This is a genomic window from Pseudalkalibacillus sp. R45, from assembly GCF_052246725.1.
In the GTDB taxonomy this organism is placed as follows: domain Bacteria; phylum Bacillota; class Bacilli; order Bacillales; family Fictibacillaceae; genus Pseudalkalibacillus.
This window is the reverse complement of the sequence record NZ_JBQQCL010000003.1, coordinates 113,663-171,333: the sequence shown is the minus strand read 5'-3', so window position 1 is coordinate 171,333 and position 57,671 is coordinate 113,663. Positions and strand designations below refer to the sequence as shown.

Sequence of the window (57,671 nt, the reverse complement as noted above, 5' to 3'; positions counted from 1 at the left end):
ATCTTTCTTTTATTTAGGGATATAAGATTGAAAAAGAGTGACCTGATGGGCCTTCAGCCTAATAGGTCACCCTGGTTGTTTTAAAAATTACTTACCAAGAAATGCTTCTTTAAAATAGTCGAGTTGATAATCAAGGGTGATCGGATCGTTGAAGTAAAATTCCTTGGCATTCACTTCAAAGACTCGATCGTTCTTGACGGCAGGGATATTTTTATACGTTTCTGTTTCTTGGAACGAATTGTCTGCCTCTGCGTTTTTACTGAAGACGATATAATCTCCAGCAAACTCAGGTAATACCTCAGGGGATAGCGTATAGTAGCCTGGTTCAAGTGCTTCTTCCTTCACTTTTTCAGGCATTTTCAAGCCCATTTCTTGATAAAGGATTTCTGTTCCGCGCCCCCAGTTATTTCCGAATACGTAAAGCTGTTTATCGAAGCTCTCGATGACGGATACGGTAGCGTCTTCACCGATTTCAGCTTTGATTTCTTTGCCAGCTGCTTCTGCACGCTTTTCAAAGTCCTCTACCCATGCTTTAGCTTCTTCTTCTTTATTTAGTAGTTTTCCAATCTCGATGTGTTGCGTCAGGTAATCTACTTTTCCATAGGTATAAGTGACAGTAGGAGCGATTTCTTGCAGCTTATCGACATTTTTGATGTTGGATAACCCGATGATCAAATCAGGATCTAGCTCAATGATTTTTTCCCAGTCTTCATCCGTTACTTCTTCAACATCCTTCAAATCTTTTTCATAGCGTGGATTCATTTTGGACCAGGCGTCGACACCGACAAGAGGGACGTCTAGCGCCATGACATTTCCAGCGAAGGATGAAAGGACGAGGACACGTTGTGGATCAGCGGGCACTTCAACAGGTCCGTTTTCAGATTCATAGGTTATCGTGCCGGATTTCCCATTATCTTTATCTTTTGAATCATTATCACCTTGTTCTGAAGCTGCGTTGCTGCAGGCACTAACCATGAGAAGCAACAAGATTGCAAGCGGGATCAATACTTTTTTCATTTGTGTTTTCTCCTTTTAGTAGATTGTATGTTATGCACATCGGTTTGTTTGTCCGGGGGTCTCTGCCGATTTCAGCATCTATTTGAAATACTTTTTTAAGGACATCACGCGTGATTACCGTTTCGTAGTCGCCAGCTTTAACGATTTCACCATCTTTCATCGCAATGATATAGTCCGCAAACCGGGCTGCCTGGTTTAAGTCATGAAGGACCATGATGATCGTACGCTTTTCTTGGATATTGAGGTTCTGCAATAACTCCAGAATCTCCAGTTGATGAGCCATATCAAGATAGGTGGTCGGTTCATCTAGAAAGATGATGTCTGTCTCTTGGGCTAGAGCCATTGCGATCCAGACACGCTGTCGTTGTCCGCCAGAAAGTGCATCTACAGGGCGATATTTAAAATCGATCGTTCCAGTTACTTCAAGGGCCCAATCAATCATCTCGTAATCTCTTTTCGTCAGACGTCCGAACCCTTTTTGATAGGGGAAACGTCCATAAGAGACAAGTTCACTCACAGTCAGGCCGCTTGCGTTTTCAGGTGTTTGTGGTAGTATCGCCATTTTCTTCGCAAGTTCTTTTGTGTTTTGCTTCGTGATATTTTCACCGTCCAAAACCACGTTTCCGGATTGATGTGAAATGATACGTGTGATCGCTTTCAATAAAGTCGATTTACCACAGCCGTTCGGTCCAATGATCGTAGTGATCTTCTTATCTGGTATCTCGACACTGAGATTTTTGACAATCGCTCGCTCGTCATATCCGATATTCAAGTCTGTTGTATGTAGGCGGACCATCACTCTACCCCCGTATGATTGATATTCAATATCATTGATAATGATTCTCAATATCGCTGACAACATAACTATAAAGTTATATATTTCTAATGTCAACCTTTTTTTGTCATGACAATATTGAACAATCAATATATTTAGTGTATGTTTAAATGAGAATGATAATCAATTGAAGAGTTGGTTATAAGGGGTGTTCGGGGATGGATCAGCAAGAACGATATGATGTGACTATAATCGGTGGGGGACCTGCTGGACTTTATTCAGCATTTTATAGCGGACTTAGGGAGATGAAGACGAAGCTGATTGAATTCCAGCCGAAATTAGGTGGGAAGATCCATGTTTATCCTGAAAAAATGATATGGGATATTGGTGGATTGACTCCGATAACGGGTGCGAAACTGATTGACCAGCTTGTTGAACAGGGTTTGACCTTCAATCCAACGGTTGTTTTAGATGAAAAAGTAGAGGCGATTACACAGGATGAGAAAGGGATTTTCGTTTTGCATGCATCGTCCGGCAAGAAGCATTTTTCTAAAACCGTGATCGTTGCAGTCGGAAGCGGCATATTGAATCCTCAGAAACTTCAGATTCAAGGAGCGGAACGGTTTGAAGTATCCAATTTGAATTATACAGTGAAGTCATTAAAACGGTTCAAAGATAAAACGGTGATCATTTCCGGTGGCGGGAATTCAGCGATCGACTGGGCGAATGAGCTGGAGCCTGTTGCAAAAAAGGTATATGTAACGTACAGAAGAGAAGCCTTGACTGGTCACGAATCGCAAATTACGCAGCTTACGAACAGTTCGATCGAATGTTTTTTCAATACATCGATTTCCAAACTTCTTGCAGGACCTGATCCTTCTGTCATTGATCGCGTCGAACTGATTAATCATGAAACAGGTGCTACAACCCATCTTGCAATAGACGAAGTGATCATCAACCATGGTTATGAACAAGATTCTACATTGATTAAGAATAGTGACATCGACATAAAGCTTGCAGATGATTTCTTCATTGATGGGAATGCGGTTAGTGAATCGTCCATCAATGGTCTTTATGCAGCAGGGGACATCTTGAAACATGAGGGAAAGTTGAATTTGATTGCTGGTACCTTTCAAGATGCAGCTAATGCAGTGAATAAGGCTAAACAATACATCCAGCCAGATGCTGAGGGAACTGCTATGGTTTCTTCTCATAATGATGTTTTTAAAAAACGGAATCGAAAATTGGTTAAGGAGATGATGAGTTCATAGCTTCTGCCTGTGGTATTAAGCTTAAAAATCCACTACACCAGCATAGTATTTTTACATTTCATGGAATTGGTATAGATTATGTAAAATAACCACCTTTTTCATATAGACCATATAGAATACATTATTTCAAGATAATGGATTTATGAGGGTCAAACGTTGTGAATCAGGCTTGTTATACACGGATAATGTCATTCCTCCTCGAATTCTTTTGTGTACAAAGAAATTTGGGGAGGTTTTTGAAAATATGAATACGAAACTTAGAGCCATGTTCATGGTTTTTGTTGTTGGTGCGTTGTTGCTTGCAGCTCCTTCATTTACACAAGCTGCGCTAGGAGACCGTACCTTAGTAAACGGCTCATCAGGATCTGATGTTGCTGAATTGCAAGATTATTTGATGACGAAAGGTGTCTTTCCGTACCACACTTCGACAGGATATTACGGGAACATAACAGAAGAGGCAGTCAAAGATTTTCAGCGGAAACGCAATCTGAAAGTCGATGGTATTGCTGGACCGCAAACGAACCATGCGGTGAAGGTTTTACGATATGGTAACATTGGAAAGCAAGTTATACATATTCAATACCAGCTAAAGCAAACAGGACATTACAGTTCAAGCCTTGATGGGATTTATGGTAAGGGCACTGTGAGTGCAGTCAAGAGTTTTCAGCAGCAACAAGGTCTATTGGTTGATGGTATTGCTGGCCCGAATACAAGATCAGCATTGGATAGTAAGGCGAAGCGAGGTTCTGCTGCAGGTAAAACAATGACGGTAGAAAGCACTGCTTATACTGCGGATTGCGACGGATGTTCAGGTGTCACGAAAATGGGTCTCGATTTGAAAAAGTACCCGGATGCGAAAGTGATCGCGGTCGACCCTAGTGTCATTCCACTTGGATCAATGGTAAAAGTTGAAGGATATGGCGTTGCGATTGCAGCAGATGTTGGCGGAGGCGTGAATGATCATGCAATCGATGTTTTCATTGCAGACCGTGACGAAGCAATCCAATGGGGACGCAAAGACGTACGTGTAGAAGTAATTGAATAGAGTTTGATTAAAAGGCAGACCCGCACATCAAGATGATGAGCGGGTCTGTTTTTATAGGGCACTTAAAGAAAGTATAGAATACTTTCTTCAGTATAAGCGAACTACTGGCTCAGCCCACGCCCAAGGCTTGGCTTTGTCAAGTTTTCTTAGGGAATTACATACGTTCCCAGACTCTTGTTTAAGCAGACGACTCCATACGTAAACCAAGGAAACTAGAATAGCTTTTACATAATTAGTTATTGTTTTCCTGGGATGATTTGTTCCCGGGTGCGAACCATCCTAGTAATGCGATAGCAACTAACACGCCGTAGAATGTAAGGGTCCAAACAGTACTGTGAGGGAAATGGTGGTCCAGTACTCCAATATCCTCATGGGCGAGGGTAATGACAGCTAGCTTAACCCCGACCCAGGCTACGATTGCATAAGCTGTAGTTTCTAAAGCCGGGCGCTTTTCAAGGAGTTGCACAAACCAGGTGGCAGCATACTTGATTAAAATAAGTCCTGCAATCCCTCCGAGCACAACGACGATAAATTGTCCGCCATCCATACCGCCGAAATCTCCGATTGGTGAATCCGGAAGACCAAGGGCAAGGGCAACAGCAGCGAGAATAGAATCAATCGCAAAAGCAAGATCTGCTAAAGCAATCTTACCTACAGTTGGCCAAAATCCTTTTCCAGCAGCTTCTTCTTCTGTGTCCTTGTGAATGTTTTCGTTTTTCTTCCCAAAACGAGCCTGTATAACATGTTTTAAGCCTAAATATAGAAGATAAGCCGCACCAATAGCCTGGATCTGCCATACATTCGCAATAAAGGAAATAGCAAAAAGAGCAATAAATCGGAAAGCAAAGGCCATGAAGATTCCGTATTTGATTGCTTTTTTCTGTTCTTCTTCTGGTAAGTGCTTGGCAATAACAGCGAGGACAAGCGCGTTATCAGCCGATAATAAGCCTTCCAGGCCAATCAGAATTAATAATGTCCATCCATATTCTAACCAGATTGAATCCAAAACGACTCCCCTTTCTAAAAAACCACACACTATCATAAAATGTCGGGGAGGTACTTACAATCAAAAAAACAGAAGTAATCCTCGATTCCCGATTTTTACTAGATTTAAAGTGTTCGTTTAACCTTCCTCTTTATCAGAGGTTTTTTTAAATCCACTTCCTATATACCTTACTACACTTGATAGTAAACTTTTTAAATTCAATGATTATCTTTCCCTTTTTCCACCATCTAATTCTTTATGACTATACATTTCCTCTTTCCATGATGGATAAGATTTTTGACGAGGATGTTGTAAGATCGTGTCTTAGAAATGAAAAGGGGCTGACCCAAAAGAAAAGTGTCAGACACTTAGGTTAGCCCTTCTATTTTACATATTTTTCAGCATGTTTTCGATTATGGTGGATGAGTTTTCGACAGCCATCTATTTGAAGTCTTCCCATTTCATTGCCAAGTTTTCTTTAAAGGCTTACCTCGATGTGCTGAAAGCTTATGACATCAAATAAACCTGAATCAGTCATTTTCAAGGCGGGTATGACGGGTAATGTCAAGAATGAGAGTGTCAAAAATGGATTGAATCCCCCCTGGAACCCGAGAACTCCGAGTGCATGTTTTACTTGGAGAAGACTAGTCTCAACTGTATGGAAGCCTTGATCCGACATCAAACCGGCAATTGTCAGAGGAAGGGAGGCGATCACTTCACCTTTTCTGATGAGTACCAATCCACCATTCATCAACTCAAGTTCATGGACTGCCCTCAGGATGTCAGTATCATTCGTTCCTGTCGCTACGATATTATGGGAATCGTGTGCGATAGTCGTGGCAATCGCGCCATCCTTCAGCCCGAATCCTTTTACGATACCTGAACCGGCATTTCCGGTTTTCTTATGTCTTTCAATTACAACTAACTTTTGTTGATCTCTTTCAATAGAAGGAACAAAAAAGCTGTTTTCAACATCGACGGTTTCTTTTATGTGATTGGTGGTCAGTTGATTCGGGATGATTTCAATGATATTCGCCGTTTTCGCGGTGCCGATTGGAATTTGTAAGTCTTTTTTATTAAGTTCCGGGATTCTCACTGTCTTTTGCAGCATCGGTCCGGGATCTTTCTCCTTCAAATGTGTACTGGCATACACGCCTTCTCGGGCTACAAGCTGTCCAGATTTATAGACTTCTTTGATGTTAATTGAACATAAATCATCCAGGAGTAGAAAGTCAGCTTCGTAACCTGGAGCGATAGCGCCTTTCTGCTTGAGTCCATAGCATTCTGCCGCATTGAGGGAGGCCATCTGGATCGCGGTCAGAGGACCTAACCCATATTCGATTGCTAAACGTACATTATGATCGATGCTGCCTTCCTTGATCAGGTCATCGAGATGCTTGTCATCCGTACAAAATAGGCAGCGCCGTGCATTGTTATGGTTGACGACCGGGATGAGCGACTTCAAATCCTTTGCAACGGAACCTTCACGGATCAATAGATACATACCGCGTCTTAAACGTTCCTTAGCATCTTCAACCGTATTGCACTCATGATCTGTTCTAATTCCCGCAGCCTTGTAGACATTGATGGCGTCAGGATCCAATCCGGCGAGATGGCCATCCATCTGCATGCTGTAATTTGAAGTCATAGTGATTTTATCAATTATCGAGTCAGCAGCTGTTCGCAATGAGGGATAGTCCATTACTTCTGCTAATCCGAGGACTTTCGGATGGTTATAAAAAGGCTCTAGGTCAGACGCTGTCAACTCTGCCCCTGAGTTCTCTACTGATGTTGCCGGAACACAGGAAGGGAGCATGAAATAGACATCCAATGGTATGTTCTTAGAATTGTCCAGCATGAAGTTGATTCCATCCGTTCCTGATACATTTGCGATTTCGTGAGGGTCTGTAATGACAGTCGTCACACCATGGGGAAGGACGACTTTACTGAATTCAGCAGGTGTCACCATGGAAGACTCGATATGGACGTGTCCATCGATGAAAGAAGGACAGATATAACGGTTTTCAGCATCAATGATCTGTTCTCCCTTATACGTGCCGATTCCGACGAACATCCCGTCAACAATCGCGAGATCCCCCTTGATAATCTCAAGGTTGAACACATCGATGATCTGACCGTTTTTAATGACGGTATCGGCTGGTGTCTCTCCATTTGCGATTGCAATCCATTTCTTCAACTGCTTTTTAGTCTGGCTCATATTTTTTCCCTCCCTATAAAATGGAGTTTGTTATGGATAATCTCATCATGCGATATTGGTGAAACTACTGCGTATCGTGCTCGCGGAAAGAGAGTGATTTTTGCAGAAATCAATTTAAGAATAACAGAACCCAAAATAAAAAACCCTAGGTGAATCTAGGGTTTGACATAGAGAAGGATAGTCGGAGGTTTATACGTACACAAGTAACTCCGATTTTTTCTCGTAGTCAAACCATTTACGGTAGTTTGGTAGAAACTTTTGGACCATATCTCCAACATTATACGAGTGGATCAGTTAATAATATTTTGTTTTCAAAATAATTAGTACACATTCTATATGCAGCATTAGTACGTGTCAATAAGGACTAAAGAGGTGCATGTAGAAGTAATTGAATAGAAATTAGATTTTTTAAAGTACCAGGCACTCTTTCAGAAGCTTGCCGGAGAAAAGTTTGGTATCGATGCAAGGCACCTTTCTCGAAGCGTGGGCTAGAAGGGAAAAGGAGCAATTTGTAAAATACCTTAAATAAAATTTAAAATAATCTTGCAATTTGAAAAATTATGTAATATTATAAGAACAAATAATGTGTAAACGTTTACAGAGGTCAACAGCCAGCAACCTATTTTTTTAATCGGTGTGTAAACGTTTACACAAATTTCACTCAAATACTGTAAACGTTTACACATGAACGGAGGGATACATATGGCAAATGTGACAATAAAGGATATTGCCAAAGAGACGGGTGTTTCAATTGCAACTGTATCGAGGGTTTTAAATAATAGCGGGTATGCAAGTGAGGAGATCAGGGAAAAAATCCTATCGACAGCAGTGAAGATGAATTACTTGCCTAATGCAGTGGCAAGGAGCTTGAAGAAAGAGAAGACGAACACGATCGGAGTCGTCATCCCGGATATCACAAATCCGTACTTCATGAAGATATCCAAAGGGATTGAAGATACCATCCATCAATTCGGCTACAATTTGATTTTCGGTAGTGGGGATGAAGACCCTGCAAAGGAAAGGGAAATGTTGCAGGTTCTGTTTGAAAAGAGAGTGGACGCAATTGTACTGGCGACCTCAGGTGACAATGAAGAAATCATCCAAAAAATCAAAAATAGCGGCATCTCAATTGTATTGATCGACCGCAAATTCAATAAGAAAGATCAAGATTTCGATTTTGTCATTGAAGATAATATTAAGGCAGCATACGAGCTGACTAAATACTTATTGGATTTAGGACATACCCGTATAGGGGTTGTGAATGGTTCGTTAAATGTGAGTACAGGTAGCGAACGTTATCTGGGTTATCAGAAAGCAATGCGAGAAAAGGGAATAGATGAGGACCCAGAACTGATTTTCAATGGGGGATTCATAGAATCGGATGGGAAAGAAGCGGTCGACCGTTTCATGGAACAACCTTCTAAACCGACAGCAATCCTTTCTTTCAATAATACAATGACATTCGGAGTGCTGCTCAAATTGATGGAAAAAGGATATGAAGTACCTTCGGATATTGTCGTTGCCTCCTACGGAGAAGTGGAGGCTGCGAAACTACTAAAGCCACCTGGAATCACTTATATGAATCAAACACCTTATGAAATGGGCGTACGGACAGGTGAAATTTTGATTAACCGCTTAATGAAAACTGTTGGGGGTCCGGCACATGAAATATTCGAACCTACTCTCAATGGAAAAAATCTAATACTCGAATGAGGAGGAAATGATCGATGGATTCGCTACTGCATTTAAGAAGGGTGATTGAAGAGGAAGCTTCGGCGATCAAATCACTATTAGAACAGATAGATCCCAGTTATGAAGATGCCCTCAAAATGATTGCTGAATGCAAGGGTAAAGTAGTCATTACAGGTGTAGGGAAATCAGGGCATGTCGGTAAGAAAATTGCAGCCTCACTCTCAAGTACAGGTACACCATCGTTTTTTGTCCATAGTACAGAAGGTGTGCACGGTGATCTTGGAATGATAAGCGAAACAGATGTCGTCATTCTAATATCCAATAGTGGGGAAACGAAAGAAGTACTGAGTCTTCTTCCTTCGCTCAAAAAAATCGGCACCAAATGTATTTCAATTACATCAAAACGAAGTTCAACACTTGCTCAATCGAGTGATGTGGCTCTTACCTATCAATATGAACAGGAAGCCGACCTTCTTGGATTGGCACCCACCACAAGCTCAACGATTACACTCGTTATTGGGGATGCCCTTGCCATTGCGTTATCGACTATGAAGAATTTCACGAAGGAAGATTTCCATTTGTATCACCCTGGCGGAAGCTTAGGGCAACAGTTATCAAAACCTAAAAAGTCTTAAGAAGGATGTAGATCGTGTGAAAATATTAGTGATTGGAAGTTTCATGATGGATTTGGTCGTAAGAACCCCACGTGCTCCTCAAAAAGGGGAGACGATTATCGGAACTGATTTTTCAAGGTTTCCTGGCGGTAAAGGAGCGAATCAGGCTGTATCGGCAGCCAGGCTCGGAGGAGAAGTGACGATGGTTGGTATGTTGGGGAATGACCGTTTTGGTGATGATATTTTGGATGAATTGCAAAACAATCAGATCAATACCAAATTCATTTTACGAAATGATGGAAGCTCTACCGGTGTTGGGTTTGTCACGTTAGAGGAGGATGGAAACAACCGGATCATCATTGTTCCTAGTGCCAACCTGCAGTATAAACCAGCTGATCTCAGCCATGTACAAGATCTCATAAAAGAAGCAGATATCGTTTTAGTCCAGCTTGAAATGGATCTGAAGGTGACTGAAAAAGCAATCACTTTCGCAAAACAATTCGGGATTCCTGTGATCTTCAATCCAGCCCCAGCAAGAACACTGGAAGACCATTTGCTCCAGAAAGTGACCTATTTGACACCGAATGAAACAGAGGCTGAGATTCTCACAGGTGTAAAAATCAAAACTTTAGAAGATGTGAAACACGCAGGTCGCCATTTGGTCAATCGAGGAGTTGAAAATGTCGTAATAACATTGGCTGAGAAAGGGGCTTACATAATAGATCGAAATGGTTGCGAGCATGTTTCTGGATTCCCTGTTGCGATCAAAGACACTGTAGCAGCAGGAGATGCATTCAATGGGGCATTGGCAGTTGCGCTTGTATCTGGAAAGTCATTGATGGAGGCTGTGCATTTCGCTAATGCAGCTGGTGCATTGACCGTTACGAAAGAAGGGGCAATACCATCAGTTCCTTACTTATATGAAGTGGAAAAATTCATACAAAAGTATGAAACAAGCAACAGGTTGAATTGAGTCTATCCCTCGAAAATAGCGAGGAGGAGTATATATGGAAAAAAAGGGGATTAAAAAGGGTTTCACAAAGGAATCATTAACGGCTTATGGTTTTCTGCTACCGAATTTGATAGGCCTGACCGTCTTCATCTTCGTACCCATGGTGTATGCCTTTTATGTAAGCCTTCATGATTGGAATGCTTTATCTCCGAAAGTTTATACAGGCTTTGATAATTATACAAGGCTTATGGAAGATAAAGCATGGTGGAAGTCGGTTTACAGGACGTTCATCTTTACAATCATCTATGTACCAGCCCTTTATTGTTTAGCATTATTTTTTGCAGTACTGATCAGTTACCTGAAAGGAAAGATAGAAGGGTTTGCTAGGACGCTGTTTTTGCTTCCTTACGCAATAACTTCAGTCATATCCGCAGTCATTTGGATGTTTTTATACGATCCTAGGAATGGATTTCTCAACCAATTGTTCAGCTTGATCGGTATACCTCGTCAAGAATTTCTCGGGTCTACTGATCAAGCCCTGATATCAATCATTGTAGTTATCTTATGGATAAACTTAGGGTATAACATGATGATTTTTCTTGCTGCGATCAAGGAGATCCCTAACGATTATTACGAAGCAGCTCGGATTGATGGAGCGACAGGATGGAGATCGTTTTTACATATTACTTTTCCATTGATCAGGGAAACGAGCATTTTCATATTGATTGTAACCACGATCGGCTCCTTTCAAGTATTTGATCAGATCATGGTCATGACCAAAGGGGGACCGGCAGGGGCAACAGAAGTCAGTGTTTTGTACATTTACAAACAAGCATTTGAACTACTAGATATGGGTTACGCTTCTGCTTTAGCTGTCGTATTGTTCGTAATCATTTTCACGCTGTCACTATTCCAACTGAAATTATACTCAAAACAAGATTAAGGGGGTGAGGGGAACGTGAAAAGGTCAAATCTGTTATTGGTAATCATCTTGGTCATTGGGATTCTGATGGTTGCCCCAATCTATTTTCTCATCATCAGTTCATTTAAACAGCCGCAAGATGTTTTCAGTACAAGCTTGAATCTGTCGAATCTAACATTGGATAATTTTAAAGCAGTATTTGAGACGAACATACTTAAGGCAATCTGGAACTCATTTATCGTCTCTTCGGTTGTAACGATAGTTGCTTTGTTGTTTCATTCTATGGCCGGCTATGCATTGGCTCGCTTAGAGTTTCCTTTTAAAAAGCAAATATTTGCATGGATCATCAGTACGTTGATGATTCCCTTCACCATCATAATGATTCCGCTTTATATGGTTACGAAATCGTTAGGAATGGGAAACTCTTATGCTGGTTTAATAATTCCGATGATTTTCAACGCCTATGGTATTTTCCTTTTTCGGCAATTTTACCGTGAATTTCCGAAAGAGCTTGAAGAGGCAGCTTATATGGAAGGGTTATCGATAGCGGGAGCATTCTTCCGCTTAGTGCTTCCTTTATCTAAATCAATCATCGTTCCACTGACAATTGGTTTTTTTACCTTCAATTGGAATAATTATTTATGGCCACTGATCATAACTCAGGATGAAGATCTGATGGTTGTTCAAGTCGCATTGGCGAACATTGTCGGCGGCGGGTATGAAACCTCATGGAGCATCGTCCTTGCTTCTGCCTTGCTAGGTGCGATCCCGACGTTCTTGCTGTTCTTTTTCATGCAAAAGCACCTGGTTGAGGGCATTAAAATGACTGGGATCAAATAAATCGATAGATAACGAATATACAGGATGAATGGAAAGGAGAATTAACATGACATTTTTAGGAACATCACTAAGAGATTTATACAGAGAAAGAACTAACAAGAGGAAAAGGGATTCAAGCTATGATCGGACAGGGGGAAATAAAGATTACTTCGTTTTTCAGCCTGGTGAAAAACAAACGATTTCTGACATTACGGGTTCTGGATGTATTACGCATATCTGGATGACGATGGCTCCTTTAAACGACTCTTTAGAAGCCTATCTTCATAGGAAAGTCGTGATCCGGATGTATTGGGATAATGAGGATAATCCAAGTGTGCAAGCTCCGATCGGGGATTTCTTCGGAATGGGGCATGGAATCACGAAAAACTACGCTTCAGCTCCATTAGCGATGAGTCCAGAAGATGGACGAGCTTTAAATTGTTATTTTCCAATGCCATTTTCAGATCATGCAAGAATCGAAATTGAGAGTGAAGCGGAGGAACCTATCAAATTCTATTTCTATATCGATTACGAGCTTTACGATCAACCGATTGACAGCACATTACGATTCCATGCGCATTGGAAGAGGGAATTGACGAAAGGCGTCGACGATGGTTCCATGTCAAACACGCTTTATTGTTTTGGTGGAAAAAATACGACAGGAGAAAGCAATTACACCATCTTAGAAACGGAAGGGAAAGGCCATTATGTAGGTTGCAACCTTAACATCCATAACCTTCGTTTTACACAAGAATGGAATTGGTACGGTGAAGGTGATGACATGATTTTCATCGACGGGGAGAAGTGGCCTCCGACATTGCATGGTACTGGTATGGAAGATTATTTTAATACAGCATGGTGTCCACAACAGGAAGTCACAACACCTTATCATGGAATAATTCTAGGGGGTGATCAGAATTGGGCAGGTAAGATTTCAGCATATAGATACCACATCCAAGATCCGATTACATTTGAGAAATCCATTAAAGTCACTATAGAACATGGTCATAACAATCATAGAAGCGATGATTACTCAAGTACTGCCTATTGGTATCAATCAGAGCCGCATACAGCGCAGTCCGACATTAAGCCTGTTGAGGAAAGGCTGCCATTGCCTGATGTGCTGCCATTCAATGAGGAAGATAAGAAAAAGTGTTTTGATTATTGAAAAATGTAAGCGTATAGGTTGTGTATCTGTGGATTGCAAATAAAAACGTAGGGGGAAGGTCCAGTGAAACATGTGAAAGCTTTCTGTGTATGCTTTTTGGCTTTGGTCCTGGTTTTCCAGGCTGGTTGTAGCAGTAGTTCCACAAGTTCAGATGATGTCATTACGCTTAGCTTTTGGGATTTCCATTCCGATTCACAAAAGGATTTTTTTGAAAAGCTAGTAAAGGATTATAATGCCTCCCAGGATCGAGTCAAAATCGAATTTAAGTCGTTCAATCAAAGTGATTATGGTACTACTAAGCTGCCTGTCGCTTTTGCAAATGGGGAAGGGCCGGATATCTTCATGGTAAATCCCGGGGACTTTTTGAAATTTGCCGAGGCAGGGATCCTTGCAGATCTTGATGAGTATTTTCCTGAGGGAGCGAAAGAAGACTTCCTACCAGCATCCCTAGATGCTGTAACATATGAGGACAAAATTTTAGCGCTTCCATATGAGTTGGAGTTGCTCGCATTATTCTATAACAAAGATATGCTTGCAGATGCGGGCTTGGAAGTACCGAAAACATGGGATGAACTTTCCGATGCTGCTGAGAAGTTGACGACTGAGGATGTAGCAGGGCTTATTTTGCCTACTGATAAAGCGACGTATTTGAATTTTGTATGGTATCCATTCCTATGGCAACAAGGTGGCAGTGTATTGACTGATGATGGTAAGGCGTCTAACTTCGATTCTCCAGAAGTTGTAAAAGCACTAGATTACTGGGGGAGCTTTTTCCAGAACAGTTATTCACCCTCAAAGCTTCAGAATGGTCCATGGGAGATCGGACACGTTGGTAACGAGACGGCAGCCATGCAAATCGTGGGTACTTGGGATGTCCCTGCTTTAGAACGGGAATATCCAGATGTGCCAATCGAAGTAGCCCCGATTCCAATTCCTGAGGGCGGGACCCATGCGACTGCTGCAGGTGGCTATAAGTTCGCAGTAAATTCGAACAGTGAGCATGTTGAAGAAGCAGCCAAGTTTGTCATGTGGGCGTTTGCAGATGATCCAGATCGGGCTTTGGAATGGTGTACAGATGTCAAATTCGCATACTCACCAAGAAAGTCTGTCATCGAACAGGGGGAAGAAACCTATAACAGCGGCATCCCCAAAATGTTCACCGATGAAATCTATGAGACTGCTATACCAGAACCAAGCTTTAATGCCAAAACGGTAGATACGATTGGAACTGCTTTACAGGAAGTGATGTTTGGAAACGTCAGCGGCAAAGATGCAGCCAAAAAGGCCCATGACGTGATCAATGAATCACTAGGAAACTAGGAAGTTAATAATTTGTAGCGGAAATGAGTGTCCGGATGCCTCTGTATTAAACACATTATTGACTTTTACTAGAATGATGTGTCGGTCGAGGTACCTGGCACTTGTTTTTATACAAAGATGAACGCAGTAAATCTCTTATTATCTAGAACACCATCAGAATCAACATTCAAATTTAATATCCAAAGGAAAGGTTTGAGTGTAAATGAATGGTTTCAAGAAATTCCTTCCGGTCGGTCTTACCGTATTGTTGGTCTTATCAGTGTTTGCAAGCCTCACCTCCTCCAAGAATATAGCAAGCGCGGATGAACCTGAGAGAAGCACGTTCTTCTCAACTGCATATGTTGAAGAAGCAGACTCTTACAATACTGCCAGTGACGGTGATTTATGGGCTTCTTGCTGGGCTGATGATGGCAATCTTTATTCAGCCAACGGTGATGGAAAAGGATTCAGCTTGGAGGGGCCTTTTGCTGATATCGCTGTCAACAAAATAACCGGTACTCCACCTAACCTGGAAGGTACGACGATCGCCCGCAGTGATGAAGTAGGACAGATCTGGAATGATCCGGAGCATTATAATCGTAAGCCTACTGGAATGGTGTGTGTAGACGGTGATTTATATTTAGCAGTCCAGGATTTGAGTAAGGACTTTAATGATGTACCATCCGCGACGATTGTAAAATCCACAGATAAAGGTAAAACTTGGACATGGGATGAAACTGAACCGATGTTTGATGATTATACGTTCACCACGATCATGTTTCTTGACTATGGTCAGGATAATGAAAACGCCAAAGACGAATATATCTATGCATATGGATTGGATTACAATTGGAGGGATTCCTTCAATGACCGTGTTCAAGATCCTACCAAACTTTACCTGGGAAGAGTGCACAAAGATCAAATCCAGGATCGGTCACAATGGGAATTCTATACAGGTAAGGATTCAAACGGAACACCACAATGGTCCGGGAATATTGAAGAAAGACAACCTGTATTACAAGATGACCGGCGTGTTTATCAAGATACCTTCTTTACAAATGATCCTAAGGATATGACCGTGGTGTCCCAGGGCAGCATCGTCTATAACGAGCCTTTGGACCGTTATCTATACACATCCTGGACAGAGTATACGTTTGAATTTTACGAATCACCTACACCATGGGGTCCATGGAAACGGTTTTTATCAAAAGATTATGGCGGTTATCCATGGACAGATACGAAAAATGGTGGTTATGCAACTACTATTCCTTCAAAATTCATTAGTTCAGACGGGAAAACCATGTATGTCCAGTCAAATACATTCATGGGTGGTATCACCAACTATAACTTTTCATTGAGAAAGCTTGTTGTCGAGTCAACTTCCCCATCTACACCTTCAAACCCGAAAGATTCATACTCGAATTTGGCGATCACGGGTGACGGCACTACACCGATTAATAAAGTCGCCCATTTCGGAAATGTCGATTATTTCCATAATGGAACCAGGCTTGAGTCAGAAGACAGTTGGAGCAATGAAAGGAAAACAGAGGACTGGTGGGGGTACACTTGGAAAAAGAACTACAACTTGAACAAAGTCGATTATACGACTGGTAAGATGTTCCCGGATGGAGGGTGGTTCAAAGAAGACTTGAAAGTACAAGTCCGCCAGAATCATGAATGGATTAATGTTTCCGATATGTCGATAACACCGGAGTATCCTTATGATAATTCAGCAGGCCCGAATAAGACTTACACATTCGCGTTTGAAGACACCTGGGGGGATGGGGTCCGTATCATCGGGGTTCCTGGAGGTGGTGTCACTTTCACTTCAATAGGGGAATTGGCAGTATATTATGCGGATGATAAAGAACCTCCTAACACGAAGCCTTTTACAATCAGTAATGGAGAATTGTCGGAGGAAGACGGGATTCTTGTGAATGCATCTGTGAGCCGTACACTGGATACAAGAGACCATGAAGGTAAAGAAACCGTCATCTTTCAGTTGTTGAAAAATAAAAAACAAGCTGATTTCGTTGCTTTGAAAAAGGACATCCAGGATGCTGAGGAATTAAGTGCCTATTTCAAAGTGAAGGATGATCTCAAAAAATATAAGGTGAAAATATTCACAGTCGATTCTCTAGAAAAATTCATTTCTGGTGACGATTATGCAGTGTTATCAAACGAATTGACGATAGCTGAATGACCTAAATCAAAGATAAAGACATTATTCCTTTATTTATGAAAAAATGGTTTGATTTGAAAAGAGGACATCCAATCCGTTATTTGGTGTAAGAGGCTAGTGGTTTATCAAGAATTTCTGCAAATAACGTCTCTGGTGTCCTCTATTCTTGTCAATGCCTGCAGCTCGGACAAAGGGCACATTGGAAAACGTGGTCAGCCGATTGAAACAGAGCGGCGAAGTAGTATCCCCGAAAGGGGCTTACCAGCAGATATTCATTTTAGGTGAAAGGGAAGTATGCACTGCACCATACCTATAATAAAAGAATGCGGTTTTATAATATAAAACAAATGGAGGTCAATAATGAGAATCATCCGCTTTGTAAATGATCAAGATACACCGGCATTAGGGGCCGTAACAGATGAAAATAAGGTTTACAGATTACCATATCATAGTTTTCTGGATCTTCTTGAAGAATCGAAGAAACGACAAAAAAGGCCTCTTGATCTTGTTAATATCGTCGTATCTAAAGAGGACCCTCTTATCCGCGATATAACGGAACTCAGCCTGTTGGTTCCAATCGAAGCAAGGGAAGTGTGGGCGTCTGGCGTTACGTATATGCGTTCAAAGGAAGCGAGAAATTATGAGGCGACAGGTGGGAAGCTGGATGCAGATACGTTTTACGATAAGGTTTATGATGCAGATCGACCTGAAATTTTCTTCAAATCAACTGTCGATCGGACGATTGGAACGGACGAACCGATCTATTTGCGCAGCGATTCAGATTGGCAGATCCCAGAACCAGAGCTGGGTTTAGTCCTTGATTCTGATGGCTCCATCCTGGCCTATACCATCGGAAATGACATGAGTTGCAGGGATATTGAAGGGGAAAATCCATTGTATTTACCACAGGCTAAAATCTGGAAAAATTCCTGCTCGATCGGCCCTTCGATCCGTTTGGCAGAGACCGTAAAAAATCCGTATGAATTCAAGATCATCTGCCGTATCTACCGGAATGAAAACCTGGTTTTTGAAGATTCAGCAAAGGTCAGTCAATTGAAACGTAAATTGAATGAATTGACCGATTATCTTGTGAAAGACAATGTCGTGTTCCCTGGAACAGTACTGTTGACCGGTACATGTATCGTCCCCCCAAATGAATTCACATTGAATGATGGGGATCAGGTAGAAATTGAGATTCCCGGAATCGGGTTGTTGAAAAATCCAGTCAAAAGTCAGGTCGGACATCAATCCATCGTGTCTTAACTTGTTCAGGGAGGAATGCACAGATGAACGGGCAAGCATTAATGATGAAACCGATTGATACCGTAGCAGTGGCGTTAGAGCCTTTGGAGAAAGGAGCGACTGTTGTTCTGCGGATCAATGGAGGGACTGTGTCGATCGAATTGCATGAAGACATAGAGTTCGGTCATAAATTCGCTGTCAAAACGATTCAACAAGGTGAAGACGTCAAGAAATATGGTGAAGTGATCGGTGTTGCCTCCAGTGACATCCAGATCGGAGAACATGTCCATATCCATAATTTAGAAGGAAAGAGAGGAAGAGGTGATAAGATTGGCCGAAAACATGCAACTCATGGGCTATAGGCGCCCCGATGGCCATATCGGAATACGCAATCACGTCCTTATTTTACCCACGATCACTTGTGCGACACAGGCTGCCCAACGGATTACCGAATTGGTGGATGGGACCGTCACATTCATCCATCAACATGGCTGTGCCCAGGTCGGGGTGGATTATGAACAAACATTCCGTACTTATGCTGGGATGGGGAAAAATCCAAATGTGTATGGTGTTGTCGTTCTGGGATTGGGATGTGAAACACATCAAGCAAGAAGCGTGGCGGATGATATCAGGGAAAGCGGTAAACCGGTCGAAGTCGTCTCGATCCAGGATCATGGTGGGACACTTACTGCGATAGCCGAGGGAGCAAAGGCCGCAGTAAAAATGGTACAGGAAGCATCTATGGAACAGTTAGTCCCGTTTGATTTCAGTGAATTGATCATAGGAACTGAATGTGGGGGATCAGATGCATGTTCAGGGTTATCAGCGAATCCGGCGGTCGGCACCGTAAGTGATATGATTGTGGATCGCGGGGGTACGGCGATTCTTGCAGAAACGACAGAATTGATCGGAGCGGAACACCTGCTAGCAGAGAGGGCGGTGGATGATCATGTCTCAAAACGTGTCTATGAAGTCATCGAGGCGATGGAAAACAGGGCAATCCGTATGGGTGTAGATATCCGGACAGGAAACCCGAGTCCTGGAAATGTCAAAGGCGGTTTATCGACTCTGGAGGAAAAATCGCTTGGTGCCGCGACCAAAGCAGGAAGCCGCGCTTTGCAAGAACTGGTCAATTATGCAGAACAGCCAACGAAAAAAGGCCTCGTCTGGATGGATACTCCAGGTCATGATATCGAACAGTTGACAGGGATGGTGGCAGGCGGAGCCCAGATCATCCTGTTTACAAGTGGACGTGGGACACCTACCGGCTCTCCGATTGCACCAGTCATCAAGATATCGACAAATACTACGATGTACGAAAGTATGGCTGAAAATGTCGATTTGAATGCCGGTACTATCATAGAGGGAAAAGAAACAGTCGATGAAGTCGGACAGCGAATCATGGAGGAAATCACACAGACATGTGCTGGAAAGAAGACTAAATCGGAAATCTTGAAGCAGCATGATTTCGGTATCTGGAGAATCGGACCTACCTTTTGATGATTGGCTTTGTCAAAAGATGATAATGAGTTCTTAAGTGAATTTTGAGCAGAGTCAGTTAAATCAATGAAAAGAAAGGATGGTAGTGAGAATGGCGACAGAAACAATTGTAAAGGATTATTTGAACTATGTGGATGGTGAATGGGTCAGCACGGAAACGAACAAAGCGGAAAAAAGCTATAACCCTGCAAACACGTCAGAGATTGTCGGGACGTACCAGCTTTCTTCTGAGGAGGATGTCGATAAGGCTGTCTACGCTGCCAAACGGGCCGGCAAGGGATGGAAAAAGCTGACGGGCGCCAAACGAGGAGAGTACTTGTATCAAGCAGCGAACATCCTTGAAAGCAGGATCGATGAAATCGCTGAAACGATGACGAAAGAAATGGGGAAGACCTTCCCTGAAGCCAAAGGGGAGACTGCTAGAGGAGTGGCAATCCTCCGTTATTATGCAGGGGAGGGATTGAGAAGCGTCGGGGATGTCATTCCCTCTACCGATCCCGATGCTCTGATGTACACCACGCGGGTTCCACTTGGAGTTGTCGGGATCATTACTCCTTGGAACTTCCCCGCAGCGATTCCGATGTGGAAAACAGCACCTGCGTTGATCTATGGGAATACGGTGGTCCTCAAACCAGCACAGGAGACGGCTGTCACGACGACAAAAGTGATGGAATGCTTCCATGAAGCCGGTTTTCCTAAAGGAGTCCTCAATGTGGTAAACGGAAGAGGATCGGTCGTAGGACATCGGATCATCAATCACCCGGATGTGAAAGGGCTGACGTTCACAGGATCAAATGAGACTGGGAAACTGGTCGCGGAAGGCGCTGTGGCAAGAGGAGCGAAATTCCAGCTGGAAATGGGCGGGAAGAATCCTGTCATAATCGCGAATGACGCCAATCTGGACCTTGCTGTGGAAGGGACGATCAGTGGTGGATTACGTTCTACAGGGCAGAAATGCACAGCGACGAGCAGAGTAATCGTCCAATCCGAAGTGTACGATGAATTCAAAGAAAAATTGCTGGAAGAAGTGGAAAAATTGAAAGTCGGGGATGGAAGTAAAGAAGGAACTTGGATGGGACCCAGTGTAAGCGAGTCTCAACTGTACAACGTCCTCTCATACATTCAAAAAGGGAAAGAAGAAGGCGCAAAACTGCTATTCGGCGGAAAGCGGCCAGACGGATTGGAAAATGGTTATTTTGTAGAACCGACCGTATTTGAGGATGTGGATTCCAGAATGATCATCGGACAGGAAGAAATCTTTGGTCCAGTCCTTGCTTTGATCAAGGCTGATTCCTTAGAAGAGGCGTTTAAACTGGCGAATGATGTCAAGTTTGGCTTGAGTGCTTCGATCTATACAGAGAATATCAGTAATATACTTGACTTTGTAGATGAAATCGAGGCGGGACTGGTCCGTGTCAATGCGGAAACAGCCGGGGTCGAACTACAAGCGCCATTCGGCGGGATGAAGGAGTCGAGCTCCCATTCACGTGAACAAGGACAAGCAGCAAAAGAGTTCTTTACATCCACCAAAACAGTATTCATCAAACGATAACCATATGATTTGAAGGTTCGGCTTACTGTCGACCCTTATCTGAGAATGAGGAATTCATGATTTATTTCCGGACAGGGATGCGGCAGGGATAATCAATGAATTATTAAATTTTGTGTGAAAGCAGTTGTTGTGGAGAAAGGCTTCTGCAGGTGCATTCTCTCATACTAAGGATGAAACGTTTGAAGTGAGTGGCTATCCGAATGATCAGGTAAAAGGTAACAAAATAAATGAAAATGTTATCAGAGAGCTTGCTATTTTTCTAGCAAGCTCTTTTTTGAAGTATATCTTAATTTTTCCTTAAATATACTACTTATTGTTGTTTGTATAATACAAAAGTATTACAATAGACCTTATTAATGGAAAAATATGAAAAATGTATGGGTTTGGGGGAGAACATATGAGGTTGCTGCAGTTATTATTGAAACGTAAGATCATCGTTGCATTGTTATTCATTTTCGTACTTATTACTGGAAGTTTCGCAACGATCAAGCTAGATAAAGAGCTGATGCCTCCGGTTGACTTCGATGGAGCGTTCATTGATGTCATGGCTGGAGAGATGAATGCTTCTGAAGTGGAGCGGATGATTACGAATCCGGTTGAACAAAGGCTTTCGGGAATCGAGGGAGTAGAGGAAGTCAATTCTACGACCAATATCGGAAGAGCGAGTCTCCAGATGACATTTGAAAGCGGCCGTGGGGATGAAGTGTATCGCGAAGTCGAATCAGCGGTCAACTCTATGAAACCAGAACTGACTGGTGCTGAAGAAATCCTTACCTATAAGATGTCTACAAATCAACCATTTGAATATTACATGGATCTTTCTGATGGTCCGATGGAAGAAATGACGATGTTTGCAAAGGAAACCCTTAAGCCGCGTCTTGAGGCGTTGCCGGAAGTCCGTGAAGTGGCTTTCATGGGTCTTGAAGAGAACGAAGTATTGATTGAGCTGGATCGTGATAAATTACTAGAATACCAGCTGGATCCGTCACAGATTCTAGGAATCATCCAAAATGAAAATTCCGAGGCTTCCCTCGGTGCTTTTTCTGAGGAAGAGAGTCAGCCGACACTCCGCTGGGACACTACTTTCACGAATGTGGAGGATATGCAGAAACTGCGTATTCCAACGGCTAACGGTGTTGAAACGTTGGATACGTTTGCAGATATCAAGGTTCAACCAATCGAGAATACTTCTTCCGTTTGGAAAGAAGGATCGAATGAATTTGTTTTTATACAGGTAGGGCGCGTCTCTGATGTCACTCAAATTGAAATGACGGAAGCGATCCGTGCAGAGGTTGCTGATATCCGAGATGAGGGTCTGGTGCAAGGCTTTGAAATGAATGAAGTCATCGCTTTATCAGACTATGTGGAGGATTCCATCAGTGGGGTCACGGACAATATTATCATCGGAGCAATTGTCGCACTTGCAATCCTATTGTTGTTCCTGCGTAACATCAGAGCGACGGTCATCATCGGCCTGTCCATACCGACGTCGATCCTACTGACATTTTTATCAATGTGGCTGTTGGATTACAGCTTCAACATGCTAAGCCTGATTGCACTCGGTTTAGGAATCGGAATGATGGTCGACTCCTCAATCGTCATACTAGAATCGATCTACAGCAAGAAAGAGCAGGGACTAGAGAATGTGCAAGCCGTATTGCAAGGGACCAGAGAGGTTGCGACAGCAGTATTCGCCTCAATGCTTACGACGATTGTGGTGTTCCTGCCAGTCGGTCTGATGGGTGGCGAAGTAGGTAAGTTCATGATCATCCTTTCTGTTGTGGTGGCAGCCACACTGATCAGCTCGGTGCTTATCGCTTTCACATTGATCCCTGCACTTTCGGAGAACTTTTTACGTTTGAAAAAGAATCGCACGCATCGTAAAGAGGGCTTTTTAATCAAAAGATACGGTAAGACAGTGGGCTGGATGGCGAAGAAAAAACGCAACCGCTTTGGGATGATCGGTTTGTTTTTCGTCGTGCTTATTGGATCATTGCTTTTGGTGACAAAGATCCCTATGACAATCATGCCGGATGTCCTCAACCGTTATGCTGAATTGGCGATCAATCTTGAACCAGGTGTTGATCTAGATGATCGCAGGGCAATCGTGGAAGAGATGAATGACCGGTTGTCTGCTGTACGGGATGTGGAGAGCCATTACGTGATTGATAATGGGAATATGTTCTTTGCCCCGATCAACATGACCAAAGGTGACGAAATAACTCGAGAGCAGAAGGAAGTTAATGAGGATATTTTGAAAACCCTTCGCGAAATGACTGAAGATTTTCCGATTAAAAGTGTCGATAATGCGATGACGGCCGGTGGAGGATCTCCAGTACAGATCAATGTAAAAGGGGAAAATTTTGAAGAGCTTGCGTTGATTTCAGAGGATTTGAAAAAGGAATTGAGCAAAATTGAAGGGATTGTCGCTGTTACAAGTACGAATGAACGACAATCTCAAGAGCAACAAATTCTGTTGAAGGAAGAGGCGATAGAAGAAGATGGATTGACGTCTCAGCAGATCAAACAATCGATCCAGCAATTATCGATGGAAATGCCGGTCGGTGAGATGGATAGTGGTGGCGAAATGATCCCGATCAAATTGGCGATCAATGAAAAGCTAACGACTGAAGCCGATCTGCTTGACTTGGAGATTCCGACACCTGTCGGGATGGAGAAACTTTCAAAATATGTAGAGTTTGAGACGGTTGGAGTGCCGAATCAGATTTCGCATGTGGATGGAGAACGTTTCGTCACGATCCAAGCGGATATTGAAGGGCGCGATCTAGGATCCATCAATCGTGACGTGCAAAAAGTGATCGAGTCTTATGATTCGTCTTCTGGCTATACCGTAGCCGCTGCTGGAGATTTAGAACAACAGCAGGAATTGATTCAAGAGATGGTTATGATCCTGGCTATTGCGATTTTCTTAGTGTATGTGGTCATGGCGATCCAGTTCAACAATCTTGCACACCCGCTTGTTGTCATGTCAGTGATTCCAATGACGGTTGTAGGTGTCATCCTCGGCTTGTTCATTACACAGAGCGAGCTGAGTACGATGTCGGGCATGGGAGTCATCATGCTTATAGGAATTGTGTTGAACAATGCAATTTTGCTGATCGATCGTACGAAACAGTTGCGGAATGCAGGGTATAATGCGGCTGAAGCCCTTGTTGAGGCTGGTAAAAATCGTATGCGTCCAATCTTCATGACGACCTTGACGACAGCTGGGGCAATGATGCCGTTAGCGTTTGCGACAGGGGCTTCTGGCGGGTATCAAGCGCCGCTTGCTATCGTCGTCATTTCTGGATTGTTGTTTGCAACGATGATTACGCTCGTCTTGATTCCAGCTGTTTATATGTTGTACAGCGACATCGGCAGAGGATTCAGACGAATCTTCAGAAGGAAAAAGAAACAGAAGAAAGAGGAAGAAGCAGCAGAACAAGCAAGCTGAGTTTGTTAGAAGCAGGAACCACATCGGTCGGTATGACCGGTGTGGTTTTTGTTAATATGTACCACCACAATTAGTTTTCAGAAAATTGTTGACATAAGATTCTTTTTTTATTAAGGTGTTAGACAAGAAGTTGTGAATACGTATTCATAGGAGAAAAAGCCATGGTCTCATCAAAAGATGTTGCAAAACACGCTGGGGTATCCCAGTCTACAGTATCCAGAGTATTGAATGATCCATCAAAAGTAAGTAAGGTGGCGCGTGAAAGCGTCATAAAAGCGATGGAGGAGTTGAACTATCGACCGAATTCCATTGCTCGATCCCTCGTTAATAAGAAGACGAAGTCTATTGCATTAATTTCTGGTCCTTTACACAACCCATTTTTCGTGGAGACGACCACTTCAATTGTCAACGATGCTAAAGAGCATGGGTATCATACGAATGTACACTTCGAGAATTATGGTGATAACATGTCTGTCTATAAAGATGTGTTGAGTCACCAGGTCGATGGGATCATTCTTTCTTCCATTTTTTATGACGATCCGATTTTCGAGGAACTTCAAAAGCTTGATATCCCGTCCATGATGTTCAACCGTAAACATCGTAAAGGTGGTCATTATGTTGAGATTGATAACATCGCTGCCGGCAAGATGGCGACTGAACATCTATTAGAACTTGGGCACAGAGAAATCGCTTGGATTGGCGGAGATATGAAAATGTCTACTTTTCACGGTAGACACAAAGGCTATCATGATGCCCTTACTGAACGAGAAATTGAGGTTCCTGAGTACTTTATCCAAGTGACGGATACTACAGGTGAAGAGATTCAGCGTGCATTAGAATCGATGCTTGCTAGAAAACGCCGACCAACTGCGATATTTGCAGCAACGGATTCGATCGCCATTTTCATTCTCGATTATCTGCTTGAAAAAGGATACTCTATACCAGATGATATAAGCTTGATTGGAATGGACAATATTGAATGGAGTTCACATAAAAGCTTCAAATTGACAACCATAGGACCTGAAAGTTCTGAAAACCTTGGTCAGTTGGCTATTGAGAACCTGTTATATTTAATGGAAGCAGAAGAAATAAAAAAAGAAATCAATATCACGATCCAACCAGAATTGTATATCAGAGAGACAACAAAGGAACTTGATTAGTTCTCTCTTTTTTCAGACTATTTGAATACGTATTCATAGAGAATGGAGGAGAAACATATGTGGAAAGGATTGTTTATTGGGGGTAAGGAAGTTGAACCTACGAATACGTATGCAGTCATTCAGCCGCATACAGAAGATGAAATAGCTCAGGTGGCAGATGCAACAGTGGAGGAAATGCAGGAAGCTATTGATCGTGCATATGAAGCTTTCAGCAAAATGAAAGCGCTGACAGCGAACGAACGCGCGGAAATCCTATATAAAGCAGCTGATTTACTTGAGGAAGAAAAAGAAGAGTTTGCTAAGATCGTTACGCTTGAAGCATGTAAGCCGATTACAGCAGCGAGAAATGAGATTGATCGGTCCGTTCAAACGTTGCGTTTTTCCGGAGAAGAGGCAAAGCATATTGCTGGAGAATACATTCCGTTAGATGCGGCAATAGGAGGCGAAGGGCGGGATGCCTATACCATTCACGAACCAATCGGTGTTGTCGGGGCAATCACACCATTCAATTTTCCGCTTAATCTTGTCGTTCATAAAGTCGGACCGGCGCTTGCTTCCGGGAACACAATCATTGTAAAACCTGCAGAGCAAACACCGATTTCAAGCCTGAAGCTGGCCGGACTGTTCACAAAAGCCGGTTTGCCAGATGGTGCTTTCAATGTCGTTCCAGGTGAAGGTCCGAAGCTTGGAAAAGTGATGCTGGATGACTCCCGTGTACAAAAAATTTCCTTCACAGGGAGCCCGCAAGTCGGAAAGCTGATCAAGAGCCAGGCTGGTTTGAAACGGGTGACGCTTGAGCTTGGAAGCAATTCAGCGCTTTATGTTGATGCTTCGGCAAGTGATTCAATTCAACAAATAGCTGAAAAAGCAGTTACAGGCGCATTCATTTACAATGGCCAGGTTTGTATAAGTACGCAACGAATTTACGTGCATGAGGCAGTGTTTGAAGCATTCAAACAAGCTTTTGTTAAGAAAACGAATGAGGTGACCTTTGGCGATCCGCTTGATGATGAAACGATAGTGACAAGCTTGATCAACAAAAAGTCACAAGAACGCATCCTTAACTGGATTGATGAAGCGGTGGAAAATGGAGCGACTCTTCTAACGGGAGGGGAAAGAAAAGCAAACGGTATTCTCCCGACAGTTTTAACAGGTATCCAATCATCTGACAAAGTGTCCTGCCAGGAAATCTTCGGGCCTGTAGTGATTTTGCAGCCTGTGCAAAACGAGGAGGAAGCACTTCGCTCGATGAATCAGAGTGATTTCGGTCTCAATGCGGGGGTTTTCACAAACAACTTACAACAGGCACTCAAGATGGCTCATGGGCTTGATGTCGGGCAAGTGCTTGTCAATGATATTCCTACGACGCGATTCGATCATATGCCATACGGTGGTGTAAAGGATTCCGGTTATGGTCATGAAGGGATCAAATACGCCATAAAAGAAATGACAAGACTTAAGATGATCAGCTTAAACTACCGCTTTTAAAACGAGGTGATAAAAATGAAAGCGATGCCAATTCGAGACAGGCGAGTCAATCAGCCTAGAGAACTGTTACTCTACTATCCGTACCTTTTCTCAAAGTGGAATGTGGAGTACAAGCCATTCATCGGGCGTAAAAAAAACGATCTTCGTTTCCTGATGACCAATCTTGTAAAAGGAGAAACATCAATGTTGGATCAGCGCCTTGAGACTGAAGAAACCGAGATTGATCCTGAAATCATTCTTTCTCCCAAATGGACAGAGAATCATGCATTAGAAGAAGGGCATGAATTTCTAAGAAGGCATTACATTCACAAAGTCCGATCTTGGAGTGTCCCGAAGATCAATCAAGTGGACTCTTTTCTGATCTACTTGCCTTACGAGATCTATCGAGAGGAGGTGAAGAAAAAACCTCAACTTGTACTCTATGAATCTATCTCGGAACAAATTGACGTGGTTGATCGCTATCCTGAAATCAAAAATTTCTTAAAAACAAGGGGTGTATGTTCATGACGTTTCTATATATTATGGCAACTCTCATTTTAGGTACTTGGGGTGTCATGGCTTTCATTTTATTCAAAACAAACCTATTAGATGACAAAGAGTGAGGGGTGTAGACTATGGAAAATGCGATTGTAACTTATTCTTGGATCATAATGTCGGTCTTTTTGCTCGGCATGGTCCTATTCGGATATTTTGGCATGAAGAAAACGAAGAACTCGGATGACTTTGCCACAGCCCGTTCGAGTTATGGTCCATTGACGGTAGCCCTCGTCATTGCTGCGGGTGTTTCGAGTGGTTCCACCTTCATGGGGATGCCGGGGCTTGCTTATGATCTTGGGACACCGAGTCTGTGGTACCCGCTTTTGTACCCGATTGCAACGGTATTCGGGATGTTATTTGTTGCAAAAGCAATCAAACGTTATGGGGATGAATTCGGAACACGGACAATCCCTGAGTTTTTAGGAGATCGTTTTAACAGTGAATTTTTACGAATTGTATTGACCATCATTTCAATTCTATTGATTTTCTATGTTGTTTCCCAATTCGTTGCCGCTGCGACAATGTTCCAAACAATGATGGGTGTAAAATATGAAGTCGGACTTTTCATCACTGGTATCGTCCTTGCCGTTTATGTATTCATGGGCGGCTCACACTCGGATATCATGACTGATGCAGTCCAAGGCTTTTTGATGGTAATTACAGCGATTGTAGTATTGGTTTGTTTCTTATTAAGTGTCGGTGTTGAGGGTAACTTCAGCGATATGATCCAGCTTATTAAAGAACGTAATCCGACTGGAGCATTCGATCAGCTCTTTTTACCAGGAGATAAAACGTATGGAGCTTTTTGGCTTGTAGCGTTGCTCTTTGTAGCCCACTTGCCATTCAGCGTCTTACCGCACCTTGGAAATAAGTTCATGGCGGTCCGTTCGAATAAAGAAATGAAGAAGCTCATTATGTGGTGTACGATTTTTGCGACAATCTTGCCGTTGATGGGACTTGGTGGAATGTTAGGAATCGCTGTTGTAGATCCAGGGGCAAATATTGCACCGGACCAAATTATCCCTGTGCTCTTCAGTGAAATTTTCCCGCCGTTTGTAGCTGCATTTTTTGCGGTTGCCGTTTTATCAGCTGTCATGTCGACATCAGATGGTTTGATAGTTTCGTTGACACAGTTGCTTGCTAATGACTTGTATCGTAAAACGATTGTGCCACGGATAAAAATTTCAAAAGAGAAGGCTGAACGGAATGAGTTGCTGATCAGTCGTTACTCAACCTTCTTAGTGATCATCGCGGGTATCATGTTTGCCTGGTCACCGCCGAAGTTCTTATCGGTGTTCATGTGGATTGGAATTGGTGGAATTGTATCTGCAACAGCAGGGCCGCTGATTGTAGGAGGTCTTTGGAAACGTGCTACGAAGAAAGGGGCAATCTTTTCCTTGCTGTCAGGTACGTTGACTTATTGGTTCGTTTATTTGCCGTTCGGACTTAATTTTACAAATCCATTCGGTGCAGCAGGGCTTGGTGTTCTTGTTGGTATGATTACCATGTTTGTATATACGAAACTAGCAACACCTGTGGTTTCAAAAGAAAGTGATGAAAGGCTTACTGGGTAAATAGATTTAGATAATAAATTTGGAGGAGATACCATGCATTCATTCGTTTCACCCTTAACATTGATAACAGGAGAGGGATCTATCAAGAACGTAGCTGAGATCGTTCATAAGTTTAAAACCAAAAAAGTGATGATCTTTGCAGATCCTGTCGTTGTTGAGGTAGGACTTTCTCAAAGGGTTGAAGAAGTATTGGAAAGAGAAGGGGTAGAGTACTCCTTATATACTGAGATCCAACCAGAACCACCTTTAAATGTGGGCGATAATGCCGTAAATGCGGTACGTGAATTTGGTGCAGACCTTGTCATCGGGATCGGTGGCGGAAGTTGCCTCGATATCACAAAAGCGGCTTCAGTACTTGCGAAAAATGAAGGAACTGTTGAGGAGTATTTGAATTTATCAGGTACGAAAACATTAAGTGACAGAGGCTTACCTAAAGTATTGATCCCGACGACTGCCGGCACTGGAGCAGAGATTACAGATATCGCCGTATTCTCATTAAAAGATACGAAAGATGTAATCACACATGAGTATTTACTTGCAGATGTTGCGGTTATCGATCCTGAGTTGACCTATACGTTACCATCAAGGGTGACTGCTTCAAGTGGAGTTGATGCATTGACACACGCAATTGAAGCTTATGTCTCAGTTAACGCGACCGACCTTACAGATGCGCTCGCACTTGAAGCGATCCGGAAAATAACGAAAAACCTCCGAACTGCAGTATGGCATGGCTCTAATAAAGAAGCCCGGCGGGAAATGGCCTGGGGAAGCATGATCGCAGGGTTAAGCTTTTATAATGCTGGAGTAGCAGGTGTTCATGCATTGGCATACCCGCTCGGTGGTTTGTTCAAAATTCCGCATGGTGAATCTAATGCGGTTTTACTACCTTATGTTTTCGATTATATTTGGCCAGCATGCTTACCGAAAATGAAAGTGTTAGCTCATGAGTTCGGTCTACCGACGGAAGAAAAGAGTGATAGGGAGTTGGCGGTTTCTGTAGTAAAAGCGTTGCAAGATCTAGTAAAAGATGTTGGGCTTCCAACGACACTTGAAGAATACGGTATCAAAGAGAGTGATTTAGATACGCTTGCGAAAAATGGAATCGAGCAGAAACGCCTTCTTGTAAGAAGTCCGAAAAAATACACATTAGAATCAACAAGAGATGTTTATGGAGCAGCCTATAAGGGTGAGCTTAAGCTTGGTCAGTAATTTATTATGTTGAGACCCCTATTTTTGGGGGTTTCTTCATTTACATAGGAGGGCTTGAGATGAAAATGTATGAGATCGGCGTTGTTCCAGGTGATGGAGTCGGAACTGAGGTCATGCCTGGAACGTTAGACGTATTAGATACTTTGGCTGAGGTGCACGGTGGCTTCAAGTTCAAATACAGCCACTATCCATGGAGCTGTGAGTATTATCTCGAACATGGTGAGATGATGCCTGAGGATGGATTGGAGAGGTTGTCACAGCATAACGCAGTTTTCCTTGGTGCTGTCGGGAATCCGAAGCTGGTTCCGGATCATATTTCACTGTGGGGACTTTTGATCAAAATACGACGGGAATTCGAACAAGTGATCAATGTCAGGCCAGCTAAGCAATTACCTGGCATTGCGTCTCCTCTTCAGAATCCGGATGGTTTTGATTTTGTTATTGTCCGGGAGAACAGTGAAGGGGAGTACAGTGAGGTAGGCGGTACGATTCACCGCGGTGAAGATGAAATTGCGATCCAGAATAATATTTTTACGAAAAAAGGGACGGAGCGTGTGTTGCGGTTTGCGTTCGAGCTGGCAAAACAGCGGCGAGGAAAGCTGACGAGTGCGACGAAGTCCAATGGAATCGTCCATTCGATGCCATTCTGGGACAGGACTGTAAAAGAAGTAGCAGAGAATTACCCTGATATTGAGGTAGAATCCTCACATATTGATGCGTTATCAGCTTTTTTTGTTACGAAGCCAGCGTCTTTTGATGTAGTGGCGGCAAGCAATCTGTTCGGGGATATCCTGAGTGATATAGGTGCTGCAATCATGGGAAGCATTGGTGTAGCGCCAGCAGCGAACATCAACTTGAACGGAAAATATCCATCTATGTTCGAACCTGTACACGGATCGGCTCCGGATATCGTCGGGAAAGGAATTGCAAATCCAATCGGTCAGATCTGGACCGGAAAAATGATGCTAGAGCATTTGGGTGAGAAAAAAGCGGCGGATTATCTTTTGAAGGCTGTGGAAGACGTTCTGGCAGATGGCGTCAAAACCCCGGATTTGAAAGGGAATGCGACAACTACTGATGTCATAAGCGAAATCAAAACGCGTATAACTGGATTGTAAAATGTGAGAGGATGGTCATGTGGCCAGCCTCTTTTTAATGTAGAAGGTGTGTCGAAAAAAGATAGCGGACTATAGTCGTTCTCCAGACGACTTTTGTCAGGTTCGGCTTGTCAAATCCTGTGCTTTGACGCAGAAAGATGCAGGATCTATGGTGTTTAATGTGAAAAATGCCAAATCAGGTGCCGCAAATCAAGTGCCAGGCACCAAAACCAATCCCTTGGGGCAGAAGGGGTTTCAGATGGTGCCAGGCACCGAAACCAATCCCTTGGAGCAGAAGGGGTTTCAGATGGTGCCAGGCACCGAAACGAATCCCTTGGGGCAGAAGGGGTTTCAAATGGTGCCAGGCACCGCCATTGGCACCACCGTTAGTATTTCCATCTATAGTGTCCGGCGATCGGTGTTCTGAAGGAAGAGAGCTTTACTTCAGCTGCAAAAGGTTGGTTGTTGTGGATGACATAAGGTGTACCGTCTTTTGCACGTTTGTCGGAAATGATGGCGACATGGTGGAATCCATCCAGGAATAAGACGATATCACCCGGCTGCCACTGCTTCAAGTTCTCAATATCACCTGGTATCAGTTCTGTCGTCAACGATTCTGCAAAACGTTCGAAGTAGACGAATTGATTCGGCACTCTGCGAAAATCAATATTCGGGTCTGGGGCGTTATTCACCCTTGGATATAGATCTGTATGATCAGCAATATCCTCGTCCATCAGTTCTTTTAATGGGATACCCGCCCCGACTAACCCACGCCAAATCACATCTGTACACACACCTTCATCCTCTGGCGGGTAACCTCCTGCATAATACGCACTTTTATATTTTGTACGCTGTTCAACTTCTTTCCGGGCAGCATTCACGATATCGATCGCGTCTTCTACGCCATTATTATTTGCATCCACGGCGGAATGACTTTGTGGTACCACAAGCGTTTTAGAAAAAGGATGATCAAAATGTACACCAAGAGAATCCAGAATGATTCCGTCTCTGAAAAAGAGGGCGAAAGAAAGAATACCAATGATTATGATTCCTGAAATGAGACCGACTCTTTTTAATGCCTTCAAATATCACACCCCCTGTCTTCCCATAAATATCCTTATCTAGATTATAAATCAAATTATGCTCAAAAGGAGAGTTTCCAAACTTTTTTTACATTAGTTGGTTTTCAGTAGCAACTAATCTTTTTATATTGGGAAAAAAGACCCGGAAGGACCCCGATTTTACCACTAAAATTACTTGGTATTTCCCAATAGCGGTTTCGCAGGATTTTACACATTTTGACTGAATTTGTTTATGAATACTTTTTTAGGGAGGAATAGGATGAAATTCAAAAAGTTAGCTACACTGTCACTCGCTGCGTCAATGGCACTCTTTCCAATGGTAGGGGAGGCTGCAGTCAGTGATCAGCTGGAAGCGCCAGAAAAGTCGAATGTCGTCAATGTCTCTGATGAAGCAGGAAAGTATGTAAAAGGTGAAGTACTCGTCAAGTTCAAAGAGAAGGCTGCAAAATCAGCTCAAAGCAGTGCATTGAGTAAAATCGGAGCTAAAGAAGTTGCTGATGAAGATGCTGTTAAATCCGATTTTAAAGTATTGAAAGTTGGAAACGTCGAAGCAGCTGTCAAAGCTCTTGAAAACAACCCGAATGTTGAATATGCTGAGCCGAACTACACGTTCAAGGTGAATTGGACGCCAAACGATACGTATTATAGCGGCTACCAATACGGACCGCAGAATACAGATACACCACAGGCATGGGATATTGCCAGAGGAAGCAGCAGTCAAGAGATCGCTGTCCTGGATACTGGTGTCGATTACAACCACCCCGACTTGGATAGTAAAACGATCCGCGGATACGATTTCGTCGATCGTGACTGGACGCCGAGGGATTTGAACGGTCATGGTACGCACGTTGCAGGAACTGCTGCGGCTGAAACGAACAATGCACAAGGCGTAGCAGGTATGGCACCAAACACGGACATTCTTGCTGTACGAGTTTTAGATGCAAATGGAAGTGGTTCATTAGCAAACATTGCTGACGGAATCCGTTATGCAGCAGATGCTGGTGCTGAGGTTATCAATCTATCATTGGGTTGTAACTGTGATACGCAAACGCTTGAAGATGCGGTCAACTATGCTTGGAACAGAGGCTCTGTGATTATTGCTGCGGCAGGTAACGATGGCGTGAGCACGACTTTTGAGCCGGCTTCTTATGCGAATGTCATCGCGGTTGCAGCTGTTGACCGTTATGACAACTTAGCTTCCTTCTCCAATTATGGATCTTGGGTAGATGTAGCAGCACCTGGTGTGGATATTGCGTCTACATATCCGAACAACGGTTATGTTTATATGTCTGGTACGTCAATGGCATCACCACATGTTGCGGGTCTTGCAGGTTTATTGGCAGGACAAGGTCGAAGCAATTCGCAAATCCGTGCGGCAATCGAGAATACAGCTGACAACATCAGCGGTACAGGTTATTATTTCGCACATGGAAGAATCAACTCTTATGATGCTGTAAGATACTAGAATACAAGCTTGATCTATTTTTTCAAAAGGTCTTATCCATTACGGGTAAGGCTTTTTACTTGTCTCTTTTTTCCTCGGGCGATTCGCAAGGCTCGTTACTTGTTGCTCGATTCAAGGTCTTGCCTGGATCGTTTTCCTGCATGAATCTCGTGAAATTCCTTTTAGGACTTTCTAATAAAGTGAAAAATCCATTTATGTCTATGAAAATTTTCTATGAATCTAGTCAATTGACCGTTACGGAATCTTCTAATCTCAATATACTAGTATTACTCCTAGTAAAAAGGAGGCTAAATAAAAATGAGTCTTGAAAATCGTGAAAAAGAAATAAGAGCAGCAATCGATGCTGCTGTTGACGCAGCAATGGCAGCTTTGAAAGAAGGTGGGTCACCTGCTGCAGCAGTCGCGATTCGAGAAAAAGACTTAGCAGCTGCCTTATCTGTTGCAATTGGAGATGACCCAACGGCAACAGCGATAGCGACTGCCATCAACAACGTTTTCGAAGAATATCGATTACCGATCCGAACACTTACACCACCTCCCCCTATTGTATTTCCATAGCCTGAGATTGACCTCGTGAAAGTTTTCGTTGAATCTGCGTTTCGTTTTCTCTAGTAATCGAGTTCTATATTCATGAAAAGAAAGGCTGGTTTTGCACCTCATCCGTTATGTAATTGAATCAATAGAATTTTTTTACTAGAGTCGGACAAGCGCTGTTTTTCCTATTGAAGACAGTGATCCTGGTTTCGGTCAAGGAAGTAATCGATGTATGAAAATTTGCGGCTGCAATGCTGTCGTAAACAGGTGTACAGGGTGGATGAATACGCGGACTTCACCTTGTACACTCTAACACTTTCTATTTTTAAGGAGGTGAAAATATGGGATTCTTTAATAATAACAATGGCAATAACAATGCTGTCATGGGTGCACAAAATGGTAACAATAATGAAGAACAAAAGCGTTCAGTAGCATTTGCTAAAGCTAAGCGTGATAAAGCGATTGCTTTTGCAGCAACTGGTGTCGATATTGAGCGTCTGCTTGATGCGATCGGTGGCGCAGAAGATGACGGCAATGGCAATGGAAATTGCTAATCATAGCACTAAATAAGAGTACCAGCACTCACCCTGCTGGTACTTTTTATTTGTATATAGAAGAACATCGGTGCCAGGCACCATTCCAAAAGCGTTGGGGGAGAGGGAGTTCGCGACGGTGACAGGCACCATTCCAGAAGCGTTGGGGGAGAAGGAGTTCGCGACGGTTCCAGGCACCCGCAGCGGGTTATTTGGGTCGTTTTTCGTGGTTTTCTTTCAAAATAATGTAAATGTTTTTTGGATTGTAGAGGAAAACTATTTTGTGTGTCGTATTATTAGTATGGATGTCCTGATTATCTTTGGAGGTATAAATGCTTGCTGAAAAGCTATTGCTGCATGTTTTAATTTTCCTTGCTCCTGTTCTTATATATGGTGTTCTGTTCCAAAAACGTCGCATTGATCAATCTCCATACTGTTATGGACTATTACATGGTGTTGCGGCGCTTCTTTGTTTGGTTTTCGCACATTACGACTATGGGCTTTATTGGGATTTTCGTTATGTTCCGCTCGTCTTGGCATGCTTATATGGCGGGCCGATTTCTGGTGGAATCGTTTTGGGTTTTATCTTACTTACAAGGACATTCCTCGGTGGAGATGCATTGTTGTTCGGTTACATAAGCGTACTAACTGCAGCGCTCCTTCCATTCCTTTTTACAAAAAAATTCATGAATTATAAACCTAAGAAACGGGTCAGGATGGCGATTCTCATCGGTACTTGGCCTGCTTTCGTGATGCTTGGCATCCTATTGACATTCATGAGTGTCCAAGGGTTTTCTAGCAATCAGGAGATTCTTATAAACATTTTCCTGTTCGGCGCCATCCAGATCATTGGAATCGGTTTTGCTGCTATGATGAACGAAATGGTCATCGAGCGCCATATCATGAAACAAGAAATCCAACGTTCTGAAAAATTGAATACGCTCGGTGAACTAGCAGCCTCGATCGCTCACGAGGTCCGCAATCCGCTCACAGTGGTCAAAGGATTTCTTCAAATGATGAAATCCGAAAAGAAAGGCGACGGCTATGAGTACATACCACTTGTCCTGAGTGAGCTGGGACGAGCCGAGGCGATCATCAATGATTACTTGAATTTTGCAAAACCTGAATTCAAGAAAATCGAAACGTTCCGCTTATCTGATGTCATTTATGAAGTGATGTTTTTGATGGAAGGTCTTGCAGTCAAGCATGGTGTCGAGCTCGTAAATGAATTCGACTCCAATTGCCTTATAAAAACCGATCGTAACCAGCTGAAGCAAGCCCTGGTGAACTTTGTCAAAAATGCGATCGAAGCGACAGGTGAAGGGGATACAGTGACAATTGGGGTGAAGCCCTCTGGAAACTTTGCGATTGTAAAAGTGACCGATACGGGGAGAGGCATGGATAAGGATCAGCTGGATCGGATTGGAACCTTATTTTATACGACTAAAGATAAAGGAACAGGTCTCGGAACGACTGTTTCACTTAGAATCATCCAATCGATGGACGGAAAAGTGAGCTACAAAAGCGAACTGGATGTCGGTACTGAAGTGACGGTCTGTCTTCCAATCGAGAGTCCGAAACTGAATGTCCAATAAAGATGGTTTCTGATTGTAAAAAACAGGGTAACTAATGTATGTAGAAAGTCCCGGTTATCAGCTGCATGATTTGGTGAAAAAGCGAGAATTGAGAGTACTATGTACGGACTTTTCATAAATTTGTCCTCAACGCTTTTCAAATCTGCACTTAGCCATTACACTATAGAAAGGATGGAGGATATGAAGCTTCCGTCTTCAGATGAACAAACACATACATTGGATATCAATGAAAAACAAAGTGAGATTTCCAGTTACGTTGGAAAAGTGCTTCGTGATAATTTTGGTAAGGGACCAGGATCTGTTTACGTCTCGATTTCAGATTCATTTGTCGTGATTTATGTAAAGGACTTTTTGTCTCCGATGGAACGTGTCCTATACAGCGGGAATCAGCAGAAGACAGTCGAAAAGACGCGTAGTTTCTTGATGGATACGATTAGTGCGGAGATCAGAGCCTACATCAAACTGATTACGAAGCTTGAAATCGAGAATTTGTATTATGATTGGTCGCTTGAAAACCAATCAGGCGTCTTCTTGGGTGTAGGGTCAGGTCCGATCGATGTAGATGCTGCTTATTTCGGAAAAAATGAAGTGCATGATGCAGTCATTCGGATGAGCGAAAAGGTCGAAAAAGAACCAGCAGCCATCAGATCGACCCGTATCAATTCGCGGACGCTCATCGTCGTACGTGACGGAATTCTAGTTGAAATCGAGAAACAGTTGATCCGCGATGGGAATGAAGAAGCCCTTCGGAACGCAAAAGGGAAACTTGAAAAGAGCATGCTGAATTTGGATCAAATCAATTCGCACATAGAAGGCGAAATAGCTGAAGTATTCATAGATTGGGATTTTGATATCGATCGCAGTTTTCTTGTGATGATCGTCAACCCAAATTCATAGAGTAGGTGGAAATGAGCTAGACATTAGAGCTAGACATAAGCCGAAGAGGAGATGTTCCTTTTCGGCTTTTTTGCGTCTAAAAAATTCTTTTGGAAGGGAGTGATTGGGTTTGAGCACAATGAATAAACTTCATGAGAAGAATTCAACAGGGTAGATTTTTCACTATCCGGAAGGGGGATATAATGGCTAAATTCTTAATCGATCACAAACATAAAAAAATTCATCGCAGTGCATACGTTGGCGATAAATGCGACCTCCCTCAGATCCCACTGAAAGAAAGATCGGGTGAAAAGAAGGCTGAAAAGGTTGAACTGTTGAAAGGCAAAGGATATAAACATTGTCCGCATTGTTATGACGGGCCGACGTTCATATAGCAACCATAGGGCGGATGAAAGTCTAGGTGTATATAGGGGTTATACACTTAGTCTTTTTTAGTTTTTAAGCGACGCTTCTGTGGAATCCTGGCGGACCAAGCGAGGAATCCGCAGATCGCCCGAGACATCCTGCTGACTTTAACGTACACGAGAGACCTTATTTACCTGAAATCATAGAAAAACAACTGTATTTTTCACAAATAACGGCTGTGGTGTCCGTTAATTCATTTCCCCCTTTTACGAACGTGTGTTTTCAAGTAAACTAAGGGTAGCGCTATATTGAAAAAAGAGTTAGATCAGGTGATTACATGTCTAAAGAGGTCCGGCTATCCGTCAGGCCATTGGTTGAATATGTGTATCGGAGCGGCAGTATCGATAACCGTTTCCGCTCTTCGAGTTCGATGACCGACGGAACAATTGCACATCAAAAAATTCAAAAGACCTATGCAGAGTCCGACCAAAGAGAAGTCTATCTGAAAACGCAGATCGAGTTCAAAGGGCTCTCTTTTGTCGTGGATGGAAGATGTGACGGACTTCTTAAAAACGGAGATGAGATCACAATCGATGAAATCAAGTCTACGCGCGGCGATCTGTCTGATATCACAGAAGAGACGAATCCCGTTCACTGGGCACAGGCAAAGTTTTACGCCTATATGTACGCCCGTGATCATGAACTTGAAAAAATGAAGGTCCAGCTGACGTATGTTCATGTCGAGACGGAGGAAAAGAAACAGTTCACCGAAGATTATACCTACAGCGAACTTGAACGCTACATAATGAGTGTCGTAGAAAAGTTCGAGCCCTTTGCACGGATGCTTCTTGGGAATAAGGAAAAACGAAACAACAGCATAAAAGAGCTGGATTTCCCATTTGACGATTACAGAGCTGGTCAACGGAAGTTTGCCGGAGCAGTCTATAAATCGATCGCAGATAAAAAAGATCTGTTTGCCAATGCACCGACTGGTACGGGGAAAACGGTCTCGACGATCTTTCCGACCGTAAAAGCGATCGGTGAAGGCCATCTCGAGCGATTCTTCTATTTGACTGCAAAAACGATCACCCGCACCGCAGCGGAGGAGACCCTCGCCCTGATGAAGGACAAGGGTCTGCATATGAGCTCTGTGACGATCACGGCAAAGGACAAGGTTTGTTTCAAGGAAAAAACCATCTGCCAGAAGGATTATTGTGAGTTTGCCGACAGGTATTACGATCGGGTCAACGATGGGATCATGGACATTTTAGCGAACGAAACGTTGATGGACCGCACTACCATTGAAAAATATGCAAGAAAACACAAGCTGTGCCCATTCGAGTTTTCGCTCGATGTTGCTTATACGTCTGATATGATCATCGGAGATTACAATTACATTTTCGACCCGCGGATTTCGCTGAAACGCTTTGTCGATGAGCAGAGAAAAAGGACGGTTCTGCTGGTAGATGAAGCGCACAATCTTGTGGATCGGGCTCGGGGAATGTTCTCAGCGGAGCTCTTCAAATCACCTTATTTGCAATTAAAGCGTGCATTTAAGACGGAAAACAAAGGCGTATTCGAGACGGCGAAAGCGATTAATGATCACTTGTTGCTGTTAAAAAAGCAATGCGGAGACACACGGCAGGTGGAGTTGGAAGAATTTCCGGATGACTTGCTCGGATTGCTGGAGGCATTCGTGACGGAGGCGGAAAAAGAGTTGCTTGAACAAAAGGAAAGCGAAGCACAGGAACAACTCCTCGAAACGTATTTCAACGCGAAAAACTTCGTACGGATATCAGAATTATACGACGAACGTTACGTGACGTACCTCGAATATGGAAAAAGTGAAGTGTACATCAAGATGCTCTGTCTTGATCCATCCCACTTGCTGCAGCAGTTCGGAAAAGGGTATCGGTCGAAGGTTTATTTTTCAGCGACGTTATCTCCGCTTCCTTATTTCAAAGATATGCTTGGGGCAGAGGAGGAAGATTACTCGATTTCGATTCCGTCGCCGTTCGCAAAAGAAAATGCCGACGTGTTCATCCAGCCGTTATCGACGAGGTACCGTGACCGCGACCGCTCTGTTGCCCCGATATTGACGATGTTGAAAAATCTCGTTGAAACGCGACCCGGAAACTATCTCTTCTTTTTCCCGTCATATGCCTATATGCAGATGGTTTATGAACAGTTCGAGGAAGAGGACTGGGGTTATGATGCGATTGTACAGAACAGCGGGATGGCTGAAGAGGAGCGTGAGGAGTTCCTTGCCCAATTTGAAGCAGGAAAGGACACGACACTGATCGGATTTGCGGTGATGGGCGGCATTTTTTCAGAGGGTGTCGATTTAAAAGGAGATCGCCTGAACGGCGTCGTGGTTGTTGGAGTCGGGCTGCCACAGTTGAATTTTGAACGCAACATCATCAAGGAGTATTTCAACAAAAACGAGAAGGTTGGCTATGACTATGCGTATGTGTTTCCCGGAATCAATAAGGTCCTTCAAGCTGGAGGAAGATTGATCCGGACAGAAGAGGACTACGGTACGATCGTACTCGTTGACGATCGCTTCCTAACACCGAAATATCAAAAGCTCCTTCCCCCGGAATGGATGGATTACAAAGTGATCCGCTGAAGAATGGAGGAATTCTGCTCATTCATGTAAAAGTAGTTAAGTAGGAATGAGCGGAGGGGGAAGAGGATAGGATGCTGAATATCTTTTGGGTTTTGATTTTGGCAGGTGCAGTATATGCTGCTTATTATGTGATCATGTACATGAAGGATATTAGAGACCTTCTCGAAGAACAGAGGGACCAGAATGAACAGATCATCGACCTCTTAGAACAGCAGAATCCAGAGCGTGAAAAATGGTAGCTGGATCAGCCGATTTTTATAGGGGAAGGAGTGAAACCCCATGATAGATTTGAGCAATAAACCGATCATTACTGGAGACAAGACTATTCTTAGACCTTTTAAAATGGATGAAGACTTTCCGAGTTTAGAAGAATGTTTAAATGATCCTGTGGTTCTTAAATATACAGGGAGCTCTCCTGAATACAATAGAGAAAAGGTCTATCACTGGTATCATACGAGGAATGCACAAAAAGACCGATTGGATCTTGCTATTATTGATAAGATTTCAAATACGTTGGTTGGAGAAGGAGTTGTCAATTTATTTGATGAGGAAAACCAAAGTATGAATTTCAGAATACTGATTGGAGCGTTGGGTAGAAATCGAGGGTTAGGTACAGAAGCAACGCGGTTAATGGTCGATTATGTTTTTGAAAATACGATTCTAAACCAGTTGACTTTGAGTGTATTTGATTTCAATTCAAGAGCAAAAAAGTTATATGAAAAAGTCGGGTTCATAGTGGAAAGTATCGATAAAGATGATTTGGAATTTGAAGGAGAATTAATAGATTCGATTAATATGAAATTGACTAAAGAAGATTGGTTGAATAATAAGAAATGATTTTTATGGCCTCGTGACCCTTAAAGGAGCTGATTGAGCCACCGCGGTAAGTGAGTGGATTTCTGGCAAAAATGGTAGTTTTCTCCTGGTATCTGATGGCATTTAATAGGTATTTGGGTTCATTAACATCCTTAAGTTGGAAGGTTATAATACAAAGGGAATATAGAGGGGGCTGTGAATTCGTATCTTTATTTGGGCACTTTGATGCGAAGGAGCTAGTAGTGCAACCGACCGCTTTCTAATTTTCAATTCTTAGGAAGGGGTATTTTTTATGTTTAAAAAATGGATGGATCAGAGCAAGAAAAAGGTTGTTGTAGTTGTTATGGCCGGGGCGGTGGCTATCGGTGCGTTCGGCGGAACGGCTTATGCCGCCTATGGGGATAGCTGGAATACTTACATCAAGAGCGGAATCAGCCAGTTGTACACTTTGGTGTTTCCTGAAATCGAAAAAGCGACTGAAGACAAGCAGAACGAGATCGTCTCCAAAATCAAAGATGACATCCGTTCGAATGTCCAAAGCGCGAAAAGCGAGATCGAAAAGCATAAAGAGAAACTGATCAAAGAAAACCAAAATGAGCTGGACAAGTATTATAAAGACGTGAAAAAAGAGGCAGAAGCTACAAAGAATGAGGCTGTGAAATCCGGGAAATCGAATCTAGATGAAAAGGCAGAAGAATCTTTGACGAAAGCCAAGGATGAAATCGATAAAGCGATTGAGGCTGAATTGAAGAAAAACGGCTCCAAATAATTGGGACATACGAAACAAGCTTACCAAAGGGACTTTTCGGTAAGCTTGTTTCTTTTTAGTATAGATGTGTGTGTGATGGATAATATCCTGTCTTAATCTGTTCATTTTGCAGCATAATCTGTTCACTTCGACAAATATTCTGATCACATTTCAAATTATTCTGTTCACTTCCTGAGATATTCTGTTCACTTTCCAGGTTAATCTGTGCACTTCCCATGAAAATTTGTTCACTTTAAGATTAATCTGTTCACTTTGCAGCATAATCTGTTCACTTCAATCATTCAGCTAGATCACTGACTTATGTCCTTGTCACTTTGATCCGAAAACAGCTGGATTGAGGGTTTTCCTTCTTTTTTACGATAAATCCGATTGATGTAGTCATCCGTCATCGCGCGGATTTCTTTATGCAAGAAGACGAGCGGGATGATGTTACAGAGCAGGACGAATGCGAGCAGTAGATCGAGGAACTGCCAGACAAACTGCAAGCCGCCGATCGCACCTACATAAATCGCTGCGATATAGATGATTCTCATAAACTTTGATCCTTTTAATCCAAATAAGTATTCCGCCTGTTTTTCACCAAAGAAGATCAGGACACCGACCGTCGTGATGACGAAGAAGAATAGGAAGATAGCAATGAAGCTTCCGCCGAACGTTTCTCCCATCACGGTTCCAAAGGCAGTACCAATCATGTTCGATGCGTTATCCGCACTTACTTCCATCCAAGTTCCGGTGACGAGTACAGCGAGGCCAGAAACTGTACAGATGACGATTGTATCGACGAAAACACTGAAAATCCCCCATAAAGCTTGTCGGGATGGATGATTGGTCTGTGCTGCTGCATGTGTAATCGGAGCAGTTCCGAGACCGGCTTCATTCGAATAGAGCCCACGTGCGATTCCCCAACGGAGTGCTTGAGCGATACCGGCTCCCGCAAATCCACCTGCAGCAGAAATCGGTGTAAATGCATGTGTGAATATCATTCCGAATACATTTGGAAGTTCGCCTATATGAGCGAAAATGACGATGAAAGCTCCGATCAAGTAGGTGATGACCATGAACGGAACCATTTTATCGGTCACTTTCCCAATACGTTTGATGCCTCCGAAAACAACGATGGCGACTAACCCGCACATGATGAGGCCGGTGATTTGTGTCGACCATCCGAAAGCACCTTCAACTTGTGTGGTGATGGAATTGGATTGGACCATCAAACTTGGGATCGCTTCAATCATGAGGAAGAAAGCGAAAGCTGCCGCCACTTTATCCCAACCAAGTGCTTTCTTGATATAATACTGCGGACCACCAACCCACGTCCCATTCTTGTTCTTTTCCCGATATTTCACTCCGAGCATGATTTCAGAGTATTTGGTCGCCATTCCGATCAGCGCGACCATCCACATCCAGAACAAGGCTCCAGGTCCACCGAGTGCGATGGCGACCGGTACACCAACGATGTTCGTTGCTCCAGCTGTCGAAGCAAGGGCCGATGTGAAAGCCTGGAAAGGGGTGATCGTCCCTTCATGCTTGTCCTTTTTAAAGATTTGCCCGATCGTTTGGCTTAATGCGTGTCCGAAAAAACGGAATTGGAAAAAGCGTAGTCTGATTGTTAAAAAGATACCTGCTCCAATTAATAGAATGGCAAGTACATAAGTCCATAAGAAGTTGGACACATTCGCTACCCACGTTTCGAACCAAGAAATAATTTCCACGACAGTGCTCCCTTCATGCTTTTCTTCTATAATATCTTTTTGTTCCATACCCATTATTTCCCGATTTTAAAAGTGGAATTTGCAAAAGCGTGTGGCTGTCCCCTTTGTGGAAGTTGCACGATTACGGAGGAACGTTATGAGGGAAAGTTGCACGATTACGGGGAAAAAGTTGCTCGATCGAAGAGACAGCTCCCTTGAACTACCCGCCACTTAGCACTCTTGCGAGTGGCTTGAAGTGGGGGATTCCTAAGAACACCAGCGTAACCGCAGTTATGGATTAGGCGATCCCCGCAGTTCCTGCGGTTAATCGTAAGGCTTCCTTACGAAGATTCCTACTTGCGTTAGGATCTCGATCATGATGCGTCGTGCATTTTGGGCATGCAAGATCCTTAACGTCTTTATGACGATAGCCACAATGGGAACAAAGTTGACTGGAAGGAAACGTCTTGGATACCACCACGATCTGTTTGCCGTACCACTTTGCTTTGTATTCAAGCATGGAACGGAAGGTTGACCAACTCACTTCACTGATGGCTTTGGCGAGGTTGTGGTTCTTAAGCATATGGGATACCTGCAAATCTTCCATACCAATAAGGTCGTGGTTTTTGACAATATGGGTAGAGATTTTATGCAAGTAATCGTTTCGCGCATTTGCAATTTTCTCGTGCATTCGGGCAACTTTAATCCGTTGCTTATGCCAATTCGAAGAGCCTTTTTGACGTCTGGACAGGACTTGTTGGGCTTTCACAAGTTTCTTTTCTAAGGTTCGAAAAAACGTAGGGTTCCCATACACCGTTCCGTCTGACAATATGGCAAAATCCTTTAGTCCGACATCAATCCCCACTGACGAGTGGGTTTTAGGCCCATCGCCTACTTCTGTTTCCACCAAAATGGACACAAAATAGTTTCCACTTGGGTTTCGTCTAATTGTGGCATTGAGGATCCGTCCTTTAACCACACGACTCTTTACCAATTTGACGAGGCCCAGTTTGGGCAATTTGATTTTGTTTCCAACAATCGCAATATTTCCGTTTGTATATTTGGTGGTATAGGATTGAACCTTATTCTTTTTAGACTTGAATCGGGGAGGGTTGTTTCTGGAAGAATCGTGAAAAGGAATCCGCAAGGTTCCTCAAGGAAGATTGAAGGGCAATACTGTCTACGTCGTTCAGCCAAAGGAATTCCTTTTTCAGTTGCGTTAATTGCTTCGAACAAGTAGGATAGGTCAATCCTTTCCCTTTTTCTTGGTAGGTGGTATTCCATCGTGCCAAAAAGTAATTAAATACAAAACGACTGCAGCCGATTGTCTTCGCGATTCGAATTTCTTGTTCTTTGGTTGGATAGAGTCGAAATTTATAGGCTCTATGAACCAACATGGATTCCACCTCCCGAAAACGAACATTTGTTCCTATTATATCATAAGTTTTCATTTAGAGATGAAAAAAGGAACGATTCCAAAAAAAATTAGATGAATCATAAGTCGAACAATTGAGATGGTAAGATCCCTCCCTTGTCCGAAGGCGATTCATCCCCACCCTACTCATTGGGCTATGCCCTTCACATTCCTTGAGGATGGGGTCGTCTCGCCTGCTTGATAAAATAGTAAAAAGGAACGAACTATAAATTAGGAATCGATGTATAGGAGATAGTATAGTATGATGTAGAGAATCCAACATCATTTTCTAAGAAGATTTCTTTCACTTGTAAAAAATATTTCAAAATAGATGCAACCAATGAGAGGCAAATACGTCTATATTTAGTAGTGGAAATAAAATTGGAATTTCAGGGTTAACAGCTAAGAAATCGGGAATACATACACTAATAGCTTTACTTGGACGGACAAATCTTTTAAAAATGATAGGAGTGTTTGAGGATCATGACGAGTACTGACATTCATATTCAGAATTTGAGGAAAAAAGGAATTGATGTTCAAAAGGTCATTTCGAAGACTCTTAAACTGGCAAAAAATTATTCAGGTCACAAGCAAAAAGAAAGTCCGCAACAATAATCGCCCTGAGTACATAAAGGAACCTTCTCATCGCTGAGAAGGTTTTTTTACATTGGCTGTTTTCGCAAACTTTGTTGCTCTTGAGAGTCGTTGATTTCCGCTCCAGGATTCTCGCTTTCCGCGGGCCGTGCAGTGAGCTCACTCGTCGCCTTGCGAGCTCAGGAGTCTCCTTTTCAAGGAAGCATTTGTGCTCCTGCGTCTACAAGAAAGTCCTGTCGAAGCGAGCTTCCTCGTCGCATGCCTTGCGAGGGGATTATTCAGGTAGTAGGCACGCTGATCCCGCAGGACAAGGAAAGCTTCGGTAGCGTTACATCGCACGAAGAAAATGCGATTTTCATTTTCGAGGAGTCTCGCACCTTATAAGCACAACTAAAAACTCAGCCTGCGCCAAAGGCTTGGCTTTGCCAAGTTTCTTTATGTCATCGCATCTTCAGTTCATACGGTTTTACAAGGGCGTAGAGAGTTTCGATATGTGGCAGTTTCAGGTTCTCTTCTTCCGCTAACCGGAGTGCGCCGCCGAGCAGGTGGTCTGCTTCAATCTGCAGGCCTTTTCGTCTGTCCTGATGCATGGATGACGTCGCCTCAGAAGGGAAGCTGTTCAACTGGTCCAACGCTTTTTGAACATGGTCGTCAGTGATATCGATCCCTTTCGAAATGGCGAGCAGTTTCATTTCGTGTAAAACCTCTTCCGCCAGCTTCACCGTCCTCGATGATTCGCGGATCGCTCCGAGCGTCAAGTCTCCGGCTGTCGTTACACCGGAAAATGCGGTGATCATCATATACTTGTTCCAAAGTCCGAGAAGGATGTTGCTGCTTAATACACCCGCCATGTTCGCACCGTCGAAAATCTTCTCCATTTCATTGCAGAGCGCTTCCTGCGACGAATGAAGCGCACCGAAGACGAGGTCATGTTGTGTACTCGTATGGATAACATGTCCGTTTTCATCCAGTGTCGAGATGATAAAGCACAATCCTCCCATCACAGACTCTTCACCTAATTCCCGTTGAAGCTGCCCGATATGTTCAATCCCGTTCAAGAGCGGCAGGACAGTCGCTCCTTTTTTCACCAATCCTTTCAAATCGGCGATCAATTCATCATTCAAATGATACCCCTTAACAGCCAACAAAACGACGTCCGCGTGATGGATATCATCCAAACCTTCAGCAATGTTCAAGTCTTCAAATTCATAGTCACCATGCGGACTTTGCAATTTCAAACCATTTTTACGAAGCTGTTCAGCTCTTTTCGGACGGACGAGAAATTGTACAGTTTGACCTGATTCTTGACATCTTCCGCCGAAATAAGCTCCGATTGCTCCAGCACCAACTACGACAATGTTCATATCAAATTCACCATCCTTTTATCCTTTGGCGTTGTTATACTTTGTCGTTGATTTTTGCGAATTTCACTCCCTTTCCGCGGGCGATCCGCAAGCCTTCTCATTTGTTCAGGATGTCAACACAAAAATATGAATCATTTTCGTGTCTGCGATGACAACTCTTAGAAGCTTTCCTTACGCTGGCTTCGACGTTCACCACACGACGTGGTGCCTTAATTCGCTGTGGGGTCTCGCCTGGCTCGCTTTTCCCGCAGGAGTATCGCAATTTTGCTTAAATCATTCTTAGTCAGAGATCAACAGTATTATTTAACAACGCTTTCCTTTAATAAAATTGTACCCGATGTACCGGGGAAGAGAAACTTATATGACTTTCTACTCTTGGTTGTTGGTTTCGCTTTAAGTCAAATTATAAATAAAAACTGAACGTGTTGCATTATGCATCATTAGAGGATTATACTTAATAGAGATTAACTAATGAACAGGGGTAATTGAATGGGTATAAAGACAATGTTTATTGCACCTTACCCTTCCATGGTTCCACTTGTAGAAGAGTGTAAAACTGAATATCCAGAATTGGATATTCAGATAGAGGTCGGAAACTTGGAAGAAGGTGCTGAAATAGCAAGGTGGGCTGAGAAGAATGGATACGATGTCATTATCAGCCGAGGCGGCACCGCACAATTGATAAAGTCGTTTGTGTCGATTAGTGTAATCGACGTTCATTTATCAGGTTATGACATGCTTCGTACACTTACATTAGCTAATGATTTTCAAGGAAAAAAAGCATTGGTTGGTTTTCCTAACATTACGATAGGTGCTCAATCTATTGTAGATCTATTGGAATTACCTATACATGTTTACTCGATACAATCAGCTGTTGACGTTGATCCACTTGTTCGTAAACTGAAGAAAGATGGTTTTGAGGTTGTTTTAGGCGATGTTGTTACGGTGGATGCAGCTCAAAGAAATGGCCTTGAAGGTATCTTAATACAATCAGGCAGAGAAGCGATTTATGAGGCGTTCAGTAACGCCTGCTCAGAATATGAATTTCATCAACGCAATCAGACGCTTATTAAGTTATTATCAAAAATATTGAAATCGAAAAAACAAGATATACTTATTTTGGATTCAAAAGGTGAGCATGTATATGAAAATTGGAGTAACGTTCAAAGTGTACCGCTATCCAACAAAGAATTAAGTAAATTAAGGGATGATGTCGAGAGAAATGGATATGCAACCCAAACGGTAAGTTTCAAAAATAAGCAGGTTGAAGTAAGTGGGGAACTTTGTATTTTTGGCTCTCAGTCATTTGTAATCATGTATTTTAAAGTAAGGGAATTCTCTGAACATCATAAATGGTTACAAGTAAAGTATCGTATACCGAAGCCAGTCATTATTGCAGAAAGTCCCATGATGAGAAAAATAACAAGTCAGATACGACAGTCTATCTCCAAACAACGGGTTTATCTGCTATATGGAGAAAAAGGGACAGGGAAAGCACTTTTGGCAGAGTTTATCCACTATGAACAAAATAGGACGGGAAATTTATTAACCATAGATATGCAGAACTGTGAATGGGGACAGTTGAAAGAGATATTCAACATTAAGAGTTCAACTGTTAATCTGACGAATATTGAACATTTAGATACCAATCGAATGGATGAATTAAGAGAGTATATCCATAACTTATTGGAACATTCCATTACGGTGATTCTTACAAGTAAGCTACACGTGCCAGACTTGATCGACAACTCTTTAGAGAACGATACAGTAGAATTAGCGCTCCCTTCATTAAAACAACGTAAAGAAGATATAAAAGGTTTAGCAGCCTATTTTGTTGCGCAATTTCATCAAAATTTAGGTACTCATCCTGTCAAAATAAGAGAAAAAGCAATTGAAGAATTGCTTACCGTGGATTGGAATGAAAATGTTTCCGAATTGAAAGGTTTTATAAAATCCCTTGTACTAGGGGAGAAAGGATATATCATCGAACCTAACCATGTTCAAAATGCACTGGAGATTCGTAAGGAAACATCCCCAAAGAATACTCTCTTATTACAGGGAACATTAGAAGAAATCGAACAACGAGTCATACAGAAGGTACTCGAAGAGGAAGGGTTTAACCAATCAAAAGCAGCAAAACGATTAGGAATTAATCGTTCGACTCTTTGGCGCAAATTGAAAAAATAATAATTTGCGTCTTTTTTTATGTTATAAACTGTTGCAAAATAAAACAATTTAGATAATTTTATTCACAATAAATAAATTAAGTGTTGCGTAATAAATCACATTCTTTTAGGATGAAAGTGAAAACGTTTTCTTATCATTACTAATTATACGATGGGGGAATTTGAAATGAAGATTAAAGCAACGCTTGAACGTATTCCAGGCGGGATGATGGTAGTCCCGTTGTTGCTTGCTGCAACACTAAATACATTAGCGCCTGATCTCCTTAGGATCGGTAACTTCACACAAGATTTATTTGTAGACGGTGCAGGTACCTTGATTGCCTTGTTCCTGCTTTGTACAGGGGCACAAATCAATGTTAAGACATTTGGAGTTTCTCTTGCAAAGGGAGGGGCGTTACTGGGAACGAAATGGGCTGTCGGTGCAGTCTTCGGCTTAATCGCTTATATGTTTGCAGGTGATAATGGTCTATGGCTAGGATTAGCTCCAATTGCAGTTATCGCTGCGATGACAAATAGTAATGGGGGCTTGTATGTGGCACTTGTCGGGCAATACGGGAAAGAAGAAGACCGTGCAGCCTATTCATTACTTGCATTGAATGACGGACCATTTTTAACGATGGTAGCATTGTCGATCTTCGGAGCTATGGGATTCGTAGATGGAATGTTTTCATTCCAATCCTTTTTAGCAGTATTACTCCCTATACTTGTGGGTATGGTTTTAGGTAATTTGGATGAAGATATGCGTTCCTTCTTGGATAAAGGAAGTGCAATGTTGATTCCATTCTTTGCATTTGCGCTTGGTATGGGGATCGATTTTGCTGCGATCATTGAAGGTGGTCTAACTGGAATAGTCCTTGGTCTCCTGACTGTATTTGTTACAGGTACTGCAGGTTACTTCATCTTTAAAGCGTTAAAATGGAATCCGATTGTTGGTGCTTCAGAAGGTTCAACTGCAGGGAACGCTGTTGCAACCCCAGCAGCCATTGCGGCGGCTAGTTCAACCTTTGCTCCAGTTGCAGAACTTGCTACAGTTCAGGTTGCAGCATCGACTGTTACAACAGCAATATTATTACCACTATATATTGGATTTCTTGTTAAACGGATGGAGAAAAAAGGCTATCGATTTGAAAAAGGAGAAATAAAGTCAGCAAGTTAAGGGTGGTCATCTATGAGAGAGAGAATAGGAATAATTGCAGATGATTTCACTGGAGCCAATGACACGGGCGTCCAGCTCGCTAAAAAAGGGTTCCTTACATCTGTAATGGTTAATATAGATAAAATGGAAATCAAACAACAAAATGATGTAGTCATTATTGATACAAACAGTCGTTCTTTAACAAATAAAGGTGCATATGAAGCAGTCCATCATGCTGCTTCTTTCTATTTGGAGAATCAAGTTAATTTTGTATATAAAAAAATTGATTCCACCTTGAGAGGGAATATTGGATCTGAAATAAGTGCAGTAGACCATGTGTTGAATCCTGAGTTGGTCGTCATTGCACCTGCCTATCCCCAAATGGGCAGGATCACAAAAGATGGAAAACATTACGTAGATGGTCAACTCGTCTCGGATACGGAATTCGGAAAAGATCCGAAAACTCCAGTGATGCAAAGTGATATCTCAGAACTTATTCAACCATATTGTAACTCTGAAATTGCGAAGGTAACCCAAACTCAATTAGACGATGTTGAATTTGCAACGTATATACAAAATGAAGTTGCCAGAAATATTCGCTGGTTTGTTTGTGATGCGGAAAGTGAAGAGGATTTTAAAAAAATATCTAGTAAATTCAGTGATTTACCGTTTAATGTGTTATGGGTAGGGTCAGCAGGCTTGATTGAACAATTGCCCGAAGGTCTGTCATTGAACTCCAACAACGAGTCTAATAATTTGAAAGACTGGACAAGTAATCAAGTTCTGACCGTGTCTGGAAGTTTGTCTGAAAGAACAAAACAGCAACTACTTGAGCTAGATAAAATTGATGATGTTCAAATGATAGAAATAGATCCATTACTAATCCTTGAAGATATCCTCGATCCCAATTCACTTGTGGATAGGAAAGAGGTAAAGAAGGACCTGGTAATCTATGTTGATAATAATGAAATGAACCGTGAGGCTGCATTAGAGTATGCTAAACGAAATGGACTGTCTAACGAAGAGATTGGCAGTAAGATTTCAAAAGGGTTAGGTCAAATTGTAAAGCATTTTCTGCGTTATACTTCCATTGATGGATTGATATTGACTGGAGGCGACACGGCTAAAGACGTATGTTCAGCAATGAATGTTATGGAAATGGAACTTTTGGATGAAATCGAAGCAGGAGTTCCACTAGGCCGAATCAATTTCAACGATCAAAAGTTGTGGACGGTCACAAAAGCCGGCGGGTTTGGAAATAAAGATACGTTAAAGAATGCTTTGTATTACATGAAAGGAATGAAACACACTTATGACTCAAAGTAAACCAGTTATTGGGATAACGATGGGTGATGCTGCAGGAGTTGGACCTGAGATTATTTTGAAAAGCCTGCAGAATGCACAAGTTTACGATTTATGTAACCCATTGGTAATTGGAGATGCAAAGGTTCTGGAAAAAGCAAAAGACGTACTAGGCAGCCAGCAAAAAATTAAAAGTGTGCTATCAGTCAATGATTGCACCTATGAGTTTGGCGTTGTTTCGTGTATGGATCTTGACCTTATACCAGATAACTTACCATTTGGACAAGTCTCCGCAGAAGCCGGACATGCAGCGTTTGAATTTCTATCAAAAGCGATTGAGCTTGCAAATGAAGGGAAAATCGATGGCATCTGTACGGCTCCTTTAAATAAAGAAGCACTTCATTTAGGTGGACATAAGTATCCTGGACATACCGAAATCTTAGCGGAATTAACAGGAACAAAAGATTATGCAATGATGCTATCCGCACCGACGTTAAAGGTGATTCATGTGACAACTCACATTGGACTGATTGACGCGGTTAAACAAATTAATCCAGAACGCGTTTACCAAGTTATCAAAATGGCTCATGATACGTTGAAAAAAGCTGGTATTAAAGAACCGAAAATTGCGGTATGTGGTATCAATCCTCACGCAGGAGAAAATGGATTATTTGGATATGGAGAAGAGGAAGCACAAGTTGTCCCAGGTGTAGAAAAAGCTCACTCAGAGGGTATCAATGCTCAAGGTCCACTACCTGCAGACACTCTATTTTTCAGAGCAGTCCGTGGAGATTTTGATATTGTGGTCGCTATGTATCATGATCAAGGTCATGGACCGATCAAGGTGCTTGGGTTAGATGCAGGTGTCAATATAACCGTTGGACTGCCGATTATTCGGACTAGTGTAGATCATGGTACTGCATTCGATATCGCTGGCAAAGGGATTGCTGATGAAAAAAGTTTAACAGAAGCTTTGCGCCAAGCTGTTGAACTAGCTCCCACCAAATAAGTTCAATGTAAAGTGACTGTCTTTTAGGACAGTCACTTTTTTACGTGCAATAAAAATTCTATTTGATTTCCCCTTTTAGTTGAAGGGCTTTGAACCCGCGGAAGACGATGTTGTCACGCCATTGGGGTTCCTCAGATAAAAGCGGCTCTTTGAATCTGGTCACGAGTTTTTCCAGGGCGATCTGCGCTTCCAACCGGGCAAGCGGTGACCCGAGACAGAAGTGCGGTCCGGAAGCGAATGACAGGTGCTTGATATTTTTCCGCGTGATATCGAACTCATGCGGGTTGTCATACAGACGTGGATCGCGATTGGCGGCTCCCAGTACAAGCATGACCTCTTCTGCTTTTTTGAATTGTTTTCCGTAGAACTCGAGGTCCTCCGCTACAATTCGTGAGGTCATGAGGACTGGCGGTTCAAATCGTAAAATCTCTTCGATTGCATTCGGAATGAGCGAAAGGTCGTTTTGCAGTAATTTTAACTGTTCAGGGTGCTTCAAAAGCGTGTAGTACCCATTCGTGATCAAATTGACAGTCGTTTCGTGACCCGCAATCATCAGGAGGAGACAGGTGGCCACCATTTCATCTTCATTCAACACATCACCGGACTCTTCAACAGCGATCAGACCGCTGATCAAATCGTCTTGTGGTTCGGTACTCCTTTTTTGGATAAGAGATTGGAAGTATTCGCCAGAGTCTTTGATATCATCAGAAACAGTCTCCAATTCGTTCATGTCTGTGTTAAAATCGATGAACGTGACAAAGGCATCGGCCCATTTCCTGAAATAGCCGCGGTCCTCCTTTGGGACGCCGATCAGTTCAGCAATGACGACCACGGGGAGGTAGTATGAAAAATCCCGGATCAACTCATGCTCTTTTTCTCCTTTTCTGGAGTTGAGCAGTTCATCCGCCAGCTCTTCAATCAGCGGACGCAGTTTGTCGACCATCCGCGGTGTGAACGCTTTGGTGACGAGCTTCCGCAAACGCGTATGATCCGGCGCATCACGAAACAGCATCATGTTGTTCATCAGGTAAATGACAGGCTGGACGCGCTCCGGGATTTCGACCCTTTGCTCAGGAGGAACGACACGGCGGTATTCTTTTATAAAACGGGAATCCTTGAAGAGGGCTTCTGTTTCTTCAAAACCGGTGACGACAATTTTCGGAATCCCGAAAAATTGATCGTAATGGATCGGTCCATATTTGCGGTATTGTTCGAAATAAAGATAAGGATCGCTTTGGAATTGCTCTCGCATTGCAACGGTTTCATTCATGATCAGTACCTCCAGCTTTCTAATTTCTATACAATCTCTTTCGACAAATGGAAAATAAACCCTTGTTCTGTTTTCGTCTGATGGTATTTGTTGCGGCTAAAATCAAGTACTTAACGGCCGATCGACATAAAACGACCTGCATCACAAGCGAAAACAACCTTCACATTCGATACGTTCAGCCCTGGTAGAAAAATGGTCACTATTCAACGGATTCCACATGGTGTAGGCTAGTAGTGAAGCGTCTGAATGTGAGCTTCATAATTGATCAAACTAATCAAAGACTAAAGTCGTTTTTATAAAAAGGAGAATGATGATGAAATCATTACATATAACCAAGCCTTACCTACAGAAAGCCTGGGAAAAATCAAGCTTTGAACAACCGACAGCAATCCAGACTGAAGCGATCCCGGCGATTTTACAAGGGGAAGATGTGATTGCGGAATCTCCGACCGGGACAGGAAAAACGCTGGCTTATCTTCTGCCGATTTTAGAGAAGATCGATCCAGCAAAAAAAGACCCGCAAGCCTTGATCATGGCGTCCTCTCGTGAACTCGTCATGCAGATTTTTGAGGAAGTGCAGAAGTGGGCGGAAGGAAGCGGAATTACAGGAGCTTCTCTGATCGGAGGGGCGAACGTGAAAAGACAGATCGAAAAACTGAAAAAGAAGAGCCCGCAGGTCATTTTAGGGACACCTGGCCGTGTTGAAGAGTTGATCAAGATGAAAAAGGTGAAAATGCATGAAGTGAAGACGATCGTTCTCGATGAAGGCGATCAGCTGCTTGTACCAGAGCATTTGAAAACGATCGAGTCGATCATCAAGTCGACATTGGCGGATCGTCAGGTGCTATTGTTTTCTGCGACGTTACCTGAAAGGACGGAAGAAGTCGGTCGTGGATTCATGAATGATCCTCAGCTTATCAAAGTGAACCGTGCCACCCAGAAGAGCGGGAAAGTGGATCATTTTTATATCGTGACAGAACGACGGGAAAAAGCGAAAGCCCTCGAGAAAATCGGACGGTTGAAGGACATGAAGGGGCTCGCGTTCGGTAAAAATATCGGTGATCTGTCTGTGATAGCGGATAAACTGGACTATAATCGGATCCCTGTTGGTCTTTTGCATAGTGAATTGAAGAAAAATGAGCGGCAGCATGCTTTGCAGCAATTTCGTGATGGGAAGACGAACCTGCTGCTGGCGACGGATGTGGCAGCTCGTGGCCTTGATATCACAGGGCTCACACATGTTATCCAGGTGGATGCAGCAGAAGACGAAAAGCAATATCTCCATCGTTCTGGACGTACCGGAAGAGCAGGTGCGAGTGGAACCGTCATTTCAATCGTAACACCAGGCGAAGAGCGTGCGTTGAAGAGTCTTGCGCGGAAACTTGATCTTCAACTTAAGGAGAAGACGTTATATGCTGGTGAACTCGTCGACGCAAAGTAAGCTTTTGAACGGGGAGGGGAAGAGGATGGCAACAAACAAATTTTCTGTCATCGCGCACAGTAATCATGAAATTTGCAACCCGATCAGTAAGGAAAAGCTGAGGGTTACGCTGGATCGTATCCCGTTCAGCAGCGGCGAGAAAGTGCTCGATATCGGAGCGGGAAAGTGCGGTGTGCTGATCGATTTAATCGAGCGTCATGATGTGGTGGGAACAGCCATCGAGATTGAAGAGGATTTTATTGAAGCTGCTCGCGAAAATGCGGGTCAACGGATTGATCCAGGCCGATTACGAATCGAGAATGACGATGCGAAAAAAGTGATTGGTGATCTCGATGAAGTCTTCGATGCTGCGATCTGTCTTGGGGCGACGCATGCTCTCGGAAACTATCGGCTCACTTTGGAGAAAATGAGTGAAGTAGTGAAGTCCGGCGGATACATGCTGGTCGGTGAAGGGTACTGGAAAAAGGAACCTGAAGCAGCGTATCTGGAAGCGCTAGGGGCGACTAAAGAAGAATTGCTGACCCATCATGAGAATATTGAGGTGGGTGAAGAGCTTGGTTTGATTCCGATGTGGGCGCATGTGACAAGTGAGGATGAGTGGGACGAATATGAGTGGCTATACTCTTCTTCGATGGAAAAGTATTGTCTGGAGAATCCCGATGATCCGGACGTTACCGCGATGCGCGACCGGATCCGGAAGTGGCGCTCTACATACTTGCGCTGGGGCAGGGACACACTCGGATTCGGGCTGTATTTGTTTTATAAAAGTTGAGCTTGGTGCTGATCGTGTTTATAAATGAAACGATTTTCCGTAGTAAAATCGTACCAAATTGCTCAAGATGCCCTTGAAATTGCTCAAGCACCCATCGAAATTGCTCAAGATCATCCCGGAATTGCCAAGATGCCCTGGAATTGCTCAAGCAACCCCAGATAATGAAAAAAAGCTGGCCGAAGAATCATTTTCGGTCAGGTTTCCTTATTGAACTTAAAGAAAGTTTCGTTTTACCAAGTTTTCTTAAAAAACTTCTTTTACGCGGCCGACTTGTCCGTCTTGAAGGCGAACTTTGATGCCGTGTGGGTGAAAACTGGAATTCGTCAGGATATCCTTTACGACACCCCGGGTCAACTTGCCAGTTCGTTGATCTTTTTTCAATACGATGTCGACCTCGACACCTGGCTGTATGTTTGCGCGATTTTGTCCATCCATGCTGCATTCCATCCTTTAGATTGTCCATTTCGATTTTTCGCTTCAATCAGTATATCATACCACACGTTCAATACCGCCGTTTGAATAGTTCCGGGTACTCAATCACCAGTCCTTCTTTATCGACTGTAATCAGGGATTGATAGGTTGGACTTTCGTATCGAAAAATCCGCACACTGCTCTTTTGTTCCACAAAGGTATATCTCTGGTGGACCTTTTTCAATTCCAATGAAGGGATGGCGACATAGACCATTTCAAAATCCCTCAATTGCCCCGCTTTCCAATCACACCGGTTGATCGGGAGTGAATTTGAAAAGGGGGTAGCTGAGATATCGATATCAATCGCCCCATCGAGTTCAGGGATCCAGCGCCGGTATTGATCGAACCAGATCCCTTCACCGTCCGATGTGACTTCAAGAAAGGTTTGACCCACTTCAATTGTCGCTTTTTTCGTTTTCCACTGTTCCAACAGCAATTTATAGTTCACCTTCAAAGGCTTTCCGTCATTGATCGAAATAATCGTGCTCTCAACAGACAGTTCATCGCCGCGTTCCTTTGTCTGCAGGTATTCACAGCCAAAGTCCTCTACGTTTTCCCATATGATCGTATTCATCATTCCACCAG

Annotated in this window: 48 protein-coding genes, 1 pseudogene and 2 riboswitches; of the genes and pseudogenes, 38 read left to right on the top strand and 11 right to left on the bottom strand. The window is 42.9% G+C overall.

The genetic code is table 11. The features are described from left to right. Window positions 1-87: 87 nt before the first annotated feature. Together ACTWQL_RS08475 and ACTWQL_RS08470 are read right to left on the bottom strand one after the other, a co-directional pair. Complete coding sequence (locus ACTWQL_RS08475) at window positions 88-1,017, bottom strand: iron-hydroxamate ABC transporter substrate-binding protein (RefSeq protein ID WP_443142013.1); 930 nt, start codon at window positions 1,015-1,017, stop codon at window positions 88-90. Beyond that, complete coding sequence (locus ACTWQL_RS08470; protein WP_443142175.1) at window positions 968-1,813, bottom strand: ABC transporter ATP-binding protein; 846 nt, start codon at window positions 1,811-1,813, stop codon at window positions 968-970. The genes ACTWQL_RS08475 and ACTWQL_RS08470 overlap by 50 nt, the downstream gene beginning before the upstream one ends. Window positions 1,814-2,010: 197 nt before the next feature. On the opposite strand from ACTWQL_RS08470, the gene ACTWQL_RS08465 reads away from it, so the two are divergent. Continuing rightward, window positions 2,011-3,063 carry an NAD(P)/FAD-dependent oxidoreductase gene (locus tag ACTWQL_RS08465; protein WP_443142012.1) on the top strand — a complete coding sequence of 351 codons (1,053 nt, stop codon included), beginning with the start codon at window positions 2,011-2,013 and terminating at the stop codon, window positions 3,061-3,063. 244 nt (window positions 3,064-3,307) lie between these two features. Beyond that, window positions 3,308-4,108 (top strand): peptidoglycan-binding protein, encoded by an 801-nt coding sequence (locus ACTWQL_RS08460; RefSeq protein ID WP_443142011.1) that lies wholly within the window; start codon window positions 3,308-3,310, stop codon window positions 4,106-4,108. Between the two features lie 232 nt (window positions 4,109-4,340). Here the strand turns inward: ACTWQL_RS08460 and ACTWQL_RS08455 are convergent, their stop codons facing one another. Together ACTWQL_RS08455 and ade are read right to left on the bottom strand one after the other, a co-directional pair. Continuing rightward, window positions 4,341-5,114 carry a TerC family protein gene (locus ACTWQL_RS08455; protein ID WP_443142010.1) on the bottom strand — a complete coding sequence of 258 codons (774 nt, stop codon included), beginning with the start codon at window positions 5,112-5,114 and terminating at the stop codon, window positions 4,341-4,343. Window positions 5,115-5,571: 457 nt separating this feature from the next. Then, window positions 5,572-7,311: an adenine deaminase gene (ade, locus tag ACTWQL_RS08450; RefSeq protein ID WP_443142009.1), complete on the bottom strand. Its 1,740-nt coding sequence runs from the start codon at window positions 7,309-7,311 to the stop codon at window positions 5,572-5,574. Between the two features lie 203 nt (window positions 7,312-7,514). After that, window positions 7,515-7,616, bottom strand: a riboswitch (purine riboswitch). A gap of 397 nt (window positions 7,617-8,013) precedes the next feature. Here ade and ACTWQL_RS08445 point away from each other — a divergent pair. The 19 genes from ACTWQL_RS08445 (at window position 8,014) to ACTWQL_RS08355 (ending at window position 31,793) form a co-directional block, all read left to right on the top strand. After that, window positions 8,014-9,024 carry a LacI family DNA-binding transcriptional regulator gene (locus tag ACTWQL_RS08445; RefSeq protein ID WP_443142008.1) on the top strand — a complete coding sequence of 337 codons (1,011 nt, stop codon included), beginning with the start codon at window positions 8,014-8,016 and terminating at the stop codon, window positions 9,022-9,024. A 14-nt stretch (window positions 9,025-9,038) separates the two neighbouring features. After that, window positions 9,039-9,638 (top strand): KpsF/GutQ family sugar-phosphate isomerase, encoded by a 600-nt coding sequence (locus ACTWQL_RS08440; RefSeq protein WP_443142007.1) that lies wholly within the window; start codon window positions 9,039-9,041, stop codon window positions 9,636-9,638. Window positions 9,639-9,654: 16 nt separating this feature from the next. After that, window positions 9,655-10,590: a ribokinase gene (gene rbsK, locus ACTWQL_RS08435; RefSeq protein WP_443142006.1), complete on the top strand. Its 936-nt coding sequence runs from the start codon at window positions 9,655-9,657 to the stop codon at window positions 10,588-10,590. A gap of 34 nt (window positions 10,591-10,624) precedes the next feature. Next, window positions 10,625-11,512, top strand: coding sequence for a carbohydrate ABC transporter permease (locus tag ACTWQL_RS08430; protein ID WP_443142005.1), 888 nt, complete (start codon window positions 10,625-10,627; stop codon window positions 11,510-11,512). A 15-nt stretch (window positions 11,513-11,527) separates the two neighbouring features. After that, complete coding sequence (locus tag ACTWQL_RS08425) at window positions 11,528-12,331, top strand: carbohydrate ABC transporter permease (protein ID WP_443142004.1); 804 nt, start codon at window positions 11,528-11,530, stop codon at window positions 12,329-12,331. A 46-nt stretch (window positions 12,332-12,377) separates the two neighbouring features. Further along, a complete protein-coding gene (locus tag ACTWQL_RS08420) occupies window positions 12,378-13,478 on the top strand; it encodes a glycoside hydrolase family 172 protein (protein ID WP_443142003.1) in 1,101 nt (366 codons plus the stop codon). A 63-nt stretch (window positions 13,479-13,541) separates the two neighbouring features. Then, complete coding sequence (locus tag ACTWQL_RS08415; RefSeq protein WP_443142002.1) at window positions 13,542-14,798, top strand: ABC transporter substrate-binding protein; 1,257 nt, start codon at window positions 13,542-13,544, stop codon at window positions 14,796-14,798. Between the two features lie 202 nt (window positions 14,799-15,000). Then, window positions 15,001-16,980 (top strand): hypothetical protein, encoded by a 1,980-nt coding sequence (locus ACTWQL_RS08410; protein ID WP_443142001.1) that lies wholly within the window; start codon window positions 15,001-15,003, stop codon window positions 16,978-16,980. A gap of 339 nt (window positions 16,981-17,319) precedes the next feature. Further along, complete coding sequence (locus ACTWQL_RS08405) at window positions 17,320-18,222, top strand: fumarylacetoacetate hydrolase family protein (protein WP_443142000.1); 903 nt, start codon at window positions 17,320-17,322, stop codon at window positions 18,220-18,222. A 23-nt stretch (window positions 18,223-18,245) separates the two neighbouring features. Continuing rightward, window positions 18,246-18,563, top strand: a complete 318-nt coding sequence (locus ACTWQL_RS08400) for a UxaA family hydrolase (protein WP_443141999.1) — start codon at window positions 18,246-18,248, stop codon at window positions 18,561-18,563. After that, window positions 18,553-19,701 carry a UxaA family hydrolase gene (locus ACTWQL_RS08395; RefSeq protein ID WP_443142174.1) on the top strand — a complete coding sequence of 383 codons (1,149 nt, stop codon included), beginning with the start codon at window positions 18,553-18,555 and terminating at the stop codon, window positions 19,699-19,701. The genes ACTWQL_RS08400 and ACTWQL_RS08395 overlap by 11 nt, the downstream gene beginning before the upstream one ends. A gap of 91 nt (window positions 19,702-19,792) precedes the next feature. Further along, window positions 19,793-21,253 carry an alpha-ketoglutaric semialdehyde dehydrogenase GucD gene (gucD, locus tag ACTWQL_RS08390; protein WP_443141998.1) on the top strand — a complete coding sequence of 487 codons (1,461 nt, stop codon included), beginning with the start codon at window positions 19,793-19,795 and terminating at the stop codon, window positions 21,251-21,253. 397 nt (window positions 21,254-21,650) lie between these two features. Further along, window positions 21,651-24,707 (top strand): efflux RND transporter permease subunit, encoded by a 3,057-nt coding sequence (locus tag ACTWQL_RS08385; protein WP_443141997.1) that lies wholly within the window; start codon window positions 21,651-21,653, stop codon window positions 24,705-24,707. A 161-nt stretch (window positions 24,708-24,868) separates the two neighbouring features. After that, window positions 24,869-25,867, top strand: a complete 999-nt coding sequence (locus ACTWQL_RS08380) for a LacI family DNA-binding transcriptional regulator (RefSeq protein WP_443141996.1) — start codon at window positions 24,869-24,871, stop codon at window positions 25,865-25,867. A gap of 57 nt (window positions 25,868-25,924) precedes the next feature. Further along, complete coding sequence (locus ACTWQL_RS08375; RefSeq protein WP_443141995.1) at window positions 25,925-27,355, top strand: aldehyde dehydrogenase family protein; 1,431 nt, start codon at window positions 25,925-25,927, stop codon at window positions 27,353-27,355. 15 nt (window positions 27,356-27,370) lie between these two features. Further along, a complete protein-coding gene (locus ACTWQL_RS08370; RefSeq protein ID WP_443141994.1) occupies window positions 27,371-27,862 on the top strand; it encodes a hypothetical protein in 492 nt (163 codons plus the stop codon). A gap of 107 nt (window positions 27,863-27,969) precedes the next feature. Continuing rightward, the gene (locus tag ACTWQL_RS08365) at window positions 27,970-29,466 is read left to right on the top strand and encodes a sodium:solute symporter family protein (RefSeq protein WP_443141993.1); all 1,497 of its coding nucleotides are present in this window, start codon (window positions 27,970-27,972) and stop codon (window positions 29,464-29,466) included. A 33-nt stretch (window positions 29,467-29,499) separates the two neighbouring features. Next, window positions 29,500-30,675, top strand: a complete 1,176-nt coding sequence (locus ACTWQL_RS08360; RefSeq protein ID WP_443141992.1) for an iron-containing alcohol dehydrogenase — start codon at window positions 29,500-29,502, stop codon at window positions 30,673-30,675. A gap of 59 nt (window positions 30,676-30,734) precedes the next feature. Beyond that, complete coding sequence (locus ACTWQL_RS08355) at window positions 30,735-31,793, top strand: tartrate dehydrogenase (RefSeq protein ID WP_443141991.1); 1,059 nt, start codon at window positions 30,735-30,737, stop codon at window positions 31,791-31,793. A 365-nt stretch (window positions 31,794-32,158) separates the two neighbouring features. Here the strand turns inward: ACTWQL_RS08355 and ACTWQL_RS08350 are convergent, their stop codons facing one another. After that, on the bottom strand, window positions 32,159-32,857 hold the full coding sequence (locus ACTWQL_RS08350) for a DUF1287 domain-containing protein (protein WP_443141990.1): 699 nt from the start codon (window positions 32,855-32,857) through the stop codon (window positions 32,159-32,161). 256 nt (window positions 32,858-33,113) lie between these two features. Between ACTWQL_RS08350 and ACTWQL_RS08345 the strand changes: the two genes are divergently transcribed. From ACTWQL_RS08345 to ACTWQL_RS08300, 10 genes are all read left to right on the top strand, one after another. Then, window positions 33,114-34,319, top strand: a complete 1,206-nt coding sequence (locus ACTWQL_RS08345; RefSeq protein ID WP_443141989.1) for a S8 family peptidase — start codon at window positions 33,114-33,116, stop codon at window positions 34,317-34,319. A 297-nt stretch (window positions 34,320-34,616) separates the two neighbouring features. Continuing rightward, window positions 34,617-34,877, top strand: a complete 261-nt coding sequence (locus ACTWQL_RS08340) for a hypothetical protein (protein WP_443141988.1) — start codon at window positions 34,617-34,619, stop codon at window positions 34,875-34,877. A gap of 317 nt (window positions 34,878-35,194) precedes the next feature. Continuing rightward, window positions 35,195-35,407: a hypothetical protein gene (locus tag ACTWQL_RS08335; protein ID WP_443141987.1), complete on the top strand. Its 213-nt coding sequence runs from the start codon at window positions 35,195-35,197 to the stop codon at window positions 35,405-35,407. A gap of 311 nt (window positions 35,408-35,718) precedes the next feature. Further along, entirely contained in the window at window positions 35,719-36,981 is a 1,263-nt protein-coding gene (locus ACTWQL_RS08330) for an ATP-binding protein (protein ID WP_443141986.1), read from the top strand. A gap of 180 nt (window positions 36,982-37,161) precedes the next feature. Next, complete coding sequence (locus ACTWQL_RS08325; protein ID WP_443141985.1) at window positions 37,162-37,878, top strand: DUF2294 domain-containing protein; 717 nt, start codon at window positions 37,162-37,164, stop codon at window positions 37,876-37,878. Between the two features lie 182 nt (window positions 37,879-38,060). Then, entirely contained in the window at window positions 38,061-38,252 is a 192-nt protein-coding gene (locus ACTWQL_RS08320) for a hypothetical protein (protein ID WP_443141984.1), read from the top strand. Window positions 38,253-38,560: 308 nt separating this feature from the next. After that, window positions 38,561-40,852, top strand: coding sequence for an ATP-dependent DNA helicase (locus ACTWQL_RS08315; protein ID WP_443141983.1), 2,292 nt, complete (start codon window positions 38,561-38,563; stop codon window positions 40,850-40,852). Window positions 40,853-40,923: 71 nt separating this feature from the next. Continuing rightward, window positions 40,924-41,091 carry a hypothetical protein gene (locus ACTWQL_RS08310; RefSeq protein WP_443141982.1) on the top strand — a complete coding sequence of 56 codons (168 nt, stop codon included), beginning with the start codon at window positions 40,924-40,926 and terminating at the stop codon, window positions 41,089-41,091. Window positions 41,092-41,131: 40 nt separating this feature from the next. Beyond that, window positions 41,132-41,689, top strand: coding sequence for a GNAT family N-acetyltransferase (locus tag ACTWQL_RS08305; RefSeq protein WP_443141981.1), 558 nt, complete (start codon window positions 41,132-41,134; stop codon window positions 41,687-41,689). 158 nt (window positions 41,690-41,847) lie between these two features. After that, window positions 41,848-41,931: riboswitch (cyclic di-GMP riboswitch) on the top strand. Window positions 41,932-41,960: 29 nt separating this feature from the next. Continuing rightward, window positions 41,961-42,437 carry a hypothetical protein gene (locus tag ACTWQL_RS08300; RefSeq protein WP_443141980.1) on the top strand — a complete coding sequence of 159 codons (477 nt, stop codon included), beginning with the start codon at window positions 41,961-41,963 and terminating at the stop codon, window positions 42,435-42,437. A gap of 290 nt (window positions 42,438-42,727) precedes the next feature. Here the strand turns inward: ACTWQL_RS08300 and ACTWQL_RS08295 are convergent, their stop codons facing one another. Then, window positions 42,728-44,197 (bottom strand): alanine/glycine:cation symporter family protein, encoded by a 1,470-nt coding sequence (locus tag ACTWQL_RS08295; protein WP_443141979.1) that lies wholly within the window; start codon window positions 44,195-44,197, stop codon window positions 42,728-42,730. Between the two features lie 229 nt (window positions 44,198-44,426). Further along, window positions 44,427-45,525: pseudogene (tnpB, locus tag ACTWQL_RS08290) on the bottom strand (IS200/IS605 family element RNA-guided endonuclease TnpB). An 869-nt stretch (window positions 45,526-46,394) separates the two neighbouring features. Here tnpB and ACTWQL_RS08285 point away from each other — a divergent pair. Further along, entirely contained in the window at window positions 46,395-46,520 is a 126-nt protein-coding gene (locus ACTWQL_RS08285) for a hypothetical protein (protein WP_443141978.1), read from the top strand. A gap of 56 nt (window positions 46,521-46,576) precedes the next feature. Here the strand turns inward: ACTWQL_RS08285 and ACTWQL_RS08280 are convergent, their stop codons facing one another. After that, window positions 46,577-47,500, bottom strand: a complete 924-nt coding sequence (locus ACTWQL_RS08280; RefSeq protein WP_443141977.1) for a ketopantoate reductase family protein — start codon at window positions 47,498-47,500, stop codon at window positions 46,577-46,579. A 489-nt stretch (window positions 47,501-47,989) separates the two neighbouring features. Between ACTWQL_RS08280 and ACTWQL_RS08275 the strand changes: the two genes are divergently transcribed. The 4 genes from ACTWQL_RS08275 to pdxA all read left to right on the top strand — a co-directional run bounded on the left by ACTWQL_RS08275 (window position 47,990) and on the right by pdxA (window position 53,132). Further along, a complete protein-coding gene (locus ACTWQL_RS08275) occupies window positions 47,990-49,687 on the top strand; it encodes a PrpR N-terminal domain-containing protein (protein ID WP_443141976.1) in 1,698 nt (565 codons plus the stop codon). A 165-nt stretch (window positions 49,688-49,852) separates the two neighbouring features. Beyond that, window positions 49,853-50,842 (top strand): 2-keto-3-deoxygluconate permease, encoded by a 990-nt coding sequence (locus ACTWQL_RS08270; protein WP_443141975.1) that lies wholly within the window; start codon window positions 49,853-49,855, stop codon window positions 50,840-50,842. A gap of 12 nt (window positions 50,843-50,854) precedes the next feature. Further along, a complete protein-coding gene (locus ACTWQL_RS08265; RefSeq protein ID WP_443141974.1) occupies window positions 50,855-52,147 on the top strand; it encodes a four-carbon acid sugar kinase family protein in 1,293 nt (430 codons plus the stop codon). Beyond that, entirely contained in the window at window positions 52,134-53,132 is a 999-nt protein-coding gene (gene pdxA, locus ACTWQL_RS08260; RefSeq protein WP_443141973.1) for a 4-hydroxythreonine-4-phosphate dehydrogenase PdxA, read from the top strand. The genes ACTWQL_RS08265 and pdxA overlap by 14 nt, the downstream gene beginning before the upstream one ends. A 58-nt stretch (window positions 53,133-53,190) precedes the next feature. Here pdxA and ACTWQL_RS08255 read toward each other — a convergent pair whose 3' ends face one another. Continuing rightward, window positions 53,191-54,402: a cytochrome P450 gene (locus ACTWQL_RS08255; protein ID WP_443141972.1), complete on the bottom strand. Its 1,212-nt coding sequence runs from the start codon at window positions 54,400-54,402 to the stop codon at window positions 53,191-53,193. A gap of 313 nt (window positions 54,403-54,715) precedes the next feature. Here ACTWQL_RS08255 and ACTWQL_RS08250 point away from each other — a divergent pair, with 313 nt between their 5' ends. Both ACTWQL_RS08250 and ACTWQL_RS08245 read left to right on the top strand, forming a co-directional pair. Next, window positions 54,716-55,843, top strand: a complete 1,128-nt coding sequence (locus tag ACTWQL_RS08250; RefSeq protein ID WP_443141971.1) for a DEAD/DEAH box helicase — start codon at window positions 54,716-54,718, stop codon at window positions 55,841-55,843. 25 nt (window positions 55,844-55,868) lie between these two features. After that, a complete protein-coding gene (locus tag ACTWQL_RS08245; RefSeq protein ID WP_443141970.1) occupies window positions 55,869-56,615 on the top strand; it encodes an SAM-dependent methyltransferase in 747 nt (248 codons plus the stop codon). A gap of 243 nt (window positions 56,616-56,858) precedes the next feature. Here ACTWQL_RS08245 and ACTWQL_RS08240 read toward each other — a convergent pair whose 3' ends face one another. Then, the gene (locus ACTWQL_RS08240) at window positions 56,859-57,050 is read right to left on the bottom strand and encodes a YwbE family protein (protein WP_261133556.1); all 192 of its coding nucleotides are present in this window, start codon (window positions 57,048-57,050) and stop codon (window positions 56,859-56,861) included. A 67-nt stretch (window positions 57,051-57,117) separates the two neighbouring features. Continuing rightward, window positions 57,118-57,660: a putative glycolipid-binding domain-containing protein gene (locus tag ACTWQL_RS08235; RefSeq protein ID WP_443141969.1), complete on the bottom strand. Its 543-nt coding sequence runs from the start codon at window positions 57,658-57,660 to the stop codon at window positions 57,118-57,120. Window positions 57,661-57,671 lie beyond the last annotated feature (11 nt).

Excerpts from the sequence above, each read along its gene's own strand:
- ACTWQL_RS08385 (WP_443141997.1), top strand. The coding sequence starts at position 21,651 with ATGAGGTTGCTGCAGTTATTATTGAAACGTAAGATCATCGTTGCATTG.
- ACTWQL_RS08375 (WP_443141995.1), top strand. The coding sequence starts at position 25,925 with ATGTGGAAAGGATTGTTTATTGGGGGTAAGGAAGTTGAACCTACGAAT.
- ACTWQL_RS08440 (WP_443142007.1), top strand. The coding sequence starts at position 9,039 with ATGGATTCGCTACTGCATTTAAGAAGGGTGATTGAAGAGGAAGCTTCG.
- ACTWQL_RS08345 (WP_443141989.1), top strand. The coding sequence starts at position 33,114 with ATGAAATTCAAAAAGTTAGCTACACTGTCACTCGCTGCGTCAATGGCA.
- ACTWQL_RS08240 (WP_261133556.1), bottom strand. The coding sequence starts at position 57,050 with ATGGATGGACAAAATCGCGCAAACATACAGCCAGGTGTCGAGGTCGAC.
- ACTWQL_RS08395 (WP_443142174.1), top strand. The coding sequence starts at position 18,553 with ATGGGCTATAGGCGCCCCGATGGCCATATCGGAATACGCAATCACGTC.
- ACTWQL_RS08255 (WP_443141972.1), bottom strand. The coding sequence starts at position 54,402 with ATGAATGAAACCGTTGCAATGCGAGAGCAATTCCAAAGCGATCCTTAT.
- ACTWQL_RS08245 (WP_443141970.1), top strand. The coding sequence starts at position 55,869 with ATGGCAACAAACAAATTTTCTGTCATCGCGCACAGTAATCATGAAATT.
- ade (WP_443142009.1), bottom strand. The coding sequence starts at position 7,311 with ATGAGCCAGACTAAAAAGCAGTTGAAGAAATGGATTGCAATCGCAAAT.
- ACTWQL_RS08380 (WP_443141996.1), top strand. The coding sequence starts at position 24,869 with ATGGTCTCATCAAAAGATGTTGCAAAACACGCTGGGGTATCCCAGTCT.
- ACTWQL_RS08475 (WP_443142013.1), bottom strand. The coding sequence starts at position 1,017 with ATGAAAAAAGTATTGATCCCGCTTGCAATCTTGTTGCTTCTCATGGTT.
- ACTWQL_RS08430 (WP_443142005.1), top strand. The coding sequence starts at position 10,625 with ATGGAAAAAAAGGGGATTAAAAAGGGTTTCACAAAGGAATCATTAACG.
- ACTWQL_RS08325 (WP_443141985.1), top strand. The coding sequence starts at position 37,162 with ATGAAGCTTCCGTCTTCAGATGAACAAACACATACATTGGATATCAAT.
- ACTWQL_RS08235 (WP_443141969.1), bottom strand. The coding sequence starts at position 57,660 with ATGAATACGATCATATGGGAAAACGTAGAGGACTTTGGCTGTGAATAC.
- ACTWQL_RS08465 (WP_443142012.1), top strand. The coding sequence starts at position 2,011 with ATGGATCAGCAAGAACGATATGATGTGACTATAATCGGTGGGGGACCT.
- ACTWQL_RS08400 (WP_443141999.1), top strand. The coding sequence starts at position 18,246 with ATGAACGGGCAAGCATTAATGATGAAACCGATTGATACCGTAGCAGTG.
- ACTWQL_RS08460 (WP_443142011.1), top strand. The coding sequence starts at position 3,308 with ATGAATACGAAACTTAGAGCCATGTTCATGGTTTTTGTTGTTGGTGCG.
- pdxA (WP_443141973.1), top strand. The coding sequence starts at position 52,134 with ATGACTCAAAGTAAACCAGTTATTGGGATAACGATGGGTGATGCTGCA.
- ACTWQL_RS08340 (WP_443141988.1), top strand. The coding sequence starts at position 34,617 with ATGAGTCTTGAAAATCGTGAAAAAGAAATAAGAGCAGCAATCGATGCT.
- ACTWQL_RS08365 (WP_443141993.1), top strand. The coding sequence starts at position 27,970 with ATGGAAAATGCGATTGTAACTTATTCTTGGATCATAATGTCGGTCTTT.
- ACTWQL_RS08405 (WP_443142000.1), top strand. The coding sequence starts at position 17,320 with ATGAGAATCATCCGCTTTGTAAATGATCAAGATACACCGGCATTAGGG.
- ACTWQL_RS08360 (WP_443141992.1), top strand. The coding sequence starts at position 29,500 with ATGCATTCATTCGTTTCACCCTTAACATTGATAACAGGAGAGGGATCT.
- ACTWQL_RS08470 (WP_443142175.1), bottom strand. The coding sequence starts at position 1,813 with ATGGTCCGCCTACATACAACAGACTTGAATATCGGATATGACGAGCGA.
- ACTWQL_RS08270 (WP_443141975.1), top strand. The coding sequence starts at position 49,853 with ATGAAGATTAAAGCAACGCTTGAACGTATTCCAGGCGGGATGATGGTA.
- ACTWQL_RS08370 (WP_443141994.1), top strand. The coding sequence starts at position 27,371 with ATGAAAGCGATGCCAATTCGAGACAGGCGAGTCAATCAGCCTAGAGAA.
- ACTWQL_RS08275 (WP_443141976.1), top strand. The coding sequence starts at position 47,990 with ATGGGTATAAAGACAATGTTTATTGCACCTTACCCTTCCATGGTTCCA.
- ACTWQL_RS08420 (WP_443142003.1), top strand. The coding sequence starts at position 12,378 with ATGACATTTTTAGGAACATCACTAAGAGATTTATACAGAGAAAGAACT.
- ACTWQL_RS08355 (WP_443141991.1), top strand. The coding sequence starts at position 30,735 with ATGAAAATGTATGAGATCGGCGTTGTTCCAGGTGATGGAGTCGGAACT.
- ACTWQL_RS08265 (WP_443141974.1), top strand. The coding sequence starts at position 50,855 with ATGAGAGAGAGAATAGGAATAATTGCAGATGATTTCACTGGAGCCAAT.
- ACTWQL_RS08280 (WP_443141977.1), bottom strand. The coding sequence starts at position 47,500 with ATGAACATTGTCGTAGTTGGTGCTGGAGCAATCGGAGCTTATTTCGGC.
- ACTWQL_RS08300 (WP_443141980.1), top strand. The coding sequence starts at position 41,961 with ATGTTTAAAAAATGGATGGATCAGAGCAAGAAAAAGGTTGTTGTAGTT.
- ACTWQL_RS08285 (WP_443141978.1), top strand. The coding sequence starts at position 46,395 with ATGCCTTGCGAGGGGATTATTCAGGTAGTAGGCACGCTGATCCCGCAG.
- ACTWQL_RS08295 (WP_443141979.1), bottom strand. The coding sequence starts at position 44,197 with ATGGAACAAAAAGATATTATAGAAGAAAAGCATGAAGGGAGCACTGTC.
- ACTWQL_RS08310 (WP_443141982.1), top strand. The coding sequence starts at position 40,924 with ATGCTGAATATCTTTTGGGTTTTGATTTTGGCAGGTGCAGTATATGCT.
- ACTWQL_RS08410 (WP_443142001.1), top strand. The coding sequence starts at position 15,001 with ATGAATGGTTTCAAGAAATTCCTTCCGGTCGGTCTTACCGTATTGTTG.
- ACTWQL_RS08320 (WP_443141984.1), top strand. The coding sequence starts at position 38,061 with ATGGCTAAATTCTTAATCGATCACAAACATAAAAAAATTCATCGCAGT.
- ACTWQL_RS08315 (WP_443141983.1), top strand. The coding sequence starts at position 38,561 with ATGTCTAAAGAGGTCCGGCTATCCGTCAGGCCATTGGTTGAATATGTG.
- ACTWQL_RS08250 (WP_443141971.1), top strand. The coding sequence starts at position 54,716 with ATGAAATCATTACATATAACCAAGCCTTACCTACAGAAAGCCTGGGAA.
- ACTWQL_RS08305 (WP_443141981.1), top strand. The coding sequence starts at position 41,132 with ATGATAGATTTGAGCAATAAACCGATCATTACTGGAGACAAGACTATT.
- ACTWQL_RS08445 (WP_443142008.1), top strand. The coding sequence starts at position 8,014 with ATGGCAAATGTGACAATAAAGGATATTGCCAAAGAGACGGGTGTTTCA.
- gucD (WP_443141998.1), top strand. The coding sequence starts at position 19,793 with ATGGCGACAGAAACAATTGTAAAGGATTATTTGAACTATGTGGATGGT.
- ACTWQL_RS08330 (WP_443141986.1), top strand. The coding sequence starts at position 35,719 with ATGCTTGCTGAAAAGCTATTGCTGCATGTTTTAATTTTCCTTGCTCCT.
- ACTWQL_RS08335 (WP_443141987.1), top strand. The coding sequence starts at position 35,195 with ATGGGATTCTTTAATAATAACAATGGCAATAACAATGCTGTCATGGGT.